The organism is Nocardia kruczakiae NBRC 101016 (genome assembly GCF_001612965.1).
In the GTDB taxonomy this organism is placed as follows: Bacteria; Actinomycetota; Actinomycetes; order Mycobacteriales; family Mycobacteriaceae; genus Nocardia; species Nocardia kruczakiae.
In genome coordinates this window covers 1-56157 of the sequence record NZ_BDBL01000037.1, presented here as the reverse complement: position 1 = coordinate 56157, position 56157 = coordinate 1, and the positions used below count along the sequence as shown (strand labels likewise).

59 protein-coding genes (1 of these 59 only partly in view) are annotated in these 56157 nt (G+C 68.5%); 35 read left to right on the top strand and 24 right to left on the bottom strand.

What is annotated here, in order from left to right; translation table 11 throughout:
• The 3 genes in view from NK1_RS24765 to NK1_RS24755 are tightly spaced (at most 18 nt apart) and all read left to right on the top strand, a layout consistent with a single transcriptional unit that may run on beyond the window.
• Positions 1 to 254 carry the final stretch of a neocarzinostatin apoprotein domain-containing protein gene (locus NK1_RS24765; RefSeq protein WP_063012411.1) on the top strand. The gene continues 325 nt to the left of window position 1, outside the view, so the window shows 254 of its 579 coding nt (coding positions 326–579); its start codon lies beyond the left edge, outside the window; it ends in the stop codon at positions 252 to 254.
• A gap of 18 nt (positions 255 to 272) precedes the next feature.
• The gene (locus NK1_RS24760; RefSeq protein ID WP_083871526.1) at positions 273 to 680 is read left to right on the top strand and encodes a neocarzinostatin apoprotein domain-containing protein; all 408 of its coding nucleotides are present in this window, start codon (positions 273 to 275) and stop codon (positions 678 to 680) included.
• Between the two features lie 10 nt (positions 681 to 690).
• Positions 691 to 1269: a neocarzinostatin apoprotein domain-containing protein gene (locus NK1_RS24755; RefSeq protein ID WP_063012409.1), complete on the top strand. Its 579-nt coding sequence runs from the start codon at positions 691 to 693 to the stop codon at positions 1267 to 1269.
• A gap of 56 nt (positions 1270 to 1325) precedes the next feature.
• Here the strand turns inward: NK1_RS24755 and NK1_RS24750 are convergent, their stop codons facing one another.
• From NK1_RS24750 to NK1_RS24730, 5 genes are read right to left on the bottom strand one after another with little or no spacing between them, the layout of a single operon-like run.
• Positions 1326 to 2732 carry an aldehyde dehydrogenase family protein gene (locus NK1_RS24750; protein WP_063012407.1) on the bottom strand — a complete coding sequence of 469 codons (1407 nt, stop codon included), beginning with the start codon at positions 2730 to 2732 and terminating at the stop codon, positions 1326 to 1328.
• The gene (locus tag NK1_RS24745; RefSeq protein WP_063012405.1) at positions 2729 to 3871 is read right to left on the bottom strand and encodes an FAD-dependent oxidoreductase; all 1143 of its coding nucleotides are present in this window, start codon (positions 3869 to 3871) and stop codon (positions 2729 to 2731) included. Before NK1_RS24745 ends, NK1_RS24750 begins: the two co-directional genes overlap by 4 nt.
• Positions 3868 to 5256: an aldehyde dehydrogenase family protein gene (locus NK1_RS24740; RefSeq protein WP_063012403.1), complete on the bottom strand. Its 1389-nt coding sequence runs from the start codon at positions 5254 to 5256 to the stop codon at positions 3868 to 3870. The genes NK1_RS24745 and NK1_RS24740 overlap by 4 nt, the downstream gene beginning before the upstream one ends.
• Positions 5253 to 6527, bottom strand: a complete 1275-nt coding sequence (locus tag NK1_RS24735; protein ID WP_245660789.1) for an acyl-CoA dehydrogenase family protein — start codon at positions 6525 to 6527, stop codon at positions 5253 to 5255. Before NK1_RS24735 ends, NK1_RS24740 begins: the two co-directional genes overlap by 4 nt.
• Positions 6524 to 7003, bottom strand: coding sequence for a flavin reductase family protein (locus NK1_RS24730; RefSeq protein ID WP_063012401.1), 480 nt, complete (start codon positions 7001 to 7003; stop codon positions 6524 to 6526). Before NK1_RS24730 ends, NK1_RS24735 begins: the two co-directional genes overlap by 4 nt.
• 124 nt (positions 7004 to 7127) lie before the next feature.
• Here NK1_RS24730 and NK1_RS24725 point away from each other — a divergent pair, with 124 nt between their 5' ends.
• Positions 7128 to 7913: an IclR family transcriptional regulator gene (locus NK1_RS24725; RefSeq protein WP_063012399.1), complete on the top strand. Its 786-nt coding sequence runs from the start codon at positions 7128 to 7130 to the stop codon at positions 7911 to 7913.
• Here the strand turns inward: NK1_RS24725 and NK1_RS24720 are convergent.
• Genes NK1_RS24720 through NK1_RS24710 form a run of 3 tightly spaced genes read right to left on the bottom strand, consistent with a single transcriptional unit; the run spans position 7910 to position 10509 of the window.
• Complete coding sequence (locus tag NK1_RS24720; protein WP_063012397.1) at positions 7910 to 8617, bottom strand: hypothetical protein; 708 nt, start codon at positions 8615 to 8617, stop codon at positions 7910 to 7912. The two genes, NK1_RS24725 and NK1_RS24720, sit on opposite strands and share 4 nt — an antisense overlap.
• Before the next feature lie 45 nt (positions 8618 to 8662).
• Positions 8663 to 9286, bottom strand: a complete 624-nt coding sequence (locus NK1_RS24715; protein WP_063012395.1) for an isochorismatase family protein — start codon at positions 9284 to 9286, stop codon at positions 8663 to 8665.
• Between the two features lie 11 nt (positions 9287 to 9297).
• Positions 9298 to 10509 carry a CaiB/BaiF CoA transferase family protein gene (locus NK1_RS24710; RefSeq protein WP_063012393.1) on the bottom strand — a complete coding sequence of 404 codons (1212 nt, stop codon included), beginning with the start codon at positions 10507 to 10509 and terminating at the stop codon, positions 9298 to 9300.
• A 70-nt stretch (positions 10510 to 10579) separates the two neighbouring features.
• Here NK1_RS24710 and NK1_RS24705 point away from each other — a divergent pair, with 70 nt between their 5' ends.
• Positions 10580 to 11533 (top strand): hydroxymethylglutaryl-CoA lyase, encoded by a 954-nt coding sequence (locus NK1_RS24705; protein ID WP_063012391.1) that lies wholly within the window; start codon positions 10580 to 10582, stop codon positions 11531 to 11533.
• 48 nt (positions 11534 to 11581) lie between these two features.
• Here the strand turns inward: NK1_RS24705 and NK1_RS24700 are convergent, their stop codons facing one another.
• Genes NK1_RS24700 through NK1_RS24690 form a run of 3 tightly spaced genes read right to left on the bottom strand, consistent with a single transcriptional unit; the run spans position 11582 to position 15011 of the window.
• On the bottom strand, positions 11582 to 13012 hold the full coding sequence (locus tag NK1_RS24700) for an MmgE/PrpD family protein (RefSeq protein WP_063012389.1): 1431 nt from the start codon (positions 13010 to 13012) through the stop codon (positions 11582 to 11584).
• On the bottom strand, positions 13009 to 13827 hold the full coding sequence (locus NK1_RS24695) for a cyclase family protein (RefSeq protein ID WP_063012387.1): 819 nt from the start codon (positions 13825 to 13827) through the stop codon (positions 13009 to 13011). The genes NK1_RS24700 and NK1_RS24695 overlap by 4 nt, the downstream gene beginning before the upstream one ends.
• Positions 13824 to 15011: a CaiB/BaiF CoA transferase family protein gene (locus NK1_RS24690; protein WP_063012385.1), complete on the bottom strand. Its 1188-nt coding sequence runs from the start codon at positions 15009 to 15011 to the stop codon at positions 13824 to 13826. The genes NK1_RS24695 and NK1_RS24690 overlap by 4 nt, the downstream gene beginning before the upstream one ends.
• Before the next feature lie 138 nt (positions 15012 to 15149).
• Between NK1_RS24690 and NK1_RS24685 the strand changes: the two genes are divergently transcribed.
• From NK1_RS24685 to NK1_RS24675, 3 genes are all read left to right on the top strand, one after another.
• Complete coding sequence (locus NK1_RS24685) at positions 15150 to 16613, top strand: dihydroorotase (RefSeq protein ID WP_063012384.1); 1464 nt, start codon at positions 15150 to 15152, stop codon at positions 16611 to 16613.
• Between the two features lie 54 nt (positions 16614 to 16667).
• Positions 16668 to 17219: a dihydrofolate reductase family protein gene (locus tag NK1_RS24680; RefSeq protein ID WP_063012382.1), complete on the top strand. Its 552-nt coding sequence runs from the start codon at positions 16668 to 16670 to the stop codon at positions 17217 to 17219.
• A gap of 135 nt (positions 17220 to 17354) precedes the next feature.
• Entirely contained in the window at positions 17355 to 18206 is an 852-nt protein-coding gene (locus tag NK1_RS24675; RefSeq protein WP_063012380.1) for an SDR family oxidoreductase, read from the top strand.
• 12 nt (positions 18207 to 18218) lie between these two features.
• Here NK1_RS24675 and NK1_RS24670 read toward each other — a convergent pair whose 3' ends face one another.
• Together NK1_RS24670 and NK1_RS24665 are read right to left on the bottom strand one after the other, a co-directional pair.
• Positions 18219 to 19577: a flavin monoamine oxidase family protein gene (locus NK1_RS24670; RefSeq protein ID WP_063012378.1), complete on the bottom strand. Its 1359-nt coding sequence runs from the start codon at positions 19575 to 19577 to the stop codon at positions 18219 to 18221.
• 159 nt (positions 19578 to 19736) lie between these two features.
• Complete coding sequence (locus NK1_RS24665; protein WP_245660788.1) at positions 19737 to 21098, bottom strand: MFS transporter; 1362 nt, start codon at positions 21096 to 21098, stop codon at positions 19737 to 19739.
• Between NK1_RS24665 and NK1_RS36390 the strand changes: the two genes are divergently transcribed.
• Positions 21082 to 21477, top strand: a complete 396-nt coding sequence (locus NK1_RS36390; RefSeq protein ID WP_501193604.1) for a hypothetical protein — start codon at positions 21082 to 21084, stop codon at positions 21475 to 21477. The genes NK1_RS24665 and NK1_RS36390 overlap by 17 nt on opposite strands.
• A gap of 19 nt (positions 21478 to 21496) precedes the next feature.
• Here the strand turns inward: NK1_RS36390 and NK1_RS24660 are convergent, their stop codons facing one another.
• The 4 genes from NK1_RS24660 to NK1_RS24645 form a co-directional block, all read right to left on the bottom strand.
• Entirely contained in the window at positions 21497 to 22768 is a 1272-nt protein-coding gene (locus tag NK1_RS24660) for a cytochrome P450 (protein WP_063012377.1), read from the bottom strand.
• Positions 22769 to 22781: 13 nt separating this feature from the next.
• Positions 22782 to 24173, bottom strand: coding sequence for an NAD(P)/FAD-dependent oxidoreductase (locus NK1_RS24655; RefSeq protein ID WP_063012376.1), 1392 nt, complete (start codon positions 24171 to 24173; stop codon positions 22782 to 22784).
• Entirely contained in the window at positions 24170 to 24388 is a 219-nt protein-coding gene (locus NK1_RS24650; protein WP_063012375.1) for a ferredoxin, read from the bottom strand. The genes NK1_RS24655 and NK1_RS24650 overlap by 4 nt, the downstream gene beginning before the upstream one ends.
• A 68-nt stretch (positions 24389 to 24456) precedes the next feature.
• Entirely contained in the window at positions 24457 to 24954 is a 498-nt protein-coding gene (locus tag NK1_RS24645) for a MarR family winged helix-turn-helix transcriptional regulator (protein ID WP_062998272.1), read from the bottom strand.
• A 116-nt stretch (positions 24955 to 25070) separates the two neighbouring features.
• Here NK1_RS24645 and NK1_RS24640 point away from each other — a divergent pair, with 116 nt between their 5' ends.
• Positions 25071 to 26015 (top strand): NADP-dependent oxidoreductase, encoded by a 945-nt coding sequence (locus NK1_RS24640; protein WP_063012373.1) that lies wholly within the window; start codon positions 25071 to 25073, stop codon positions 26013 to 26015.
• 45 nt (positions 26016 to 26060) lie between these two features.
• Here the strand turns inward: NK1_RS24640 and NK1_RS24635 are convergent, their stop codons facing one another.
• Positions 26061 to 26864: an SAM-dependent methyltransferase gene (locus NK1_RS24635; protein WP_063012371.1), complete on the bottom strand. Its 804-nt coding sequence runs from the start codon at positions 26862 to 26864 to the stop codon at positions 26061 to 26063.
• A gap of 220 nt (positions 26865 to 27084) precedes the next feature.
• Here NK1_RS24635 and NK1_RS24630 point away from each other — a divergent pair, with 220 nt between their 5' ends.
• Positions 27085 to 27897, top strand: a complete 813-nt coding sequence (locus tag NK1_RS24630) for an alpha/beta fold hydrolase (RefSeq protein WP_063012369.1) — start codon at positions 27085 to 27087, stop codon at positions 27895 to 27897.
• A gap of 2 nt (positions 27898 to 27899) precedes the next feature.
• Entirely contained in the window at positions 27900 to 29132 is a 1233-nt protein-coding gene (locus tag NK1_RS24625; RefSeq protein ID WP_218023173.1) for a PP2C family protein-serine/threonine phosphatase, read from the top strand.
• 44 nt (positions 29133 to 29176) lie between these two features.
• Here the strand turns inward: NK1_RS24625 and NK1_RS24620 are convergent, their stop codons facing one another.
• Positions 29177 to 30034, bottom strand: a complete 858-nt coding sequence (locus NK1_RS24620) for an aldo/keto reductase (protein WP_063012483.1) — start codon at positions 30032 to 30034, stop codon at positions 29177 to 29179.
• 46 nt (positions 30035 to 30080) lie between these two features.
• Positions 30081 to 30410, bottom strand: a complete 330-nt coding sequence (locus NK1_RS24615; RefSeq protein ID WP_063012367.1) for a carboxymuconolactone decarboxylase family protein — start codon at positions 30408 to 30410, stop codon at positions 30081 to 30083.
• 220 nt (positions 30411 to 30630) lie between these two features.
• On the opposite strand from NK1_RS24615, the gene NK1_RS24610 reads away from it, so the two are divergent.
• The 3 genes from NK1_RS24610 to NK1_RS24600 all read left to right on the top strand — a co-directional run bounded on the left by NK1_RS24610 (position 30631) and on the right by NK1_RS24600 (position 34291).
• Entirely contained in the window at positions 30631 to 31509 is an 879-nt protein-coding gene (locus tag NK1_RS24610; RefSeq protein ID WP_063012365.1) for a helix-turn-helix transcriptional regulator, read from the top strand.
• Between the two features lie 47 nt (positions 31510 to 31556).
• Complete coding sequence (locus tag NK1_RS24605; protein WP_063012363.1) at positions 31557 to 31961, top strand: (R)-mandelonitrile lyase; 405 nt, start codon at positions 31557 to 31559, stop codon at positions 31959 to 31961.
• Positions 31962 to 32089: 128 nt separating this feature from the next.
• Positions 32090 to 34291: an acyl-CoA dehydrogenase family protein gene (locus NK1_RS24600; RefSeq protein WP_063906102.1), complete on the top strand. Its 2202-nt coding sequence runs from the start codon at positions 32090 to 32092 to the stop codon at positions 34289 to 34291.
• 66 nt (positions 34292 to 34357) lie between these two features.
• Here the strand turns inward: NK1_RS24600 and NK1_RS24595 are convergent, their stop codons facing one another.
• Positions 34358 to 35701: a cytochrome P450 gene (locus NK1_RS24595; protein ID WP_063012359.1), complete on the bottom strand. Its 1344-nt coding sequence runs from the start codon at positions 35699 to 35701 to the stop codon at positions 34358 to 34360.
• A gap of 99 nt (positions 35702 to 35800) precedes the next feature.
• Here NK1_RS24595 and NK1_RS24590 point away from each other — a divergent pair, with 99 nt between their 5' ends.
• Positions 35801 to 36412 (top strand): TetR/AcrR family transcriptional regulator, encoded by a 612-nt coding sequence (locus tag NK1_RS24590; protein WP_063012357.1) that lies wholly within the window; start codon positions 35801 to 35803, stop codon positions 36410 to 36412.
• Here the strand turns inward: NK1_RS24590 and NK1_RS24585 are convergent.
• Positions 36403 to 36987 (bottom strand): TetR/AcrR family transcriptional regulator, encoded by a 585-nt coding sequence (locus NK1_RS24585; RefSeq protein WP_063012355.1) that lies wholly within the window; start codon positions 36985 to 36987, stop codon positions 36403 to 36405. The genes NK1_RS24590 and NK1_RS24585 overlap by 10 nt on opposite strands.
• Before the next feature lie 99 nt (positions 36988 to 37086).
• Here NK1_RS24585 and NK1_RS24580 point away from each other — a divergent pair, with 99 nt between their 5' ends.
• Positions 37087 to 38226, top strand: coding sequence for an acyl-CoA dehydrogenase family protein (locus tag NK1_RS24580; protein ID WP_063012481.1), 1140 nt, complete (start codon positions 37087 to 37089; stop codon positions 38224 to 38226).
• A gap of 158 nt (positions 38227 to 38384) precedes the next feature.
• Positions 38385 to 39002, top strand: a complete 618-nt coding sequence (locus NK1_RS24575; RefSeq protein ID WP_063906101.1) for a DUF1345 domain-containing protein — start codon at positions 38385 to 38387, stop codon at positions 39000 to 39002.
• Here the strand turns inward: NK1_RS24575 and NK1_RS36255 are convergent, their stop codons facing one another.
• Complete coding sequence (locus NK1_RS36255; protein ID WP_369689829.1) at positions 39003 to 39536, bottom strand: patatin-like phospholipase family protein; 534 nt, start codon at positions 39534 to 39536, stop codon at positions 39003 to 39005.
• Positions 39537 to 39793: 257 nt separating this feature from the next.
• On the opposite strand from NK1_RS36255, the gene NK1_RS24565 reads away from it, so the two are divergent.
• The 17 genes from NK1_RS24565 to NK1_RS24490 all read left to right on the top strand — a co-directional run bounded on the left by NK1_RS24565 (position 39794) and on the right by NK1_RS24490 (position 55076).
• Positions 39794 to 40171, top strand: coding sequence for a hydrogenase maturation nickel metallochaperone HypA/HybF (locus NK1_RS24565; protein WP_063012349.1), 378 nt, complete (start codon positions 39794 to 39796; stop codon positions 40169 to 40171).
• Positions 40126 to 40980: a hydrogenase nickel incorporation protein HypB gene (hypB, locus tag NK1_RS24560; protein ID WP_063012347.1), complete on the top strand. Its 855-nt coding sequence runs from the start codon at positions 40126 to 40128 to the stop codon at positions 40978 to 40980. Before NK1_RS24565 ends, hypB begins: the two co-directional genes overlap by 46 nt.
• Before the next feature lie 82 nt (positions 40981 to 41062).
• Positions 41063 to 42118 carry an NADH-quinone oxidoreductase subunit B family protein gene (locus NK1_RS24555; RefSeq protein WP_063012345.1) on the top strand — a complete coding sequence of 352 codons (1056 nt, stop codon included), beginning with the start codon at positions 41063 to 41065 and terminating at the stop codon, positions 42116 to 42118.
• Between the two features lie 12 nt (positions 42119 to 42130).
• On the top strand, positions 42131 to 43927 hold the full coding sequence (locus NK1_RS24550; RefSeq protein WP_063012343.1) for a nickel-dependent hydrogenase large subunit: 1797 nt from the start codon (positions 42131 to 42133) through the stop codon (positions 43925 to 43927).
• A 33-nt stretch (positions 43928 to 43960) separates the two neighbouring features.
• Positions 43961 to 44860, top strand: a complete 900-nt coding sequence (locus tag NK1_RS24545) for a NifU family protein (protein ID WP_084461499.1) — start codon at positions 43961 to 43963, stop codon at positions 44858 to 44860.
• Positions 44857 to 45510, top strand: coding sequence for a DUF5947 family protein (locus tag NK1_RS24540; RefSeq protein WP_063012339.1), 654 nt, complete (start codon positions 44857 to 44859; stop codon positions 45508 to 45510). Before NK1_RS24545 ends, NK1_RS24540 begins: the two co-directional genes overlap by 4 nt.
• Positions 45511 to 45545: 35 nt before the next feature.
• Entirely contained in the window at positions 45546 to 46154 is a 609-nt protein-coding gene (locus NK1_RS24535) for a DUF6084 family protein (protein ID WP_063012479.1), read from the top strand.
• Positions 46151 to 47479, top strand: coding sequence for a hypothetical protein (locus NK1_RS24530; RefSeq protein WP_063012337.1), 1329 nt, complete (start codon positions 46151 to 46153; stop codon positions 47477 to 47479). Before NK1_RS24535 ends, NK1_RS24530 begins: the two co-directional genes overlap by 4 nt.
• A 26-nt stretch (positions 47480 to 47505) precedes the next feature.
• Positions 47506 to 47625, top strand: a complete 120-nt coding sequence (locus tag NK1_RS36365; protein ID WP_374726770.1) for a DUF6893 family small protein — start codon at positions 47506 to 47508, stop codon at positions 47623 to 47625.
• Positions 47622 to 48098, top strand: coding sequence for a hydrogenase maturation protease (locus tag NK1_RS24525; RefSeq protein ID WP_063012335.1), 477 nt, complete (start codon positions 47622 to 47624; stop codon positions 48096 to 48098). The genes NK1_RS36365 and NK1_RS24525 overlap by 4 nt, the downstream gene beginning before the upstream one ends.
• Positions 48099 to 48100: 2 nt before the next feature.
• Positions 48101 to 48340: a HypC/HybG/HupF family hydrogenase formation chaperone gene (locus NK1_RS24520; RefSeq protein WP_063012477.1), complete on the top strand. Its 240-nt coding sequence runs from the start codon at positions 48101 to 48103 to the stop codon at positions 48338 to 48340.
• Positions 48337 to 50676 carry a carbamoyltransferase HypF gene (gene hypF, locus NK1_RS24515; RefSeq protein ID WP_084461497.1) on the top strand — a complete coding sequence of 780 codons (2340 nt, stop codon included), beginning with the start codon at positions 48337 to 48339 and terminating at the stop codon, positions 50674 to 50676. Before NK1_RS24520 ends, hypF begins: the two co-directional genes overlap by 4 nt.
• A 20-nt stretch (positions 50677 to 50696) precedes the next feature.
• Positions 50697 to 51032: a HypC/HybG/HupF family hydrogenase formation chaperone gene (locus NK1_RS24510; RefSeq protein WP_063012333.1), complete on the top strand. Its 336-nt coding sequence runs from the start codon at positions 50697 to 50699 to the stop codon at positions 51030 to 51032.
• Complete coding sequence (hypD, locus tag NK1_RS24505; RefSeq protein ID WP_063012331.1) at positions 51029 to 52141, top strand: hydrogenase formation protein HypD; 1113 nt, start codon at positions 51029 to 51031, stop codon at positions 52139 to 52141. Before NK1_RS24510 ends, hypD begins: the two co-directional genes overlap by 4 nt.
• Positions 52134 to 53219, top strand: coding sequence for a hydrogenase expression/formation protein HypE (gene hypE / locus NK1_RS24500; protein WP_063012329.1), 1086 nt, complete (start codon positions 52134 to 52136; stop codon positions 53217 to 53219). The genes hypD and hypE overlap by 8 nt, the downstream gene beginning before the upstream one ends.
• Positions 53220 to 53262: 43 nt before the next feature.
• The gene (gene nicT, locus NK1_RS24495; protein WP_245660787.1) at positions 53263 to 54324 is read left to right on the top strand and encodes a Nickel transporter NicT; all 1062 of its coding nucleotides are present in this window, start codon (positions 53263 to 53265) and stop codon (positions 54322 to 54324) included.
• Positions 54321 to 55076 (top strand): DUF6390 family protein, encoded by a 756-nt coding sequence (locus NK1_RS24490; protein ID WP_063012325.1) that lies wholly within the window; start codon positions 54321 to 54323, stop codon positions 55074 to 55076. The genes nicT and NK1_RS24490 overlap by 4 nt, the downstream gene beginning before the upstream one ends.
• Positions 55077 to 55088: 12 nt before the next feature.
• Here the strand turns inward: NK1_RS24490 and NK1_RS24485 are convergent, their stop codons facing one another.
• Complete coding sequence (locus NK1_RS24485) at positions 55089 to 55979, bottom strand: YihY/virulence factor BrkB family protein (RefSeq protein ID WP_157104422.1); 891 nt, start codon at positions 55977 to 55979, stop codon at positions 55089 to 55091.
• Positions 55980 to 56157 lie beyond the last annotated feature (178 nt).

Sequence of the window (56157 nt, the reverse complement as noted above, 5' to 3'; positions counted from 1 at the left end):
GGCAGCAGTGCGTGATCGCGGCCGCGCCGCTGCCCGGTACCGAACCCGCCGGAGTCATCGCCGCCAATTCCGCCGTGACTCCCGTTGTTTTCGCGGGCTCGAGCCTTCCCCCGCCCGCGGCCGTGCCGGTGGCCGGCACGGTGGCGGCGGGCTCCACCGATACGCGCGGCCCGTCCGCGGTGCTGTGGTCGCTGACCGCGGCACTGCTGGTCGTCGTCGCCGCAATCGCCCTCGCCGACCGGCGGCGGCTCTAGGAAATCCAGGAGGAGCACATGTTTCGAACCAGAAACCTGGTGAGCGCGGTATTCGCGGGACTCACCGCTGTCGCGATGTTCGGTGGGGCGCCCGCCCAGGCGGCCACGGTCGCGGTGAGCCAGTCCGGTGGTGTCGCGGTCGGGCAGAGCGTCAGCGTCTCGGTGAGCGGGCTGGCACCCGATCTGGCCTCGGTCGCGGTCGGGCAGTGCACGACGAACATCTCCGGGCCCTCGGACTGCAATCTCGCCGGCTCGCTGCTGGGCACCGCCGACGCGCAGGGTAATTGGGACGCCGGCAGTATCACCCTGGTCGGCTCCGTCGGTGGCGTGGACTGCACGGCGCAGGCGGGCGCGTGCACGATCGCGGTCACCAGCCTGACCGACCCGACCAATATCCTCGCCTCGATTCCCCTCAGCTTCGGATGAGGTCGACACCATGAGACGCAGCATCTTTCGCAGCGCCGCCGGCGCGGCGGTGACGGCCGTCGCGCTGCTGGTGACGGCCCCGCTCGCCGCGGCCGCACCCACCCTGCATCCCACGCCCACCGGCGATGTCACCGTCGGTGAGGTCGTCACCGTCGCCGTGGACGGACTGCCATCCAACCTGGCCCAGGTGGCGGTCGGCCAGTGTAAACCGCAGGTGGTCGCGCCCACCGACTGCAATCTCGGCGCCTCCCTGCTCGGCTCCGCCGACGCGCAGGGGGCCTGGCAGCCCGGAATGCGCGGCAACACCATCACGCTGACCGCGTCGGTCGGTGCGGTGGACTGCACCTCGGCGCCCGGCGCCTGCACCCTGGCCGTCACCAGCCTCACCGACCCCGGCAATATCCTCGCCTCGGTGCCGCTGACGTTCACCCACGCCCCGGCGGTCGCCACGACGGCACCGAAAGCTGCTGCGGCGGACAGTGATTCATCCGACTCGCACACGACGGCGATCGTCGTCGCGATCGTGGTGGTCGTGGTCGTCGTGCTCGCGGTGGCCGGATTGCTGGTGCGGCGACGACGTCGAACCTGACCTCAGCGTGTTCGTCCCTGTGCGGATATCCGTACAGGGACGAATGCGTGTGCCGATCAGGGCGGGTAGGCGCGAGCGGACAGCCCCGCACCGCCGGCGCGGAACGCTGCGGGCAGGTGGGTGACGGTGGTCTGCACGTATTCGCGCAGTCCCTCATCGCCGTATTCCCGGCCGTATCCGCTGCGTTTGGTCCCGCCGAACGGGGCACGCAGTGACATTCCGGTGCGGTTGTGGGTGTTGACGAAGGTGAAGCCGGCTTCCAGTCGCGCGGCGAAGTCGAAGGCGCGCTCCTCGTCGGCCGACCACACCGACGCCGCGAGCCCGAGCGCGGAATCGTTGGCGCGAGCCCGGACTTCGTCCTGCGTGCGGTAGGTGAGCAGCGGTACCGCGGGCCCGAACTGTTCGGTGACCACGAGCGGCGCATCGTCGGGCAGATCCAGGACGAGCACGGGGGCGACGAAATAGCCCTCTCCCACCGGGCCTTTCGCCAGCGGGACCACGCGTCCACGGCTGCCCGCCTCCGCGATCAGTGCTCGAAGTCGTTCCGCGGCGGCGCGCGTCACCATCGGGCCCATGGTGACATCCTCGTCGACCGGATCGCCGACCCGCAGAATCCGCTGGGCCGCAGCGGTATACGCCGCCAGGAACTCCGCCGCGCGGTGTTCGGGCACATAGAGCCGTTTGGCGGCCATGCATACCTGTCCGGAGGTGGCGAACGACGCCAGCACCAGCCGCTCGTAATCGTCCGGAGAGAGCGCGAAATCATCGAGGAAGACCGCCGGATCGTTGCCGCCGAGTTCGAGCACCACCGGCGTCAGCGCTTCCCCCGCCGCGGCGGCGATGCTGCGCCCGGCGCTCTCGCCGCCGGTGAAGGCGACCTTCCCGACCGCGGGATGGGCGATCAGCGTCCGCACCACCTCCGGCCCGCCGTGCACCACGGTGGTCTCCGGCAGCGCCTCGGCGACCGCCGACACCGCCAGCGGCGCCAGCGGTGAGGGCTTGAGCACCACCGTATTTCCGGCGGCCAAGGCGGGACCGAGCTTCACCATCGCCAGAATGATGGGAGCGTTCCACGGTGTGATCGCGGCGATCACACCGAACGGGCGCGGCGTGATCCGCAACCGCCCTTGCGCGTCGTCGATCTCGGTGTCGGCGAAGACCACCGGGGCCCGATCGCAGAGCCAGCGCAGATAGGTGACGGCGAAACCGATTTCGCCCCGGCAGTCGGCGATGGGCTTGCCGGACTCCCGGGCGAGCAGCAGCGCCAGCGCCTCCCGGTCCGCCGCGATGCGGTCGGCGGCGGTGCGGAGTCGGGCCAGCCGTTCGTCCAACGGCCGCCGCGACCAGTCACGGAAACTCCGTTCCGCTTGCCGCACAAGCGCATCCACCTGCTCCGGTGCGGTGACCCGGACGGAACCGACGATCTCGGCGGGACGGGCCGGATTCTCGCGCTCGATCCTCACGCCGTCGGCTCCAGGCTGTCCATCAGGCAGGCGCGGCGCAGATAGGCGCGGGCCGCTGCCGGATCGGCCGCCAATTCCCGCAGACCACGGCGGTATTCGGCATCATGAGTGCGCAAGCTCGTCCAGTTGGACCGGCTCGTGCGCTGCACATGGTCGACCGCCACCCTCCGGCGCTGCCGGACCGCCTGCTCCAGCACCTCGTCGGGAGCGCCCGCCAGCACGTCGGCGAGAGCGGACCCCATCCGCACCGCGTCGTGAATGCCGCTGTTCATCCCCAGCCCACCGAGCGGATTGTTCACGTGCGCGGCATCGCCCATCAACAACACCCGGCCATAGCGGAACCGTGGCGCGACCCGCTCGTGCACGTGATACAGCGAGGCATGCGCGATCCGCCACGACCGGCCGAGGTCGGCTACCCGCGCCAAACGTTCGGGCAGACGGCGCAATTCGAGATCGTCGGCGGTATCCGCGGGCGTCGGCAGCAGCACCCGCCAGTGGTCGGGGGTGCGCAGCAGCACCAGCCACTCGTCGGGGTCGAACACGTAGTTGATCGGGGCGATACCCGGCAGCGCCGCGTCGAGCTGTTCGTCGACCGAGGCGACCAGGAACCGCTCCGGATAGGTGCTGCCCTCGAACTGCGCGCCGACCCCACCCCGGACCGCCGAATGTGCCCCGTCCGCGCCGATCAGCCAGTCACATCGCACCGGCCCGCGCGAGGTGGACACCCGCACGCCGTGGGATCCCGTCTCGACGCCGTCGACGGTATGGCCGAACCGCACGCGCACCGAATCGGGTAGCGCGTCGAGCAGTATCGGGGTGAGTTTGCTCTGCTCACACTGCACCCGGTACGGGAAATCGGTATCACCGGCCAGTACGCCGAGATCGAGGGTGGCCACCGGGTCGCCGCCACGCTCGCGGCACTGAAAGGTGCTCGCTACCAGTCCTTTTCCCAGCAGGGTGTCGACGACGCCGAGATCGCGCAGCATTTCCAGCGTGGGCGGATGGAAGGTCGACGCGCGCGATTCACCCGCCAGTCCCGCACCCTGCTCGAGGACGGTGACCTCGACACCGCGCCGCGCCAGCACCAAGGCGGCGGTGAGCCCCACGGGCCCGGCCCCGGCGATCGCCACCGTGGTCATGACGTGTGCAGGGCGAAGCGCCCCTCGACGCCGACGACCCGTGCGCCGGTGAAGAACTGCAAGGTCTCGGCCGTCCCCTCTTCGCCGAGTCCCGAGATGCCCCAGGCGGGACGCGGGGTCATCGGATGCAGGCTCATGATCGAGGAGCCGTTCACCTTCACCTCACCGGCTCGGATCCGGCGCGCGACCGCGAGCGCGAATTCGGTGTCCGTTCCGCATACATAGCCTTCCAGGCCGTAGGGCACGGCGTTCGCGATGTTCACCACGTCCTCGACGCGGTCGTAGGTGACGACCCCGGCGACCGGGCCGAAGATCTCCTCGTGCGAGTCGCCGTCCAGAAGTGCTGGGGCGCAATAACTTCCCGACGGCGGCAGCACCCCGTACACGTGGTGTTCGCTACCGTCCAGCGCGGCGCGGATCGCGGCCACATGCCGTGAGTGCACGAGCGGGCCCAGATCGGTGCCGAGATCCAGTGGTGGACCGATGGACAGCGTCGCGAGCTGCTTACCGATGGCCTCTGTCAATTCCCCGGCGCGGTCCGCGGGCACGATCAGCCGCCCCAGCGCTCGGCACCATTGCCCGTTGAGGGTGGTGAGCAGTTCGGCGGCCATCCGCGCCGCGGTCTCGGTGTCGGCGTCGGGAAGGACGACCAGGGGATTGTTCCCGCCCAATTCCAGCTGGCACGGCCGCAACAGCGGCGCCGACGCGCCCGCCACAGCGCGCCCGCCCGCCACGCCACCGGTGAACGACACCGCCTTGATCCGGGCATCGGCGGTGAGCCGGGCGCCGGTGCCCGCATCGCCGTGCACCAGCTGGAACATGCCGGCCGGCACCCGTTCGGCGATCGCCTCGGCCAGTATCACCGCACTGTAGGGCGCCAATTCGCTCACCTTCAGGATCACCGGGCAGCCGGCGGCGAGGGCGCCCGCGACCTTGTGCGCGGCCATCGGCGCGGGTGCGTTCCACGGCACCAGGCACAGCGCCGGACCCAGCGGCAGTCGATGCACCTCGACGCCGTCGCGATCCGCGCGCAGTGCGCCGCCCCGAATCTGCGCGGCGGCCAGGCGGAACGAACCGGCGACGATCGCCCCGAGCGGCCGGGTCTGCCGCAGCGGCACCCCGGTCGCGAAGGCGTCCAGTTCGGCGATGCGTTCCAGACGTGGTTCGAGGTCGTCCGCGATCGCCTCGAGGGTTTCGGGCTCGATGCGTCCGGTGGCGTTGTCGGCCACCGCGAGTGCGCGCTCGAGCCGGTCGGCGGTGGTGGCGACGGTACGGCTCACAACCTGCCCGGTGGCCGGATCTTCCAGCGTCCCCGCGAGTTCCTTGCCGGGCATACTCCAGGTGTCGTCGATCAGATCGCGAATCGCGGGCAGGCGCACCGTCATTTCGCGGCCTCCGCCGGCGCGGTGGCGAACAGGTCGTTGGCGCGCGCGTCGGTGACGATGCGGGCCACCTCGAGGAGTCCGCGTTCGGCCGGGAAGGTCATGACCAGCCCCATGGCCAGATCGCGCAGTGCGCGGCCGGCGATACCGTCCATCGACGCCGCCGATGTCCCGCCCGCCTTCAGCGCGCCCAGTGCTACCTGGAAACAAGCCTCGGTGACCGCGCCCTTACCCAGGCGCCACTGCGCGAACACCTCCTGCTTCGGCTTGAACGGCACCTCCGCGGTCTCCACCGCGAGCTGATAGCGCAACCACAGGTACGCGGTCTCCAGCTGGCGGGTCATCTCACCGAACAACACCTGATGCACCGGTGAGGACGCGATCGGCTCGCCGGTATCGGCGAAAGTCTTCGTCGTTGTCGCCGTGAGGATTTCGTCATACACCCGCTGTGCGCATCCGGTGTAGACCGCGGCGATGGCGAGCTGATTGCCGACGAAACTGCCGCGGCTCATGGTCAGCATCTTGGTGAAGGCCCCCGGAACAGCGAGCGCTTCGTCGTCGGGGATGAACACGGTGTCGAGCCGGATGCCGTTGTTGGCGGTCGCGCGCATTCCCAGACCGTCCCACGGCGCCCGCACACTCACCCCATCGGCGGCGCGTGGCACGAAGAAGGTGGCCAGACCCTCCGCGGTGTCGTAACCCTCCAGTTTCGCGGAGGTCAGATAGTAATCGGCGACGCCGGTCGCGCAGCCGAAAGACTTCTCCCCGTGGAGAACCCATCCGCCGTCGACCTTGGTCGCGGTCGTCGCGATGGTGATGTTGGCGGACGAGGTCTTCACCGATTCGGAGGCGAAATTGGCCAGCCACACCCCGTCCGCCATCCGGGTGAGCACCTTCTCGGCGAAGGCGCGCACCACCGGAATCTCCGCCTCGTCGAACAATCCGGCGTCGATCGCCTCCAACGGCAGCAGCCCGCGCGAGGCGCTGGTGTTGTGGAAGAAGTAGGCCAGTGCCGTGGACGGGCAGGCGGTGCCCATGGCGTAGGTGGCGGCGGCGAGATCGCGCAATGTGCCGCCGAGGCCGCCGAATTTCTCCGGAACCACCAGCCCCAGCAATCCGGCGTCGCGGAGCAGCGCGATATGCGAGACCGGGAAGGTGGCGGTGCGGTCGGCCTCCTCGGCCGCCGCACGCAGTGCCGGTAGCACCGATTCGACGCGACGGGCGCGTTCGCGCTCCGCGGCGGTCATCTGTTCGACGAGTCGTTCTCCGATCATCGGGCAATCCCCTCGTGGTAGCAGCGGTCGTGGTAAATGAGCGGTGCGGCCGGGCGCGGCGTGGCCGCATCGTGGACCAGGCCCAGGATGATGGTGTGGTCGCCGGCCGGATAGCATGCCGCGACAACGCAATCCACCCACGCGACCGCATCGGCGAGCACGGCCGCACCGGTGGTCGCGGTCTGCCAGCGTCCGGTCGCGAAGCGGTCACCGGACGCCGGGGCGGAGAATCGGCGGCCGATCTCCTCGTGATCGCTGCCGAGCATGTTGACCGCGAAAACGCCGCTGTCGTGGATCATCCGGCAGGTGGTGCCCTGCGAGGCCACACAGATCGAGACGAGCGGCGGATCGAGCGCCACACTGGTGAAGGAACTGGCGGTCATGCCGTGTCGTCCACCGCCGGCGGCGGGGGTGGTGATCACCACGACCCCGCTCGCCCACTGTGCCAGCACCGTACGGAGATACTGCGAATCCATCTCTACTCCGTTTCGGTAGTGGAAACGCTGTAACGCACAAGGTAACGCCATGGACCTGGTCGCGCAAGGGGAACGAATGGGGATGGTGTTTCCCATGGGGAAATCCGCCGCCTAGACTGGCCGGGTGACCGTTACCGAATCCGACAGTCAGAGCCGGTCCATCGCCGCGGTCGAACGCGCTATGGACGTGCTGCTGCTCTTCGGCCGCAGCGGCCGGCCCGATCTCGGCGTCACCGAGATCGCCAACGAACTCGGCATCACCAAGGCCGCTGTCCACCGCATTCTCACCGCGCTGCGCAGCCGCGACCTGATCACGCTGGAGCCGACCACCCGCCGCTACGCGCTCGGGCATGCCGCGATGGCGCTGGGGCGGGCGTATCTGGCGCGCACCGATCTGCGGGTGATGGCCGGTCCGGAGTTGCGGCGGCTGGCGACGCTGACGGGGGAGACCGCGACCCTGTCCATTCGGCGTGGCGACACGCGCATGTACGTGGACCAGGTGGTGCCGGATCAGGAATTGCGGATGGAAGTGGCGCTGGGACAGCCGTATCCGTTGCATGCCGGCAGCTCCTCGAAGGTGATTCTGGCGCATCTGCGCAAGCAGGAGATCGACGACTATCTCGAACGGCACGAGTTGACCGCGCTCACCGACGCCACGGTGACTTCGCAGCGCAAACTGCGCGCCGAGCTGACCGCGATCCGCAAACGCGGCTACGCGGTATCGCTGGGGGAGCGGCAGGTCGGCGCGGCATCGATCGCCGCGCCGATTCTCGACCACGACGGCGGGGTAGTGGCGGCCATCAGTGTGTGCGGGCCACTGTCGCGCTTCGAGCCGCGCATGGACGAGTGCGTGCCGATGCTGCTCAAGGCATCCGGGGCGCTCTCGACCCAATTGGGCTATTCGGGTTAGAGATTCGCGCCCGGTTTGAACACCCCGAGCGCCGCGGCCCCCAGGACACTGCCCCAGATCACCCAGACATACGGCAGGCAGCCGTTCACGCTACGGCGCAGCACCGACTCGAGGCCCGGGCTCGAACCCTCGGACTGGAGCCGGCCGAAGGCGGGACCGAAGGGGCGCAACGTCATTCGGATTCCGAGGCCCGCGGCCACGGCGGCGGTGTACAGCAGGATCTTCCCGCCCAGCCATCGGGGATCGGTGGTGACGCCGAACGGATCCGCGGCGGCCAGGGTGTAGACCCCGGCGACGGCCGCCGCGGCGATCACCGCGATCCGGATGGTCAGATCGGCGCGATGGACGACGACGATCCGGCCGTGAGTGCGGTGGGCGGTGATCGCCAGCGCCAGCCATCCTGCCGCGAACAACCAGACCAGCACCACGAACCACCACGGAAACAGGGCGATTCCGAACAGGGTGGCCCCGTGTGGATCCAGCGCCATGAGGGTGATGCCGCTCGGCAGGAACAGGATCAGGCAGATCTTCGGCCCCAGATCGAGACCGCTCATGATGGCGAGGGCGGTGGCGCGGGCCGGTGGGGTGCGTTCGGGATCGATGACGAAGCGGCTGGAGTAGAAGACGCCGAGATCACCGCCCAGCCAGAAGACGAACAACACCAGATGCAGCAGGATCCACCAGCCGTGCGGATGCGGGCCCATAGCGTTCCTCACGATCGAGTCGAAAAGTGATGTGACAGTGCATGTTCAGCGCGCGTCGAGTACCGACAGGGCGCCGGCGAGGTCGACGACGTCGGCGTACTTGGCATCCAGATCGAGCAGGTTGGCCTCGTGCAGGCGCGGATCGCGATCACCGCAGGCATCGGCGACCACCAGCGGACGGAAGCCGTGCTGCAGCGCATCGGTGGCGGTGGCGCGCACACAGCCGCTGGTGGTCAGGCCGGTGATCACGACGGTGTCCACGCGCTGCGCGGTGAGGGTCGCAGCCAGCGAGGTGCCGTGGAAGGCACTCGCATACTGTTTGGTGACGACCACCTCACCGGGTTCCGGTGCCGGGGTCTCGAGGAATGCGCCGAGTGGATTACCTTCCTCGAAGGCGTCGAGCGCCGGCACTTTCCGGCGGAACAGGCCGCCGTCCGCGCTGCCGGGGCGATAGTGCACGCGGGTGAAGATGACGGGGTGTGCGGCGGCGCGAGCGTGCGTGACCACCCGGTCCGCGGCCGCCACGGCCGCTTCCACCGGTGCGCGCAGCGGTGAGCCGTCGGTCAGGTACGCCGCGCAGATGTCGACGACCAGCACGGCGGGCCGCTCGCCCGCGCCGAGGCGGGCGGCGAATCCGTGCCGGCGATAGTCCTCGGCGAGGTCGGACATGGGACAACCCTTCAGACGATGCCGTTTTCGGCCAGCCGGCTCAGTTCGTCCGGGCCGATGCCGAGCAGCCGCTCGTATACCTCGGCAGTGTGCTCACCCAGTTCGGGCCCGGTATGGCGCACGCTGCCCGGAGTTTCGCTCAGTTTCGGAAAGACGTTCTGCATGGGAATCTCGCCGAGCTCGGGATGAGCCAGGCGCACGATCGCCTCGCGGGCGGCGAAATGTGGATCGGCGAACATGTCGCGGGCGGTGTAGATGCGTCCGGCGGGCACACCGGCGGCGTGCAGGCGGTCCAGAAGGTCGTTCGTCGGCAGTGTGCGGGTCCACTCGCCGATGATGTCGTCGAGCTCGGCCATGTTCTCCCCGCGCGTCGAATGCGTGGCGAACCGTTCTGTCGGCGCGAGCTCGGGGCGGCCCATGACCTTCACCAGCCGCCCGAACACCGTGTCCTGATTGGCCGCGATGAGGACGAGATCACCGCCGGCGGCGGGATACACATTGCTCGGAGCCACATTGGGCAGCACCGCACCGGTGCGTTCGCGTTGGTACTGCGTGATATCCCATTCGGGCAGCAGCGATTCCATCATCGCCAGCACCGCCTCGTAGATCGCGGAATCCACCAGCTGACCGCGTCCGGTGCGCTCCCGGTGGTGCAGTGCGGCCAGCGTGCCGATGGTCGCGAAGACCGCGGCCAGGGAATCGCCGAGGGAGATACCGGTTCTGGCGGGCGGATGACCGGGATCGCCGGTGGTGTAACGGATTCCGCCCATCGCCTCGCCGATGGAACCGTATCCGGCGCGCGGTGCGTAGGGGCCGGTCTGTCCGTAGCCGGTGACCCGGGTGAGGATCAGCCCGGGATTGCCGGCGCGCAGGGTCTCGAAGTCCAGGCCCCACCGCTCGAGGGTGCCGGGGCGGAAATTCTCGACGACGATATCGGCCTGCGCGATGAGATCGCGGGCCAGCTTCTGTCCCTGCGCCGTGCGCAGATCGCAGGTCACCGACTTCTTGTTGCGTGCCACCACCGGCCACCACAGCGATCGGCCGTAGGGCTTCTCCCGGCCCCACTCCCGCATCGGATCGCCGCGGCCCGGAGATTCGAGTTTGATCACCTCGGCCCCGAAATCGCCCAGTAGCTGACCACAGAACGGGCCCGCCAGCAACTGTCCCATTTCGATGACCCGCAGGTCGGCCAGCGGACCCGCCGCGGCGTGATGGTCTGGCATCGGGCCAACTCCGTTCTGTCGCAGCGCCGCGGGCGGAATCCGGCCGCGCGGTCCCGTGAGAATGGATACAATGTATCCCGTAGCGAAACACTCGGCAAGATCGGGAAACGGAGGAGCCGTGGAGATCACGCTGGTCGACGTCGCGCCGCGGGACGGATTGCAGAACGAGCCGGAGCCGATCGCGACGGCTGACAAGATCGAGCTCGTTCGCCGATCGGTCGATGCCGGACTGCGCCGGATCGAGGCGGTGAGTTTCGTGCATCCCGACCGGGTGCCCCGCATGGCCGACGCCGAAGCGGTGCTGGCCGGTGTACCGCGCGACGACGAAACCTCCTATGCCGGGCTGATTTTCAACGACCGTGGACTCGACCGTGCCCTCGCCGCAGGCGTCGACGAGATCAATGTGGTGGTGGTCGCGACCGATACCTTCAGCCGTCGCAACCAGGGCTGCGACACGGAGGATGGCATTGCCCGCTGGGCGCGGTTGGCGGCCCGCGCCGCCGAGGCCGGACTGTGGCGCACCGTCACCATCGCGGCCGCCTTCGGCTGTCCGTTCGAAGGGGAGGTGCCGGAGTCACGCGTGCTCGACCTCGTCTCCCGAGTCGCCGAATCCCGCCCCGACGAAATCGCGCTGGCCGACACCATCGGCGTCGGCACCCCGGACCGCGTGCGACGCCTGGTCTCCGGCGTGCGCCGCCGGGCGCCCGGGGCCGTGGCTCGCTGCCATTTTCACAACACTCGAAACACCGGCTACGCCAATGCGATAGCGGCGCTCGATGCCGGCGTGCAAGTTCTCGACGCCAGCACCGGCGGTATCGGCGGTTGCCCCTTCGCACCCGCCGCCACCGGCAACATCGCCACCGAGGATCTGCTGTACACCCTCGACCGCATGGGCGTCACCACCGGCGTCCGCATCGAGACGGTCATCGAGACGGCGAACTGGCTCGGCGGGGTCTTGGGCGCGCCGGTGCCCGCCCTGCTCGGCCGAGCCGGAGTCTTCCCCGGCGCACCCGCGGCGTCCTGAGCGGAGTGCTCGAGAACAACGGGGATCTGGCCGGCGCCACAACGGCGTTCATTGTGCCCCCTGCGCCGACCCGATCGTGCGCAGGGGTTCCAGCAGCGGGTCGAGGGTCGCGGCTCCAGCCAGGTTGAAGGCGGTTTCGCTGAGGATGTCCGCTGCCACGGGGGAGAGCGCTCGCTCGGTGTTGAGCCGGAATTTGAGGGCCAATTCCTCCGGGGTGAGCGGATTGCCGGGGCCTCCCCGGTTGGATTCGACGCGTTCGGTGAGGGTGCGGCCGTCGTGCAGGCGCGCGGTGAGGACCGCGGGGAACTGCGTGGGAAAGATGTCGTCGCTGCGGAGATCAGGAACGCAGCGCACCCGAGCGGCCAGGTCCAGGCGGTCGGGGTCGCGGGCGGCGGTGTCGGTGAAATCCTCGTGGAACACCCCGAGTCCACCGCCGCCGGTGAGGGCCGCCGCGATCGTATAAGGCCCGGAAAAGGCGGCGTGATAACCGGATTCGGGACGAGACTTCAGTTCCGGTGGATAGCCGATGGTGCGCAATGCCGCCGCGGGTGCGCCCAATTCCAGTTCCGCGATGTCCTCGGGCCGCACACCCTGCGCGCGCAGGCGCAGTGCCGCGTCGATGCCGGCATGGGTGAAGTGATTGCAGGGGTAGGGCTTGAAGCACACGTCGGGTAGCCGCCACCGGTCGCCGAGCCCGTCGACCAGTGCGCCGGGATCGGCCTGATCGCCGCAGAAGGCGTGCAGCAGACCGAATCTGCCCTCGAAGACCGTCGGGGGGCCGGTGAGCCCGGCGCGTGCCAGCCCCGCCGCGGCCACCGCGGCATGTGCCGCCCATCCACAGTGCACGCGCTTGACGGTGCCACCGGTGCGATTGGCCTCCAGCAGACCCGAGCCCATACTCGCCGCGATCGCCATGGCATGGGCGATGCCGTCCGCCTCGAGACCGGACAGCATCGCCGCGGCCGCCGCACCCCCGACGGCGCCGCAGATGGCGGTCGCATGCAATCCGCGTTCGAAGAACACCGAATTGCGCAGCGTCGCATCGTATCCGGCCATTCCGGCTCGCACCGTGATCTCGATTCCCACGGCCACCGCGTCGAGCAGGGCGGCTCCGCTCGCGTCGCGGGATTCGGCGACCGCGAGCGCCGCGGGTACCACCGACGCCGACGGATGCAGCACCGACGGCAGGTGGGTGTCGTCGAAATCCAGAGCGTGCGCGAGCGTGCCACCCAGCAGTGCGGCGCTGGGCGCCGGATATCCGCCCTCCAGTCCGAGCGCGGTCGCACCGGTGTGGCCACCCCACTCGGTGATCACCGCGCGCACCGCCACCGCGGGCGGGGTGTCCAACGCCGCAATGCTGTTACCGAGCACATCCAGCACTCGGCGCGACGTATCGGCGCGCAATTCGGCTCCGACTCCGGTGACTCGCGCGGCCGCGGCGAAGTCGGCGAGCCGGGCGAGAATCGTCTGTTCGGTCATCGGCTCACCGCCGCGAGCGGGCGCACCGGTGATCCGGTGCCGCCGACAATGCGCAACGGTGCCGCCAAGAAGACGAATTCCGGAAGCTTCTCGGCGGCAAGCTCTTCCAGGGCCAGATGCTCCATGATGTAGATCCCCGACTCCACCAGCAGCACCCGGTGTACCGGCAGCACCCTGTGCCCCGCGCCCGGCCGGACGCATTCGTAGGCGGTGGTGTCGCAGCCGGTGGCCACCACCCCGCGGCCCGCCAGCCAGCGCGCCGCCTCGACCCCCACGCCCGGCACACCGGTGGCCGCACCGAGGTAGGCGTCGCCTTCATCGAACAATCGCGACCATCCCGTCCGGATCAGCGCGACGTCGCCCGGCTGCGGTTCCGATCCGGTCGCCTTCGCCGCCCGCCGCAGATCCTCGACCGTGATCTCGTACCCGCCCGGCAGCGTCGGCACCCCGTGCAGGGCAGCCACGTCGAGCAGCACCCCGCGCCGCAGCAGTCCCGGCAGGTTCTCCGCCCCGAGTTCGTGGAAGAGGCCGCCGCGCTGTGCCCGTGCGGCATCCACCCCGCCGTGCAGCAACCCGTCGTGGCTGACGTGGCTGAGCGCATCGATATGCGTGCCGACATGCCCACCGGTGACGATGATCTCGTTGGCGGCCGAACCACCGTCGGGGCGCGTCATGTCACCGTGGCGGCGGATGAGGGTCATGCGGAAACCGGGGTGATTCGGTGAACACGGCATCCCGGTGAAGAACGGCTGCCCCAATTCGATCAGTCGCACTCCGCCGGAGACCGCCGCCGTCAACGGATCCCGCGCGCTCATCGGATCACCCCCGCTGTACGCAGCCGGGCCAGGTGCGCCTCCCCGACCCCGTAGGAGCCCAGGACCTCCTCGGTATGTGCCCCCAGCGGGGGGCCGGTCCAGCGGATGCGGCCAGGGGTGTCGGAGAGCCGGAACAGCACGTTCTGCATCCGCAGCGCACCGAGTTCCGGATCATCGAGGGTGATGATCGATTCCAGCGCGCGGAACTGCGGGTCGGCGAGGATGTCGGCGGCGGTGTAGATCGGGGCGACCGCCGCCTCGGCCTTCTCGAACGCGCGCACCACCTCATCGGTGTCGCGGTGGGAAATCCATTCCCCGACAGCGGCATCCAGCTCGTCGGCGTGCGCGGCGCGGCCGGTGCCGGTGGCGAACCACGGCTGCTCGATGTAGTCGGGCCGTTCGACCAGGCGCATCACTCGTTCGGCGATCGATTGCGCGCTGGTCGACACCGCGACCCAGCCACCGTCGGCGGTGCGATAGGTATTGCGTGGCGCGTTGTTGGTGGAACGGTTGCCGGTGCGCGGCGCGATCTCCCCGAGCTGATCGTAGGCGAGGATGTGCGGGCCGAGCAGGGTGAGGATCGGCTCGATGATGGCCAGATCGATCTGCTGGCCGCGACCGTCGCGATCGCGGGCCCGCAGTGCGGACATGATCGCGAAAGACGCGGCGAGAGCGGCGATCCCATCGGCCAAGCCGAAGGGCGGCAGCGTGGGTGGGCCGTCGGGTTCGCCGGTCATCGCCGCGAAACCGCTCATCGCCTCCGCCAGGGTGCCGAATCCGGGCCGGCGAGCATACGGCCCCACCTGCCCGAACCCGGTCACCCGCGCCAGGACGAGACCCGGATTGTGTTCCCGCAGTGCGGAATAGCCCAATCCCCACCGTTCCAGGGTGCCGGGCCGGAAGTTCTCGATCACCACGTCGGCGTCGGAGGCCATCCGCCGGAACAACTCCTGCCCCTCGGCCGACCCGAGATACAAGGTCACCGACTTCTTTCCGCGCCCCAGCATCTTCCACCACAGACCGACACCGTCGCGCTGCGCGCCGTGCCCGCGCACCGGATCGCCATCCGGATGTTCGATCTTGATCACCTCGGCGCCGAAGTCGGCGAGCAGCGTCGCCGCGAGCGGGCCCGCGAACAGCGTCGCCGCATCGATGACCCGGATTCCCGACAGTGGTCCCGCCATGACTGAACTCCTCATCGACCAAACGTTTCTCAGAGCGAAACATGCGCAAGCCGCCGTACCGATTGACTACCTGCGAATAGTACTGCGATGATCGCTTCGTTGGTAAGAGTGTTTCGCAGGACGAAACTGGAGAAGGTTGTGGCGGAGATCGAGCTGCTGATCCGGAATGCCCGCGTGGTTCACCCCGATGGCGACGCGGAGGTGCCGGAGCCCGTGGATATCGCCGTCGCCGGGGGAGTGGTCCGCCATATCGCCCGCGACATCGCGGCCGGGCCGGCGACCGAAGTCGTCGATGCCCGCGGGCTGCTGGCGTTTCCGGGGGTGGTCGACGCGCATCAGCACTGGGGCATCTATTCCGACCTGGCCGCGGACACCGAATCGGAGAGCCGGGCGTGTGCGCAGGGCGGGGTGACGACGTCGTTGAGCTATCTGCGCACCGGCCGTTACTATCTCAACCGCGGCGGCCCCTACCGCGACTTCGTCCCCGAGGCGCTCGACCGCATGTCCGGACGCTCGTATGTCGATTTCGGTGTCCACCTGGCGCCGATGACCCGGGAGCACATCGGCGAAATCCCCACGCTGGTAGAGGATTTCGGTATCACGTCGTTCAAGATCTTCATGTTCTACGGTGGTCACGGCTTGCACGGACGCTCCGGCGACCAATCCGAATTCCTGATGATCGGCCCGGACGAACGCTACGACCTGGCGCATTTCGAATTCGTCATGCGCGGGCTCGCCGAGGCCCGGGAACGCTACGGCGATGTCCTCACGCTGTCGCTGCACTGCGAAACCGCCGAAATCATGGCCGCCTACACCGAACTCGTCGAACGCGAGGGCACGCTCAGCGGGCTGCGTGCCTACAGCGCCTCCCGCCCGCCCCATTCGGAAGGACTGGCCATCACGATGGCCGCCTACCTCGCCCACGAAACCGGTTTCCCCAATATCAACCTGCTGCATCTGTCATCGGCGAAAGCGGTGGATGCCGCGTTGCGGATGGCGAAGGCGTTTCCGCACATCGACTTTCGGCGCGAGGTGACCATCGGGCATCTGCTCGCCGACGTCGATACCGCAGACGGTATCGGTGGCAAGGTGAATCCGCCCCTGCGCGAACGTCGCGACGTCGAGGCGCTGTGGCAGCATCTGCTGGCCGGCGATATCGACTGGGTGGTCAGCGATCACGCCTGCTGCCGCGACGAACAGAAGTTCGCCACCGACCGCGCCGACGTCTTCGGCGCCAAATCCGGATTCGGCGGTGCCGAGTACCTCCTGCCCGGCCTGGTGAGCGAGGGAACCAAACGCGGATTGCCCCTGGCCCGGGTCGCGGCCCTCACTGCCACCGAACCCGCCCGTCGCTACGGCCTCACGCGCAAGGGGCGCATCGCACCCGGCTACGACGCCGACGTCGCCCTCGTCGACCTCGGCGCCCGCTGGACCGTCCACGCCGAATCCTCCGAATCAGCCCAGGAATATACGCCTTTCGAAGGATTCGACATGTCTGCCCGCGTCACCGACGTTTTCCTGCGCGGTCGGCGAATACTGCGTGACGGAGCAGTCTGCGGACCGCCGCGCGGTGAGTACCTGCGTCGCGCGGCCCTACCGTGATATCTGCTCGACATTCGCCGATGAATTTCGGGCGCGCACGACGTCTGTCCCGTTATGAGGAGACTGAGCTACGGGATCAGCATGTCCCTGGACGGTTACATCAACGACCGCGACGGCAGCATCGACTGGTCCCATCCGGACGACGAGCTGCACCAGTTCCACAACGACCGGTATCGGGACATCGAGATGTCGCTGCACGGTCGTCGCCTGTACGAGCTGATGGCCGACTACTGGCCGCATGTGCCCGAGGACGCGCCGCCGATCCAGCGTGAATTCGGCAGATTGTGGACGGAGAAGCCGAAGGTCGTCTTCTCGCGGACACTGACCGAGGTGCACTGGAACAGCACGCTGGTCAGCGAGAACGCCGTGGAGGAGGTGCGCAGGCTCAAGGCCGAGGGCGACGGCGTCATGGAGGTCGACGGCGCGAGTCTCGCGGCCTCGCTGATTCCGCACGGGCTCATCGACGAGTATCGAGTGTTCGTCCTGCCCGTGGTGCTCGGCGGCGGTACACCGATGTTTCCCCTGCTGGACAAGCGTATTCCGCTCCGGTTGGCGGAGACGAGGCATTTCGACACGGCGGTGATGCTGCGCTACGTCCTCGACTGAGGTCGGGTCCGGTTCGAGGGCGTCGCCATTGTGCACGTGCTCCGACTCGGGCACAGTTCGGTGCGGCGGTGACGGGGTCGTCCACCGCCGGTTGCTGATCGTTCGAGGCTCGGGTAGCGGAAAGCAGGCGATGCGGTGGGTGTGTACGTGGTGACCGGGGCGGCGTCCGGAATGGGACGGGCCGCGGCGGAGAAGTTGCGCGAGCGGGGCCATACGGTGGTCGGGGTCGATCTGCGGGACGTACAGGTGGTCGCGGATCTGTCGACTCCGGCCGGGCGCCGCACCGCGATCGACGGTGTGCTCGCACAGGTGGACGGGCATCTCGACGGTGCGATCCTGGCCGCGGGAGTGGGGCCGGCGCCCGGTGCGGACCGGCCGCGGGTGATCTTCGAGGTGAACTATCGCGGCGTCGTCGACCTGCTCGACGGCTGGCGCTCGGCGCTGGCGCGCGCGGACGAGGCGAAAGTCGTTGTGTTCGGCAGCAATTCGACGACCACCACGCCGCTGGTGCCGCGCCGGGCGATTCGAGCGCTGCTGGCCGGTGACACCGAGAAGGCGCTGCGAGCGTTGCGGATCTTCGGCAGAAACGCGCCGTCGATCGCGTACGGGACGTCGAAGATCGCGGTGAGTCACTGGGTGCGCCGCCAGGCGACGACCGCGCAGTGGGCCGGGGCGGGGATCCGGCTCAACGCCCTGGCGCCCGGCGCGGTGCTGACGCCGCTGCTGGAGAAGCAGCTCGCGACTGAGGCCGAGGCCAAGAATATCGAGCGGTTCCCGGTTCCGATCGGCGGATTCGGCGATCCGGGCGACCTGGCCGAGTGGGCGGTGTTCATGCTGTCGCCGGCGGCGCGTTTCCTGTGCGGCAGTATCGTTTTCGTCGACGGCGGCAGCGACGCCTACTTCCGTGCCGGCGATTGGCCGCGCGCTGTCCCGCTGCGCAAGCTGCCCGGGTATCTGTGGCGATTCTTCGGCTCGGGACCGCGCTGAACGCTTCGGCCCTCAGACCGCGGCGAGTTCGTGTCGCAGTACCTCGCTCGCGGCGCGTTCCCCCGAGCGAACCGCTCCGTCGACCCACCCGCACATCACGGCCGAGCTCTCGGTTCCGGCCCAGTGGATCCGTCCGCACGGTTCGCGCAGCGCACGGCCGAACCCGGTGAGCACCCCGGTCGGGAGGTGACTGAGCATTCCGCCGCCGGAATAGCGTTCGGCACTCCAGTCCTGCTCGACGTAGTCGACCGGGGAACCGGCTCTGTTCCCGAACCGGGCGACCAGTTCACGCACGATCGCGGTCCTGCGTTCGGTGGCGTCGAGCCGGCCGATCCGTCGTGCGGTGGGCCCCTCCGTGATGACGCACAGCACTCCGGGGCGCGCGGTATCGGTGCAGGCGTCGATGGTGACGGTGGCCGGTGACCCCGGCGCGGCCGACTGACCGGACAATCCGTCGTACCGCCAGAACGGCTCGTCGTAGACGACGGAGGTTTTGATGATCGAGCCACTCGGCACGCGCTGATGCAGCAACGAGCGATCGACCGGCAGCATCGGCTCGTACCGGATCTGCCCGGCGACCGCGAGCGGGACGGCGACGATCGCCCGAGGAGCGCGCAGCGTCGACGCTCCGGCGTGCACGGTCACCCCGGACTCGTCCTGCTCGATGCCGTGCACCGGATGTGACAGGTGAATGGAGTCGCCGACCTGGTCGGCCATCGCACCGTAGATCGCGCCCATGCCGCCCACGGGCCGCGAGTCCTGGGCGCCGCCGCGGACGCTGAACATGAAGTTCGGCCCGCCCCCGGACGCCATCTGATACAGCGCGAACAGCATGGACACTTCCGAGGCGGCGGAGGTATAGCTGCCCGCGATGGCGGTCTCGAGCAGATCGTGGGCGGTCTTCGACCGGATGCGAGTCAGCCATTGCGCCACCGTGATCCGATCCCATTTCTCGGCCTTGCGGGCATCCCACGGCGCGTCGAGCGGGATCGACTTGCACAGGTAGGCGAGCTCGGCGAAGCCGGCGCCGAGGTTGATGGCGGCCCACGGACTCATCGTCCACGGGATCGTGCCGGTGTAGCGGTACTGCTCGCCGTCGACGACCATCATCGCCTCGCCGTCGGTGTACTGCCGGTAGCTCCCGATCCCGAATTCGGCCATCAGGGCACGGATGCGGTCCTGTCCGGGCCCGATCCAGGCGCCGCCGCGGTCGATCCAGCAGCCGTCCGTGCGCACCTCGGTGAACGTGCGCCCGCCGAGCCGGTCGCGTGCTTCGAGCAGCGCCACCGATCGACCCGCTTGCTCGAGTCGCAGTGCTGCGGTCAACCCGGCGAATCCGCCACCGATCACGCAACAGTCCACGTCTGTCATCGAGAGCCGCCTTCGTGTCGACGTTCTCCGGGCCACTGTCGGGCCGCGGCACCGCTCGCATCCACGATTTCGCCGCTACGAACCACTTCGGTCGGATCGACATCTCAGGTGGGCAATTTTATAGCAAACACCGATGGTGGCGGACCGGAAATCCGGTACCTATCGGCCGGTCGAGACGGCCGCCGGCGATCCGTCGCGGGGAACGAACGCGACGCGCCTGCCCGAGATCCGTAGCCGCAGACCGGCGGCACGGGCGAGGACGACACCGATCAGCGCCGCCGATGCCGCCGAGACCGCCCCGCACGCGAACAGCCCGAGGCGGGGGCCGAACTCCTCGGTGAGCCATCCCACGATCGGGCCGCCGATAGGGGTGCCGCCGGTGAAGACCATCATGTAGAGCGACATCACCCGCCCCCGCATGGCGGGGTCGGTCTCCAGTTGCACCATCGAGTTGCCGGACGTGTTGAAGGTGAGTCCGAGCAGACCCACCACCGCGAGCAGGACGGTGAACAGCCAGAAGTCCGGTGCGAAGGCGGTGACCGCCTCGAGGACTCCGAAGCCGACCGCGGTGGCCACCAGCATCCGCATTCGAACCCGCCCGCGGCGACTGGCCAGCAGCGCACCCGCGAGCGAACCCACAGCCAGTGCGGTGTTGAGCAATCCGTACTTACCGGCGTCGACATCGAAGACGTGATAGGCGAAGCCCGACAGCACGGTGGGGAAGTTGTAGCCGAAGGTGCCGATGAAGCCCACCATGACGATCGGCCAGAGCAGTTGCGGATGTGCGCTCACATAGCGGAGACCGTCGCGCAGTTGGCCTTTCCGGCGGGGCAGGCGCGGCACCGGTGTCAGCTCGGACGGTCGCATGGCCAGCAGACCGGCGATGACGGCGGCGAAGGAGCAGGCGTTGATCGCGAAGGCCCAGCCGGACCCTACGGCGGCGATCAACGCTCCGGCGACCGCTGGCCCGACCAGTCGCGCGGCCTGGAAATTCGCGGAGTTCAGGCTGACGGCATTGCGCAGTCGCTGCCGGCCGACGATCTCCGGGACGAACGACTGACGGGTCGGGTTGTCGACCACGGTCACCATGCCCAGCAGCAGCGCCAGCAGGTAGACGTGCCACACCTCGACCGTGCCGGTCAGTGTCAGGACCGCGAGTACCGCGGCGAGCACGCCCATGGTGGCCTGGGTGAGCACCAGCAGCCCCCGCTTGGGAAAGCGGTCGGCGATGACGCCGCCGTAGAGACCGAACAGCAGCATCGGCAGGAACTGCATGGCGGTGGTGATGCCGACGGCGAACGAGCTACCGGTGAGGCCGAGCACCAGCCAGTCCTGCGCGATCCGCTGCATCCACGTGCCGGTATTCGAAACCACCTGACCCGCGAAGTAGTAGCGGTAGTTCGGGACGGTGAGGGAGGCGAACATCCCGCCCGTGCGTTCCGGCGGTGCCGGGGCGGGCAGATCGGGCGGAAGCGAATCGGGGGTGGTGGTCTGGTAGTCGTCGGTGCGGATCGCGGTCACAACGGCCTTTCCTGCGTTCAGCTCCTTGTTCGGTGAGAGCAGCGTTGGTTGCTGCGGATGGGCCGGGGGTGAATGCGTCGTGACGCCGGGTGGGGCCCCGATCGGCCGAACGGGTCACGACCGCCGATCCACGTTGCTTAGCCTATCTAATCAATTATACGGCACGGGGTCCCGCTACCGGCCGGCGATTTCTGTGCGGTTGGCGACACGATCCGTGCTCCACAATCAGAGTTCGCTGCGGCTCGAGGCGCGCTTGCTGTTCGAACCGGGTGTGATGGTCGCCAGCGTGCCCTATCAGTTGCGCTCCTCGCGAAACCGCAAGCCGCCCACCGTCACACCGAGCCCCGGGCAGATCCGCCGCGGAATCGTCGCCCCCTGATTCGTGACCTCCGTCGCGATCAGCGATCGGCGCGGGCGGTGACGGCGTCGACATCGACGAGCAGATGGCGTGGCCCCCGGAAGATCTGGCTGCGCCGATACGGTGGCGGATCGACCACCAGTCGTGGGGTCGCCACGCGGCGCAGGAAGATCTCCAGCGCGAGATTGACTTCCAGTCGGGCCAGCGGGCCGCCCGGACAGGTGTGAATGCCACTGCCCCAACCGAAATGCTCGTTGTCGGAACGCTGGAGGTCGAATCGGTTCGGGTCGGCGAATCGGTTCGGGTCGCGGTTGGCGGCGGCGTAGACCAGATGCACCGCGGCCCCTTCCGGGATGACGGTGCCGGCGATCTCGATATCGGCGGTGACGCTGCGGCTGGGGAAGAACTGTACCGCCGCCTGCAACCGCTGGACCTCTTCGATCGCGCGGGGGATCAGCTCCGGTCGATCGCGTACCTGCTCATAGGAGCCGGGGTTGCGCAGGAGCGTCATCACACAGTTGGCGATGGTGTTGACCGTCGAGTCGTGGCCGGCGATCAACAGCAGCACCGCATTGGCCAATACCTCCTCGGCCGGCATCGGGCCGTCGGGGCCGTCGTCGTGCAGTAGTCGCGACAGCAAACCCGGCTCGGGCTCGTGCTGGAGCTGTTCGATCAGGTCCGCCAGATATCGCGTGAGGGCGTCCCGGCCGGCGTGGGCCTTGCCGGCGCGAATTCTGCCGTCTTCGGTATCCGCATCCGGCCCCAGATCGGTGCCGGTGAGCATGTCGTAGATCCAGGCGTGGAACCGGGGCTCGTCCGCGAGCGGGATGCCGAGGATCGTGGAGATCACCGTCACCGGCACCGGATAGGCGTACTCGTCGACCACGTCCAGCCGCGTCTTGCCGCTTGCCTCGAAGTCGTCGAGCAGCTTGTCGCACAACCGGACGATGACGGGTTCCATGCCGGGGATGACGTGCGGGGAGTGCGGTGGGCCGAAGTGTCGCATCACCTGCCGGCGGGCCCGATCGTGTGCGGGAGGATCCGAGGCGATGATGCTTTGCGGGCGAGTGCGCGGCGGCGGTGTGCTCGCCGCGCCGGTGCCCGCCAGCGGATTGCCCAGCGGGCTGCGGCTGATATCGGAGCTGACCCGGGGGTCGTGCGCCAGGGTCAGCAGTTCCTGATATCCGGTCACCACGTACAGGTTGTCGGCGACACGCGCGACCGGGGTCCGGCGCAGCTGGTCGAAGTACGGGTACGGGTCGGCGCGGTGTTCGTATTTCATCGCCTCGGCCCAGGCGGTCGCCGCGGTCATAATGCCTCCTGGCTCAGTGGAACTCGGCGCCTCGTGAGGTGGGGTCGTGGCCGGTGAGCACCACGTCGGGAATGCCGGTCGGCACGCGCGGGTCGGGAAAGCGCGACGGTATGGGCGCCGGATCTGCGGCTCGGTCGTAGCCCGGCGGTGGCGGCGGAAACGGCGCCGAACGTTCGATCATCGCCGCGTAGTAGGGGAGCCATTTGCCATGGTCGAACGTGACCGCGCCGACGATGCGACCGCGCCGGCCGTAGACGGCGGCGAACCGAAAGTCCTCGGGACAGCCTTGGGTGAACGCGATCTCGTCGCCGAACGAGCAGACCCCCACCCCTTTGATGTTCACCCCGAATTGGGCCGACCAGAACGACGGCAGCGGCAGATGCGGTCGCCGTTCGGTCTCGAGGCTGATCATGTTGTTCGCGGCGACCTGCGCACCGCACACCGCGTTGTCCCAATGCTCCATCGAGATGAACTGATACTCGTACAGCACGTGCGGCTGCCGGGCGACATCCCCGGCCACGAAGATGTTGTCGGTCACCACCCCGTTGATGTCGAAGGCACGACAGCCCGCATCACATCCGACGCCCCAGAAACCGGCGGCCAGCCCGGCACCCTGCAACCATTCGACATTGCGGATCGACCCCAGCGACGCGACCACCACATCGACGTCCAGTGTGGTTCCGTCCGAGAGGCAGGCTCGGCGCACCCGACCCTCGGAGTCACCGTCGAGGGACCGGACGGACACACCGGTGCGCAGGTCGACCCCCGCGCCGCGCTGCATCCGCGCGGCGATATCGCCGATCACCCCGCCGAGCGGGCCGATCAGTGGTCCGCCGCCGCGTTCGGCGACGGTCACCGGCACGCCGCGCTCGCGGCACACCGAGGCCAGTTCCGAGCCGATGAATCCCGAGCCGACGACCAGGACGCGCTTCGGATTCGCATTCAGCGCGGCCTGGAGCCCCGCCGCGTCTTCACGGGTGCGCACCGTGAACACTCCGCGCAGCGCGCCCTCGGCGGGGTTCGGCCACGGCCGGGCACGGACGCCGGTGGCGATGAGCAACCGGTCGTAGGGCACCGTGTCGCCGGTGGCCAGCAGGACCCGCCGGTTCACTCGGTCCAGACCGGTCGCGGCCACTCCCAGCCGCCATTGCGCGTCGACGGCCCGCATCCGCGGAAGTGCGGTGTGATCGGCGCCGACCCACCCCTGCAGGACCTGTTTGGACAGCGGCGGACGGTCGTACGGTTCGTGCGGCTCGTCGCCGATGAGGGTCAGGCTTCCGTGAAAGCCTCTCTCCCGCAACGCTTCCGCCGCGCGCAGTCCGGCCAGCGAGGCGCCCACGATGACGATGCGGCCTTCCGCCCGGAATGTTTCGACCAGGTCCGCCATCAGCGAGGCGGTCCTCATGTCGCGGGCTCCGCCTCGTCGGGAGTGTGGGTTTCCACCAGGATGGCCTGGACCGGACACGACGCCGCCGCGCGCAGGACCCGGCGGCGCTGCTCGTCGTCCGGGTTGGGGTCGTAGGTCAGCGCCTCCTCGCCCAGTAATCGCAGCACTTGCGGTGCCAGCGGAACGCACTGCGCGTATCCCTGACACTTGTTCAGATCGACCACGATGCGCATGCCCTCAGCTCCTCGTCCGAACCCGTGCGGGCACCTCACCAAGGATTCGTAGCGGCCGGGCCGGCGGGTTATCGCCGTCGGCGAGGTGCTGCCGAGCGGGGTGGCGCCGCACGCATATGGTCGCGCACCGGAGACAGCAGATCGGCCAGCGCCGTGGTGTCCTCGCGCGACAACGGCTCGAAGAGTTGCTGGTTGACGACCTCGGTGTGGCCGGGCAGCACCTCGGCGAGCAGCGCCCGGCCGGCATCGGTGATCGTGACCGTGACGCCGCGCTCGTCGTCCGCGGAGGGTGCGCGCGTGACCAGGCCCGCCTTTTCGAGCAGACCTGCCTGATAGGTCAATCCGCTGCGGCTGTAGACGACGCCGTCGGCCAGGTCGGTCATGCGCTCACTGCCGGTGGGGGAGTCGAGGCCGAGTCGCGCCAGCAGCTGGAACTGTACGTAGCTCAGATCGCCGGCGTCTCGCAGCTGTTGCTCGACCGCATGCCGCAGCAGACCGGCCACCTCCATGAGGGCGAAGTACGCGCCCAGTTGGGCGGCGTCCAGAGGCCGCGGGGTGTCGGACATGGCACGACTGTACCACTTGCTTCGATTTCGAAACTCTTGCTTCGAATTCAAAGCACTGCTACCGTTGCGGAGTGCTTCGAGTTCGAAGCACATCACATCGAGAGTGAGGCCCCACGATGAAGGCGATCCGATTTCACGAGTACGGCGATCCCGACGTTCTTCGCTACGAAGACGTCGACCTGCCCGTTCCCGGGCCCGCGCAGGTGCGGGTGCGCGTCGCGGCGACCTCGTTCAACGCCGTCGACGGCAATATTCGCGCGGGGTTCATGCAGGGCCCGATGCCGCTGACCCTGCCGCACATCCCCGGCCTGGATGTCGCGGGAACCGTCGACGCACTCGGCGAGGGCGTGGCGGAGTGGGCGGTCGGTGAGCGGGTCATCGGCTTCCTGCCGTTCACCGACGACGGTGCCGCGGCGGAGTACGTCCTCGTGCCCGCGGAGATTCTGGCGGCGGCGCCGGCGAGTATTCCGCTCGCCGATGCGGCCGCGCTGCCGGTGGTCGGTCTCACCGCGTGGCAGGCGCTGTTCGACCACGCGGAACTGAAGCCCGGCCAGCGGATTCTGATCAGCGGCGCCGGCGGGGCCGTGGGTGGTTATGCGCTACAGCTGGCCAAGGCGGCCGGCGCCTACGTGATCGCCACCGGCAGCCCCCGCAGCCGCGAGCGCGTCGCGGCGCGGGGCGCCGACGAGGTCGTCGACCACACCACCACGGAGGTGGCCGCCGCGGTGACCGAGCCGGTCGACGTGCTGCTCAACCTCGCGCCGATCAGCCCGGCCGAGTACGCGGCGCTGGCCGGACTGGTCCGCGACGGCGGCGTCGTGGTCGGCACCACCGTGTGGATGCCCGCCCCGGCGGACGAGGCACGCGGGGTGCGTGCGGTTGATGTCTACGTCCGTAGCGATGCGCGGCAATTGGCGGAACTCGTTGCGCGCGTGGAGCTTCGCGAGCTGATCGTGGACGTCGACGAGCGTGCGCCGCTGACCGAGCTGGCTTCGGTGCACACCCGGGCGGCCGCAGGGACGCTGCCGGGCAAGGTCGTCGTCGTTGCGGCCACGGACTGATCGCTGCCGGCGGGGTGCCCGGACGCCCCGCTCGCGGAGACCGGACTACTTGCGGGCGACGCCCGCGTAGGCCGACACCTGCGCGTCCATCTTCTTCGGCGGGGCCATGCCGTCGGGGCGCCAGCGGTGGGGCACCTCGATACCCGGCTCGACCAGGTCCATACCGTCGAAGAACCGGGCGAACTCGTCGCGGCTGCGGACCTGGCACGGCAGACCGCTGCGGCGGTAGATCTCGACCACGGTGCCGATCGCCGCCGGATCGAAGTCCGGGGTGACGTGTGTCATCACCAGGTACGAGCCGGGGACGAACCGGTCCATCAACGTCTCGATGATGCCGTAGGCGCCCTGCTCGTCGGGCACGAAGTGCATCAGCGCGTTGAGGCTGACCGCGACCGGCCGGGTCAGGTCCAATGTCTCGTGCAAACCGGGCGCATCGAGAATGTCCTGGGGTGTGGTGACGTCGGCGGAGAGGTAATTGGTGCGTCCCTCCGGGGAACTGATCATCAACGCTCGGGCGTGGACGAGCACGATCGGGTCGTTGTCGACGTAGACCACCCGTGCGTCGGGGGCGACCTCCTGGGCCACCTGATGCAGATTCGGCTCGGTCGGGATACCCGTTCCGATATCGAGGAATTGGCGAATCCCCGCGTGTGCCAGGAATCGTGTCACGCGGTGGATGAAGGCCCTGTTCTGCTGCGCGGCCGTCCGCACTCCGGGCCAGGTCGCCACGACCTTTTCGGCCGCTTCCGCATCCGCGCTGTAGTGGTCCTGGCCGCCGAGGTAGTAGTCGTACATGCGGGCGGTGTGGGGCTGGTTCTGTCGCAGATCGACAGGGGCGCCGGAGTCCACGGTCGCAGTCCTTTCCGAGACGAAGTGGCCCTGGCGAAATGCGGTGCGCCGGGTCGAACGTGTTGCGGGCAACGGGAATCGGCAACCCGGCCGATTCCCGCACGCCGGGTGAGTCTACCGGGCACCCTCGGCACAGACCTTGGTTCTTTGACGATCTTGCTCGGGCACGCACGGCGGCGAGGAAAACGCCTGGCCGGCGCGGGCGTGGTAAGCATGTCGAGTGAGTGTGCGTGAGAAGAACAACGTGGTAGTCGTCGGATCGGCGGACAGGCCGACGGTGCTGCTCGCGCACGGGTTCGGCTGTGACCAGAACATGTGGCGCCTCGTCACTCCGATTCTGGCGCGGCGTTTCCGAGTGGTGCTGTTCGATCATGTCGGCTCGGGCCGCTCGGACGTCTCGGCGTGGTCGGCCGAGCGGTACGGCGACCTGCACGCGTATGCCGAGGACATCGTCGATATCTGTGCCGAGCTGAAGCTGCGGGACGTGGTGCTGGTCGGCCATTCGGTGGCGGCGACGATCGCGGTGCTGGCGGCGAATCGGGCGCCGGAGTGGTTCGCGAAGCTGGTGCTGGTGACGCCGTCACCGCGGTATATCGACGAGGGTGACTACCGTGGCGGATTCAGCCACGCCGACATCGAGGAATTGCTCGACGCGCTCGAGGCCAACTATCTGGGCTGGTCGGCATCCATGGCTCCGGTGATCATGGGCAATCCGGACCGGCCCGAATTGGGTGCCGAGCTGACGGAGAGTTTCTGCCGCATGGATCCCGACATCGCTCGGGTTTTCGCGCGCGCGACCTTTCTGTCCGACAATCGCGCCGACCTGCGGCAGGTGAGTGTGCCGACGCTGATACTGGAAACCGCGCAGGATCCGATCGCCCCGCGCGAGGTGGGCCGATTCGTCCGCGACCAGATCGCGGGAAGTGAACTGGTCACTCTCGACGCCACCGGGCACTGCCCACAACTGAGCGCCCCCGAACTCACCGCCTCCGCCATCGAAGCGTTCGCAGACCAGTCCTCGATGAGCCGCTGATGATGTGCCCGCAGGGTGAGGCGGACCATCGCGACGGCGAGCGGTCGCCGAACGCCGACCCTGTGTTCTCGGCGATGCTGGAAGACAGCGCCGAGGACCTCTACGACCACGCACCCTGCGGCTACCTGTCCACCCTCATGGACGGCACGATCGCGAAAATCAACAGCACCCTGGTGGGCTGGCTGGGCTACGAGCAATCCGAGCTGATCGGGCGCCGCACCTTCACCGATCTTCTCGCGGTGGGCGCGCGCATCTACTACGAGACCCATATGGCGCCGATGCTGGCCATGCACGGTCAAGTCAACGGCCTCGCGCTCGATCTGCGGTGCGCCGACGGAACCAGGCTGCCGGTGCTGGTGACATCGGTGGTGAAATGCGGTTCCGACGGCACCGCGCAACTGATCCGCACCACGATCTTCGATGCCCGCGAACGCCGCGCCTACGAGCAGGAACTCCTGCGCGCTCGCCAGGCCGCCGAGCGGGAACGCGAACGGGCCCTCACCCTGGCCGCGACCTTGCAGCGCAGCCTGTTGCCGTCCGAACTGCCGGCGGTGCCGGGAATGCAGGTCGCCGCCTACTACCATCCGGCATCCGTCGACGAGGTCGGCGGCGACTTCTACGACATGTTTCCGCTCACACCCGACACCTGGGGTTTCTTCCTCGGCGACGTCTGCGGTAAGGGCGCCGAGGCCGCGGTGATGACGTCCTCGGCGCGGTATACGATGCGCGCCGCGGCGGTCTACGCCCCGGACCCGCAGGCTGTGCTGGCACATCTCAATACGGTGCTGTGCCGCGAATTCCACACCGGCACACCACGTTTCTGCACCGTGGTCTACGGCTCCATGCGGCCGACCCCCACCGGCGCCACGCTCACCCTGGCCGCCGGCGGACATCCACCCCCGGTGGTGATCCGCGCGGACGGCACCACCGAGGTGATCGAGACGCCGGGCGGCATGCTGGTCGGGGCGCTTCCCGAGGCCGTATTCGCCGCCCGTGCAGTGCATCTCGGTCCCGGCGACACGGTCCTGCTCTACAGTGACGGCCTCACCGAGGCTCGCGTCCGTGGCCGCGAGCGCCTCGGCGAGGAACGGCTCTACGAGTTCATCGACACCCTCGGCCCGGTCGCCGCGCCCGCTCTGGTCACCGCGCTGACCGGGATGCTCGCCGGGTTCGATGGCGTCGACGACGACACCGCGCTGCTCGCCTTCGGCGTCCCACCGACTCGGTCGGCGTAGACGTAATCCGTTGAGGCATACCAGTTTCGGCGCAGCGGTCTCGGCTACTTGCCGCTGAAGACCGGGAACTTGCCGGCGTCGCCGTAATCCCGGAACTGTTCCATGTTCCGCAGCGTGTGCATGTCGTCGTCGGAGATCACGAAATCGACCTGAGCGTTGCTTCGCATATGTTCCGGATTCGCCGTTTTCGGCAGCGGGAGAGTGCCGAGCTGCAGCGTGTAGCGGATGCACAGCTGGGGTACGGTCACTCCGTAGCGGTCCGCCATCGCGGCGATGTCCTGGTTGTTCAGTATCTCCCCGTGGGCGATGGGGGAGTAGGCCTGCACGAGGATGTCCTTGCTCTCGCAGTAGGCGATGAGGTCTGCCGGGGTGTTTCCGACGTGGACGAGCAGTTGATTCACCTGGGGTGCGACGGTGCAGGCCGCGAGGATGTTGTCGAGGTCGTGCTGTTCGAAGTTGGAGACGCCGATGGAGCGGAGCTTGCCCGCCCGATACGCGTCTTCGAGCGCGCGCCACGCCTCCCGATTGCCGTCCGCGTAGTCTCCGCCGCGGAAATCGGCCCAGGGTTGCGGACTGTGGATCAGCATGAGGTCGATGTGGTCGAGCCCCATCGTGGCGAGGGAACCATCGATGGCGGCGGCCGCGTCGGCGTAGTTCTTGATCTCCGCCGCCAGTTTGCTGGACACGAACAGCTCGTCTCGCGCGACGCCGCTGGTGCGGATCCCTTCGCCGACGCCCCGTTCGTTCCCGTACGCCTGCGCGGTGTCGATGTTGCGGTATCCGATGCCGACGGCATCGACCACCGCCCGGGCGGCCTTGTCGTCGTCGATGAACCAGGTGCCCAGGCCCAGCTTGGGCGTCCGCACCCCGTTGGACAGCGTGTACGTCTCGTTCAGAACCATCGATTCCACTCCTTCGGTCGTCGGATCGGTTGCGGGATAGTGGTTTTCATTCCTCGAAGACCTTTTTCGCAACGGTCATGGCGCTCATCGCGTTGGGCCAGCCGGTGTAGAAGGCCAGATGAGTGATCGCTTCTTTGAGTTCGGCCTCGGTGACGCCGTTGCGGCGGGCGTAGTCGAGGTGGAAGATCAGCTGTTCGGACTTGCCCATCGCGGTCAGCGCGGCGACGGTGATCAGGCTGCGATCACGTGTCGACAGACCCTCGCGTTCCCATACCTCGTCGAACAGGACCTTATCGGTGTAGTGGGCCAGGCCGGGCGCGAAATCGCCGAATGCGCGTTGTCCGCCGGTCCAGCCGGTGCTGTATTCCTCGGGCATTGCGGTGTCCTTTCGTCGGGGTCGAATTCGGGCGTGTGGGCCGGTGGACCGGGCGGGCGGGTTCGCGGACCGATCCGTACCGGTGGCCGGGGTCTGGTTGCGGGTGATCGACACGGTCACGCATCCAGGAAACCGCTGTCTTCGCGCGGGTGGGAGGTCGCGTCAGAGGGGGTGGAAATTCAACCTCCCATCCCGGTGGGCGCCTCGTACCGTGGATTGCGTGGACAACCGCACCGAGATCAGAGATTTCCTGGCAACCCGCCGGGCCAAGATCACTCCCGAGCAGGTGGGTCTTCCCGCGGGCGGTCGGCGGCGGGTCCCCGGGCTGCGGCGTGAAGAGGTCGCAGTCCTGGCCGGGGTCAGTACCGACTGGTACATCCGTCTCGAAAAGGGACACATTCGCGGGGTGTCCGACGACGTTCTCGATGCGGTGGCTCGGGCGCTGCGGCTCACCGAAGCCGAACGCGAACACCTGTTCAACCTCGCTCGCACGGCCAGACCCGCGCGCACGCCGCGTCGGCGCGCCAAGGCTCAGGTCCCGCCCAGCGTGCAGCGGGTGCTCGACTCGATGGTCGGTGCCGCCGCCTTCGTGCGTAACGGCCGCCTCGATATCGTGGCGAGCAACCGGCTCGGCCGAGCCCTTTACGCGCCGGTGCTCGACAACCCGGCCCACCGCGCCAACATCGCCCGCTTCGATTTCCTCGACCGCCGCGCCGGCGACTACTACCCCGACCACGACGGCGCCCTGGGGATCGCGGTCGCGCTGCTGCGCGCCGAGACCGGACGCAATCCGCACGATCCCGATCTCACCGAACTCATCGGCGAACTGGCAACGCGCAGTGAGGCTTTCCGCACCCGATGGGCCACGCACGACGTGCGGATCCACCGCGGCGGGATCAAGACGTTCAACCATCCCGTCGTCGGTCGTCTCGAACTGTCCTATGACTCCATGGAACTCGTCGCGGCGCCGGGGCTGGTGCTGACCGCCTACACCCCGGAACCCGCCACGTCGTCCGCCGATGCCCTCGCCCTGCTCGCCGCCTGGGCCGCGACCCAGGACGCCCCGGCGCCGACGGATCCGTCGGGCCACCACATCTGAGCCGTGACGCCCTCAGCCGTACGCCGATTCGACCTAAGGAGCCGACCGTGGAACTGATCGATCCCGCCCCCACCTCCAAAGCGCCCGCATCGCTGTTCACCGGCGATGTCTACGTCAACCCCATCAAGACGAAGGCCGAGCCCTCACGGCTCATCGCGAGCACCGTGCGCTTCACTCCCGGGGCACGCACCCATTGGCACTCCCACGCGCTCGGCCAAACGCTGTTCTGCACCGACGGTGCCGGACTGGTGGTCGATCGGAAGGGCACCGTCATCCGGCTCACCCCGGGCGACACGGTATGGACGCCGCCCGGTGAGGAGCACTGGCACGGCGCCGGCGTCGACTGCATGATGTGTCACATCGCCATGCTGGAGGGCACCGCGGACGGCGACGGCACCACCTGGCTCGAGCCCGTCACCGACGAGGAATACGCCCGGGCCGACAAAGCCTGACGGCGGACCCGGGACCGCGCGGCACAGGGCGGCACGCGGTGAACGGCTCCGCAATTGGATGCAACCTGTTCTAATCGGGGTGTCCGGGCCGGAACCCGGACCGTATCGACGTCGAGCGGAGTGAGATCGTGCCCCTAGCTCTGACCGCGGATCAGGCGGCGCTGGCGCAGGCCGTCAGCGGATTCGCCGACCGCCACCACACCCGTGAATACACCCGCAAGCACACCGATCGGCTCGCCGCCGGAGAACTGCCCACCTTCTGGGCGGACCTGGTCGCGCTGGGACTGCCCGGTGTACATCTGCCGGAGGAGGTGGGCGGGCAGGGCGGAACGCTCGACGAGATGGCGGTGGTGCTCGCCGAATCCGGACGGGCGCTGCTACCCGGCCCGTTACTGCCTTCGGTGATCACGAGCGCCATCGTCGCGTCGGCGGAACCGGTTGCGGCGGTGCGTGATACGTTGCGGCGTTTCGCCGAGGGCGGGACCGGCGCGACGGTGGACGCGGGGCACGGGGTGCGGTTCGGCGATGGCGGCGCGAGCGGTGAGACCGGCCCGGTGCTCGGCGCCGCCGCGGCCGACGTGCTGCTGGTGGCCGCGGCCGACGGCGACCGCACCCGCTGGTTGCTGGTGGAACGAGACGCCCAGGGCGTGCAGATCGAGGCGTGTGCCGGATCGGATCTGGGCCGCGACCTCGCCGTCGTCCGCTTGCGCGAGGTCGCCGGAATCGAACTCGCCGGCATCGACACCGGCTATGCCGAGGCGGTCGCCACCGCGTTCATGGCCGCCGAAGCCGCCGGAGTGATCCGCTGGTGTTCGGACACGGCCACCGAATACATCAAGGCGCGCAAGCAGTTCGGTCGTCCCGTCGGTTCCTTTCAGGCCGTGCAGCACCGTGCCGCGCAACTGCTGATCACCAGTGAGCTCGCCACCTCGGCGGCCTGGGACGCGGTGCGCGGTCTCGCCGACGAACCGGCGCAGCGCACGCACGCCGCGGCCGGCGCCGCGCTCACCACCCTCGGCAATGCCGTGCACGCGGCCGTGGAATGTCTGTGCCTGCACGGCGCGATCGGTTTCACCTGGGAGCACGATCTGCACCTGTACTGGCGGCGGGCCATGTCCCTGGCCGGGTTCGGCGGCTCCGCGGAGAGCTGGGAACGCCGGCTCGGCGAGGTGGCGCTCGATGGTCCGCGCACGTTCGCGGTGCCGCTGCCGGAGACCGATTCCTCGTTCCGCGCATGGGTGTCGGAGATTCTGGATCGCGCCGCGGCCCTGGACAACCCGACTCCCGGCAAGATCGGTGACCACGACGCCACCAATACCGGTCCTCGCCGCACGCTGCTCGCCGACTCCGGCCTGGTCTCGCCGCCGATGCCGAAACCGTGGGGGATCGAGGCGGGCCCGCTGGAACAGCTGATCCTGCAGGACGAATACGACCGGCACGCAATCGCGCAGCCCTCCATGGGAATCGGCCAGTGGGTGGTGCCGATCGTGCTGCAGCGCGGCACCCCCGAACAGCTCGCCCGGCTGGCCGCGCCGGCACTACGGGGCGAACAGATCTGGTGTCAGCTGATGAGTGAACCGGAAGCGGGTTCGGATGTGGCGTCGCTGAGCCTGCGTGCCACCAGGGACGGCGACGGCTGGCGGCTCAACGGCCAGAAGATCTGGACCACCCTGGCACATCGCTGCGACTGGGGACTGCTGCTGGCCCGCACCGATCCCGAGGCCGAACGTCATCGCGGCCTGACCATGTTCCTGGTCGATATGCACGGTGCGGGGGTGACGGTCCGCCCGATCACCCAGTCCAGCGGTCAGGCCGAATTCAACGAGGTGTTCTTCGACGACGCCTTCGTTCCCGACGACATGGTCCTCGGCGAAGTCGGGCAGGGCTGGGCGTTGACGTTGGAAACCCTTGCCCAGGAACGACTTTTCATCGGCGGAGTCCGCGACCCGGGACACAACTCCCGCATCGTGGGCATCATCGAACGTGCCGAGTTCGCGGGCAGCCGTGAGAACGCCCTGCGGGTGCTGGGCCGGATCAGTGCGCGCGGCGCCGCCATCTCGGCGATGAATCTGCGCGAGACCATTCGGCGCCTCGGCGGTCACGGAATCGGCCCGGCCACCAGTATGTCCAAGGCCGCGGCCTCGATGTTGCACACCGACGCCGCGGCCGCCGCTCTCGAACTCATCGGCCCCGCCGCGGCGCTGAACGAGAAGGACTGTGAGGTGGTCTTCCACGAACTCGACATCCCGAGCTGGGTGATCGGCGGCGGGACCCTGGAAATCCAGCTCAATACCATCGCCACCCTGGTCATGGGTTTGCCGCGGAAATAGCGCGGGACCGTCGCGCCGCCGGAACCGCGTTGCCCGCAGCCGTATCGAACTGCGGGACAACGGGTTTCAGTTGCGGACGAAGGTGATCGGCAGCCCGTCCTTCGGGTAGGGCAGCGAGTGATAATCCAGGGGCGGGACGTAGGCGGGGTCCACCCGCCAGTGGTAGTCGCGCAGCAGGCGGTGCATGATCGACTTCACTTCCACTCCGCCGAAATGCATGCCGATACATTTGTGCGCGCCACCGCCGAAGGGCTCCCACGCGAAGCGATGCGATTTGTCCTCGCGGCGTTCGGGGCCGAAGCGGTCGGGATCGAAGGTGTGCGGGTCGGTCCAGTACTGCGGCATCAGGTGGGTGAACTGGATTCCGATGACGACATCGGTGCCGGCCGGAATCCGAACCCCTTGGATCACAGTGTCTTTCACCGCGTAGCGGACCAGGACCGGGACCGGGGCGCGCAGTCGCAGCGCCTCGCGCATCACCAGATCGATGGACTCCAGCCGCTCGAGTTCGGCCATCGACGGTGCCGGGCCCAGCGCCGATGCCTCACTGCGGCATCGCTCCTGCCATTGCGGATGCTGTCCCAGATACTGCAGGATCGTGGAGGTGGTGATGGTGGAGGTGTCGTGGGCGGCCATCATCAGGAAGATCATGTGGTTGACCACGTCGTCGTCGCTGAAGCGGGCGCCGTCCTCGTCTTCGATGTGGCACAGCACCGAGAAGATGTCGTCGGTCTGTTCGGCGCGTTTCGCGGGCAGATAGTGGCGCAGAAAGTCTTCGAGGACTTTTCGGCCGCGATAGGCCTTGCCCCAGCGGGTGAACGGCACGTTGCCGCGTACGATTCCGGCCGCGGCCTGCACGCATGCGATGAACGCCTTGTTGATCCGGTCCATCTCTGCCGGTGTGGTGTCCGCGGCGCCGCCCATGAACAGATCGGCGGCGATATCGAGGGTGAGTTGCTTGAGTTTCCAGTAGGCGGGGAAGGATTCGCTCTCGTCCCAGTGCGCGACACCCTGTTCGATCGCCGGATGCAGCCGCTCGGTATAGGCCTGCAGGCGAGGACGGGTGAACGCCTGCTGCATGATCCGCCGATGCCGCTTGTGCTCGTCGAAGTCGATCAGCATGAGCCCGCCGTGGAAGAACGGGCCGACCAGTCGCGACCAGGCGGGCTCGTTGGCCAGCGCCCCGTCCTTGTTCAGCAGCGCTTCCCCGCAGGCGTCGGGACCGAGCAGCAGGGCCGCGGTCCGGCCGAGCGAATACATCGGGGCGACGGACCCGTAGTGATCCCATTCCCGCTGGAACAGTGCCAGCGGGTCCTGGGCGTATTGCAGCAGTTGCCCGAGCACCGGGTAGCCGCGATCCTCGCGCCGCTGGGTCGGGAGAGGCCTGGTCTCCAGGGCGTCAGCCGTCATCGCACACCTCGTCTCTGTGATGCCGCTCACGTCACAGCCTGATTCAGGAAGGGCGTCCTGTCAACCTTGACCGTGAAGTCGCTGTGGCATGCTGGGGCCATGGCCGTGCAATCAGGGGTCTATCGCGGAGCGACCGCCGCCGAACGGGCCACCGAACGCCGGTCGCGTCTGCTGGACGCGGGTCTCACGGTGTGGGCCGACGCCGGAACCCGGACGACGATGACCGCGGTCTGCGCCGAAGCCGGACTCAGCGAGCGCTACTTCTACGAGAGTTTCACCGGACTCGACGCCCTGCTCGAATCCGTCCTGAACCAGATCGCCGTCGAAATCGAGGACAACAGCCGCAGCGCCGCCGAAGCCGCCGGAGACGATCCGGAAGCGCGCATGCGGGCATCGATCGGCGCGTTCGTGCGGCTGCTGGTCGAGGATCCGCGCAAGGGCCGGGTCGCGATCGTCGAATCGGTGGCATTTCCGCACTTGCGCAGGCGCCGTACGGAATTGCTGCGGCACCTGGCGCACGAGTCGGCCCTCGAAGTACGAACGTGGCTCGGCGATTCCGGCCGCAGCCGGACCGCCGACGAAACCTCCGGTCTGCTGTTCATCGGCGGTATGGCCGAACTGGTCACCGCGTGGCTCGACGGCGCCATCGAGGTGAGTGCCGAGGAGATGGTCGAGGCCGCGTGCCGGGCACTGCGCGGTCTCTATCGCTGAATGCCGGTGGTGAGAATGGTCGCGAGTTCGCGGTAGGCGTCGGCGTCGTCGAGGCCGGTTTCGGCGCGGACGCCGCCCTGCTGGATGCGCACCATCATGGTCGCGGCGAGGTCGGCGGCGAAAGCGGCGTGGACTTCCCGGAATTCGCCGGCGGCGACGCCGTCGTCGACGAGTTCGTGGACTCGTCTCGCGGCGAGGCGGGTGTTCTGCTCGTATACCTCTCGGGCCGGTGCGAAGGCGTCCAGGTCGGTCATGAACTGCTGGGATGCGGCGCCGAGGACGGTTCCGACAGCCGACAGGTAGGCGATGATGCGTTCCCGGGCCCCGGTGGTGGTGGCGATGCGCTGCTCGACATCGTCGGTGGCGCGCCGGAAGAAGTGCACGGTGGCGGCACGGACCAGCTGTTCTTTACTGCCGGCCAGCGTGTAGAGCGTGCTCTTGGAACACCGCAGCCGCGAGGCGATCTCGTCGAGGGTCAGATGCGCGAAGCCCTCGGTCAGGAAGAGGTCGACCAGCGCGTCGAACAGTTCGGTACGCCGCCGTGTGCCGAAACCGCCACGAGTCGTCTGCGTCATGCCTGAATAGTACTCAAACGAGTCTTGCAGTACTGTCCGCCGGACAGTACTCTGGCCGATAACCGAGTACTGCCATGCGTGGCCGAGAGGGAGGATGCCGTGGCTGTCGATCGATTGCTGCCCACCGACGAGGCGCACGAGCTGATCCAGCTCACCCGTGACATCGCGGACAAGGCGCTCGCGCCGATCGTCGATGAGCACGAGCGGTCGGAGTCGTATCCGAGCGGTGTGTTCGCCACGCTCGGCGAGGCGGGGTTGCTGAGTCTGCCGTATCCGCAGGAGTGGGGCGGTGGCGGTCAGCCCTACGAGGTGTATCTGCAGGTGCTCGAGGAGATCGCGGCGCGCTGGGCGGCGGTCGCGGTCGCGGTGAGCGTGCACAGCCTCGCGTGTCATCCGCTGATGATGTTCGGGACCGAGGAACAGCAACGCCGGTGGCTGCCGGAGATGCTGGGCGGCACGACAATCGGTGCCTACAGCCTGTCCGAGCCGCAAGCCGGATCGGACGCGGCGGCGGTGGCGTGCAAGGCCGTGCCCGCCGACGGCGGGTATCGGCTCAACGGCACCAAGGCATGGATCACCCACGGTGGTGTAGCCGATTTCTACAACGTCTTCGCGCGGACCGGTGAAGGGTCGCGCGGGATTTCGTGTTTCCTGGTGCCGAAGGACCTCGAGGGGCTGAGTTTCGGCAAGCCCGAGGAAAAGATGGGCCTGCACGCGGTGCCGACGACCACCGCGCATTACGACGACGCGTTCCTGCCCGCGCAGCGGCGGATCGGCGCCGAGGGGCAAGGTCTGCAGATCGCTTTGAGCGCATTGGATTCCGGGCGCCTCGGGATCGCCGCGGTGGCAACGGGTCTGGCGCAGGCCGCCCTCGACGAGGCGGTCGGTTACGCCAAGGAGCGCAGCGCCTTCGGTAAGAAGATCATCGATCATCAGGGCCTGGGTTTCCTGCTCGCCGATATGGCCGCCGCCGTCGACTCGGCCCGGGCCACCTACCTCGACACCGCGCGGCGTCGCGATGCCGGATTGCCCTATTCGCGGCAGGCCTCGGTCGCCAAGCTGGTGGCCACCGATGCCGCGATGAAGGTGACCACCGATGCGGTGCAGGTCTTCGGCGGCTACGGCTACACCCGGGACTTCCGCGTCGAGCGGTACATGCGGGAAGCCAAGATCACCCAGATCTTCGAGGGCACCAACCAGATTCAGCGTCTGGTGATCAGCCGCTCGCTCGCGAAGTAGTCTCGCCGGGGGACGCGGCCGACCCCTTGCGCGGCGCCTTCACCACGCGGCGCTGAGGATCGCCTGAAAATGGCAGCGCGGCCGGGACCTATCACGACGCGGTGCGCGCTCGACGGCACGTGCGACCACGGAGCGCCGACTGCGACGATGATCGGATCATGATCAGGCCGAGAGTGATCCTCAGCCGGGCTATGGAGGCAGGGCTCGTAGTGGTGGGGCTGGCCGTGTTGTGGGCCGGCACGCCGAACGACTGGCTCGTGGTCTGGGATGTATTGGCGGCCGTGTACGTCGGGATCTGGGCGGTGCGGCTGCTGCGGAACCGGCGCGAGGAGAATCCTCAGGAATGGCTCGCCGAGGTTCAGGGCAACTGGGCGGCGTTGCTGGCGATCGGGTTGGCCAGTGCCGTCGGGCTGGTCGCAGTCGTATCGATGATCGCGGACGTCGATGAGAAATTCGGGGCATCCGCGAAAGCCGTTGCGGCCGTTGCGGCACTGCTGGCCTGGTTTCTCCTGCACCTGGGCTTCGCCGAACAGTATGCGCGAACTTACTACGCGCTGCTGCCGGACCGCGCGCTGTCGTTCCCGGGTTCGGGGCAACCGAACCTTCTGGATTTCGCCTACTTCGCCTTCACCATCGGGGTTTCCTTCGCGGTCTCCGACGTCGAGACCCACCACCGTGACATCCGCGTCCAGGTTCTGGTGCATTCGGTGCTCGGCTTCTTCTACAACGCCGCGGTCATCGGAGTCGCGGTCGGGGTGGTGACCGGTGGGCGGTGACTACCCCGACCGCACGAATCTCAGCGCCGAAGCAGAGCGTGTTGCCGCCGAAATCCTCGACCGCTTCGATTCCTGAGGTCCTGCGGCCTTAAGACGCCGGCCAGATCCCCCGCAACCGCGCGGCGGCGACCGTGCTCTGGCGTAGTCCCGCTTCGTAGGCGGGGCGCAGAGCGGCCGGGTCGAAGACGTCCGCACCTGTGGCGGCGATGGCTTGCGCGTCTGGAGAAATGGAAACCATTGTGGCCGAGGCGAGTTCGTCGTCGGTGTCGGCTCGTGGGTAGAGGTGGGCGCCGGGTTCCGGATCACGATCGTCTCGGCGCCGGCCGCCAGGTCGGCATTGATCGGGGAGCGTACGCCGCCGTCGGCGTAGTGGCCGCCGTCGATCGGGATCGGCGGGAAGACTCCCGGCACCGCCGTGCTCGCCGCGACCGCCTCGGCCACGGACGCTGCGTCGGTTCGGGTCCACGCGCGCAGGACGCCGGATTCGGCGTCGACCGATGTGATGACCAGATCGCAGTCCGGCCAGTGCGGCATCGCCAGCAGGGCGTCCATTCGCGCGACATGTTCGGCGGCGTCGGCGGGGACGGCCGGGGTGGATTCCTGCCCCGGCGCGGGCGAGGTGAGCAAGCGGGCGACGTCGCCGCCGTCGGCGAGTACCGCGGCGACGACCGCGCCGGGTAGTCGGGACCGCTGGATGGTCCCGGTAGAGCGGGTTGTGCGGGATAGTTGCCGGAGTACGCTGAGTGGGTCGGCCTTCGATGAATCGGCCTCTCGATGAATCGAGACAACTCATGCACGAGCTGGCAATCGCGCAGGGGATCGTGAGCGGCGCGTGTGAACACGCTGCCGGGCGGCGGGTGTACCGCGTGACCGTTGCGATCGGGATGCTCTGCGCGGTGGTCCCGGATGCCCTGCACTTCTGTTTCGGCCTCGCGGCCGAAGGCACCCTCGCCGAGGGCGCCGACCTCGTCGTCGAGGAAATTCCGGGCCGGGCGCGCTGCCGCACCTGCGGCGCCGAATTCGGTCTGCCCGATCTGATCCCGCTGTGCGCCTGCGGCAGCGCCGACGTCGACATCCGCGCCGGGCGGGAGCTGCGAATCCGCTCCATGGAGGTGAGTGAGACATGTGCGCAACCTGCGGATGCGGCGGCGACGACACCCAGGCGGTGATCACCGGCCCGCACGAGCACGACCATCCGCACGACGGCGATCACGGGCACGAGCACGGGCACGATCACGGCGACGCACACCCGCACGACCATTCCCACCCGCACGAGCATGGCGGTTCGCCGACCGAGACGGTGACTCTGGAACAGAAGGTGCTGGCCAAGAACGACCAACTGGCACAGGAGAATCGGCGCTGGCTGGCCGAGCGGGGCATCCTCGCGCTGAACCTCACCAGTTCCCCGGGCGCGGGCAAGACGACACTGCTCGAACGCACCATCCGGGAATGCCCGGACATGCCGGTCGCGGTCGTCGAGGGCGATCAGGAGACCCTGCTGGACGCGCGGCGGATCGAATCCACCGGGTGCCCCGTGGTGCAGATCAACACCGGCGCCGGCTGTCATCTCGACGCGCAGATGACCCGCGGCGCGCTCGACTCGCTGGACCCGGCGCGCGAGAGCGTGGTCCTGATCGAGAACGTCGGCAATCTGGTGTGCCCCGCCCTGTTCGACCTCGGCGAGCGCGCGAAAGTCGTCATCGTCTCGGTGACCGAGGGGACCGACAAGCCGTTGAAGTATCCCCACATGTTCGCCGCGGCCGGCCTCGTACTGATCAACAAGATCGACCTGCTGCCCTATGTCGACTTCGATCTCGCCACCTGCACGCGCTACATCCACGCGATAAATTCGGGCGTCGCGGTCTTCCCGGTGTCGGCGGCCACCGGCGCGGGCCTGGCCCACTGGTACGGCTGGCTGGCCGAACAGCGAGGAGCGGGCACGGCCGCACCCATTGAGGTTCATTTGGCGCAAGACTAAGCTCGGTGTGGTCTGTATCACAGATTGAGACGGCTTCGAGCCGGATCGGCCAGCCCCCGCCCGGCTCGGGAAGGCGGCGCTCATGCCAACCCAGGAAGCAGTTCGGGCCGAAGAGACGCTGATACACGTCCTGTGGATCAACGCGGGCCTCAGTTGTGACGGCGATTCGGTGGCGTTGACTGCCGCCACCCAGCCCAGTGTCGAGGAAATCGCTCTCGGAGCGCTTCCCGGCCTGCCCAAGATCGCCGTACATTGGCCGCTGATCGATTTCGAATGCGGTCCGAACGGGGGAGCCGACGACTTCCTCGAATGGTTCTTCAAGGCCGACCGCGGCGAACTGGAACCCTTCGTTCTGGTGGTCGAAGGTTCGATCCCGAACGAACAATTGCACGGCGACGGTTACTGGTGCGGTTTCGGCAACAACCCGGCGACGAATCAGCCGATGACCACCAGTGAATGGCTCGACCGGCTGGCGCCCAAGGCCACCGCGATCGTGGCGGCCGGCACCTGCGCCACCTACGGCGGCATTCACGCGATGGCGGGCAACCCCACCGGAGCGATGGGGGTTCCGGATTATCTCGGCTGGGACTGGAAGTCCAAGGCAGATATTCCGATCGTCTGTGTGCCCGGATGCCCGATCCAGCCGGACAATCTCTCCGAGACGCTGACGTATCTGCTGTACATGGCTACCGGTCAGGCGCCGATGATTCCGCTCGACGAAGCGCTGCGACCGAAATGGCTGTTCGGTGCCACCGTGCACGAGGGCTGCGATCGCGCCGGATACTACGAACAAGGTGATTTCGCCGAGGAGTACGGCTCGCCGAAGTGCATCGTGAAATTGGGCTGCTGGGGCCCGGTCGTGAAGTGCAATGTGCCCAAACGCGGTTGGCTCAACGGCGTCGGAGGGTGCCCGAACGTCGGCGGTATCTGCATCGGCTGCACCATGCCGGGATTCCCGGACAAATTCATGCCGTTCATGGACGAACCGCCCGGTGGGAAGATCTCGTCCACCGCGTCGGGGTTGTACGGATCGGTGATCCGCAGCCTGCGCCACATCACCGGCCGCACGGTCGACAAGGAGCCGCACTGGCGGCACAAGGGGGAGAAACTCGATACGGGCGCGACTCGCACCTGGTAGGAGGATCTCGCGATGACACAGATCATCCCGGAGGCGTCGCACAAGAAGATCGAGCCGGATTCGCTCGTCGAAATGGCGTGGGACCCGATCACCCGGATCGTGGGCAGCCTCGGTATCTATACGAAAATCGATTTCGAGAACCGGGAAGTGGTCGAATGCCACAGCACGTCGTCCATCTTCCGTGGCTATTCGATATTCATGCGCGGCAAGGATCCGCGCGATGCGCACTTCATCACCAGTCGCATCTGCGGAATCTGCGGTGACAACCACGCCACCTGTTCGTGCTACTGCCAGAACATGGCCTACGGCGTGAAGCCGCCGCATCTGGGCGAGTGGATCGTCAATCTCGGCGAGGCCGCGGAATACATGTTCGACCACAACATCTTCCAGGAGAATCTGGTCGGGGTGGACTTCTGCGAGAAGATGATCGCCGAGACCAATCCGAGCGTTCTCGACGCCGCCCGCAAGGCCGAGGCGCCACACGCCGCGATGCACGGCTATCGCACCGTCGGCGACATCATGGAAGCGCTCAATCCCTTCACCGGCGAGTTCTATCGCGAGGCGCTACAGGTGAGCCGGTATACGCGAGAGATGTTCTGCCTCATGGAAGGCCGGCACGTTCATCCCTCGACGCTGTATCCCGGCGGCGTCGGCACGGTCGCCACGGTCCAATTGATGACCGATTACATGTCACGGCTGATGCGCTACGTCGAATTCATGAAGAAGGTCGTGCCGATGCACGACGACCTGTTCGACTTCTTCTACACCGCGGTGCCCGGATACGAGCGGGTCGGGCTGCGGCGCACCCTGCTGGGATGCTGGGGCTCGTTCCAGGATCCGGAGGTCTGCAATTTCGAGTACAAGGATATGGAGGACTGGGGCCGGCGGATGTTCGTGACGCCGGGTGTGGTGGTGGACGGCAAACTCGTCACCACCTCGCTGCTCGACATCAATCTCGGCATCCGAATCCTGTTGGGCAGTTCGTATTACGACGACTGGACCGATCAGGAGATGTTCGTGAAGACCGATCCCCTGGGCAATCCGGTGGACCGGCGCCATCCGTGGAATCAGCACACCAATCCGAAGCCGCAGAAACGCGACCTCGACGACAAGTACAGCTGGGTGATGTCACCGCGCTGGTTCGACGGCAAGGACCACCTGGCCCTCGACACCGGCGGCGGCCCGCTGGCCCGGTTGTGGTCGACGGCGCTGGCCGGTCTGGTCGACATCGGCTACGTGCGCTCGACCGGGCACAGCGTGCAGATCAACCTGCCCAAGACGGCGCTGAAAGGGCCGGTCGAACTCGAGTGGAAGATTCCGGAGTACGGCAGCAACACCATCGAACGTGATCGTGCCCGCACCTACTTCCAGGCCTACGCGGCGGCCTGCGCATTGCATTTCGCCGAGAAGGCGCTCACGGAGATCCGGGCCGGGCGAACCAAGACATGGGAGCATTTCGACGTGCCGGACGAGGGCATCGGCTGCGGGTTCACCGAGGCCGTGCGCGGCGTGCTGTCGCATCACATGGTGATCCGCGACGGCAAGATCGCCAACTACCACCCCTATCCGCCGACGCCGTGGAATGCCAACCCGCGCGACAGCTTCGGCACACCGGGGCCCTACGAGGACGCGGTACAGGGACAGCCGATCTTCGAGGAGAACGACCGCGAGCACTTCAAGGGCATCGACATCATGCGCACGGTGCGAAGCTTCGATCCCTGCCTGCCCTGCGGTGTGCACATGTACCTCGGGAAGGGCACGACCCTGGACCTGGTGCATTCACCGGCGCAGATATCGACCGTCGGATAACCGGAGATCCGGTCCCGGCGACAGGAGGAGGCGATATCCACGCGTCCTGACGGTGAGTCCGCGGCGACGGTCGGCGACGACCGGTGGCGCAGCGCGGGTGATCGCATCGAGACTCTGCTCGATGCCAGTTCCGCGGGTGGTGCGGTGGCCCGGGAACGGGCCGAGGCGCTGGTCGGCGAGGTGGTCGATCTGTACGGCGCCGGACTGCGGCGCATCCTCGCCGTCCTCGACGACGCCACGGTGCAGCGACTGCTCGCCGACGATCTGGTCGCCAGCCTGCTGCTGGTGCACGGTCTGCATCCCCACGACGTGCGGACCCGGGTCGCCGGCGCGCTCGACAGCGTGCGGCCGTATCTGGGATCGCACGGCGGCGATGTGCGATTGCTCGAGGTCACCGAGGAGGCGGTGGTCCGGCTGGAGCTGACCGGAAGCTGCCGCAGTTGCCCGTCGTCCTCGGTGACACTGGAATTGGCGGTGGAGGACGCCGTGCGCGCGGCCGCACCGGAGATCACCGCGATCGAAGTGGTCGCCGCCGAGGCGGCCGCCGACACGGCGGTGATCGCCCCGGAGACGCTGTTCGCGCACGTGCGCTCCGGCGGAAACTGGATCGGCGCACCGGAATTGGCGGATTTGGCCGCCGGTGAGGTCGGCGGCTTCGCTTTGGGCGGGCTGACGGTACTCGCCTGCCGGGCCGGCGACGAGATCTACGTCTACCGCGATCACTGCCCGAACTGTGACCGGTCGCTGGCCGGCGCGGTTCTGCACCGCGGGGTCCACGGCGACCCGGTGCTGCGCTGTCCCGGGTGCCGCGCCCATTTCGACATCGTCCACGCCGGTGCCCGGCTCGACGGGAGCGGACATCTCGAGCCGCTGCCGGTTCTGGTGCGCGACGGCGAACTGTCGGTGGCGATTCCGGTGGGGGTGGGCGGATGAACCCGACCGTGCGCGCACTGCGCCGCCTCGCGGCCGAACGCCCTCCGGCACCGGTGGCGGGGGAGCGGTGCGAGATGTGCGCCGAACCCGTCGGCGCGGCGCACCAGCACGTCGTCGACACCGAGAGCCGGCACATGTTGTGCGTGTGCCGGGGTTGCTATCTGCTGTTCACCGATCGGGCGGCGGCACTGCGTTACCGGGCGGTCCCGCAGCGGTACGTCTCGTTCCCCGATTTCCGGATGAGCCTGCCGGAATGGGACGGCCTCGAGATTCCGGTCGGACTGGCCTTCTTCTTCCACAGCTCGGCGGCCGGGCGCACCGTCGCGTTCTATCCGGGACCGGCCGGTGCCACCGAATCCGAACTGCCCCTGGATAATTGGCACGCGTTCACCGAGTCACATCCGGAATTCGGCGACGTCGCCGACGATGTCGAGGCCCTGCTGATCCAGGTCCCCGAACGCGACGCCGGCGCGGCACGCTGCCTGCTGCTGCCGATCGACGCCTGCTACGAGTTCGTGGGCCGGATCCGTTTGCTGTGGCGCGGTTTCGACGGAGGTTCGGATGTGCGCGACTACATAGCGCGATTCTTCGCCGAGATGACGGCGCGGGCCCGGCCATTCGACCCGGGCGACATGGGGGAGGCGCCGTGAGCCCCGCCTACGCCACCACCTTCGCGGTGCTCGGGATGAAGCCCGAACCGTACGCGGTCACTCCGATCCTGTCCGCGCGGATCGGAATCGCCTCCGTCGGTGACGAACCCGTCCACGCCATCGCATTGCGCGCCCAGGTGCGCATCGAGCCGAACCGCCGGTCCTACACCGAGGCCGAGAGCGCGGGACTGCTGGATCTGTTCGGCCCGCGCGACCGCTGGGACCACACCCAGCGCTCGTTTCTCTGGATGCACTGCGCCACAACGGTTCCCGGCTTCACCGGCGGCGCGGAGGTGGATCTGCCGATGCCGTGCACATACGACCTCGAGGTGGCCGGATCGAAGTACCTGCACGCGTTGCGCGAGGGTGAGGTGCCGCTGGTGTTCCTGTTCAGCGGGACCGTATTCATCCGCGGCAGTAACGGTTTCGCGGTGCAGCAGATCCCCTGGGATCGCGACGACCGCTACCGGATGCCGGTCTCGGTGTGGCGGGAGCTGATGGCGGCCCACTTCCCGGCCACGGGCTGGCTGCGGCTGCACGAGGACACCCTGGCCGCGCTCACGGCCTACAAGGGGGAGCACGGCCTGCTCGGCTTCGACGAGACGGTCGCACGGTTGCTCGCGGGCGCACAGGAGTCGGCGTGAGTACCGCGCGATCGAGCCGAGAACGAGCCCGCGCGGTCGCCGACGCGGTGCTCTACGAGGGCTATCTGCTCTATCCGTACCGGGCCGACGCACGAAAAAATCAGTGCCGCTGGCAATTCGGCGTCCTCGGCCCTGCCGGCGTGCACTCGTCCGGACTGGGGGAGGAGTCCGAACTCACCGGGCAGATGCCGATGGTCCCGGACGGCGACCCGGCCCTGCGGTTCACGCTCCGATTTCTGCAACTGCAGCATCGCGGTGTGCACGACGCGGACGGCGCACCCGTCGCGGAGACGACCGTCGCGGGCGATACCTGGCCCGATTGGGACGAGGCCGTCGAACGGGAGGTCACCGTCGGACCGTGTGCCCCGGCCGCCCTGACGGTGCCGTTCGAGATTCCGGGAGGCCGCGACACCGAACCCCTCGCCGAACCGGCGACCGGGCACGCGAGCATCGTGCGCACCCGCCGCCCGGTGCGCGGCGAATTCGAACTGGCCGTCGCGGCCGAGGGCGACTATCCGATCCTCAGTGTGACGGTGCGCAATACCGGGGAGCCGGCGGCCGATCGCCGCGACGCCCTGGCCCGCTCGATGCTCGGTGCCCACGTGATCGTCGAGGTCACCGGCGCGGAATTCGTCACGCTGCTGGAACCGCCGCCGGAGGCCGAGGCCGCCGTGGCGCGGTGCGCCCAGCATCGCTGCTTCCCGGTGCTGGCCGGGCCGCCCGGCGACCGCAGCCTGATGTTGATCTCGCCCATCATCCTCTACGACCATCCCGAAATCGCCGCGCAGAGCCCGGAATCGCTCTACGACGCCACCGAGATCGACGAAATCCTCACCCTGCGCGTCATGGCGATGACCGACGAGGAGAAGGCGGTCGCGCGCGCCACCGATCCGCGGGCGGCGCGCATCGTGGACAGCTGTGACGCGATGACCGCCGAGCAGATGGCGCGATTGCACGGTGTGCTGCGCGACCCTGGCGCCGGGGAGAACCGGGTGGTGCCGGAGATCCCGCCCGGGATCGACTGGTGGGATCCGGTGGCCGACGGCGCGGTGCGGCCGGATTCGGATGCCGTGCCCATCGCCGGGACGCTGGTGCGCAGGGGGAGCCGGGTGCGGCTGCATCCTGCCCGGCGCGCCGATATCCACGACATGTTCTTCGACGGCCGCGACGCGCGGGTCACCTCGGTGCACGCCGACGTCGACGGGCGCACCCACGTCGGTGTGGTCATCGCCGACGATCCCGGAGCCGATCTGCACGAATGGTACGGGCGTTACCTGTATTTCGATCCCGACGAACTGGAGCCGCTGGACGGACCGGGCGAGTAGCGCGGCCGGAGGAAAGGACGGATGTCATGGAGACGGTGGGAATGGTGGCGACGGGAGTCGTCGCGGCGGCGGTTGTCGTCGTGGCCCTGATCGGAATCCGCTCGATTCCGGATATGCGCCGCTATCTGCGAATGCGGCGCATGTGAACAGCCGGGTGCTGGTCGCCGGAATCGGCAACATCTTTCTCGGCGACGACGGATTCGGCCCCGAGGTGGTGCGGCGGATACCGCCGGACCGCGACGAGGACGTGCGGGTGGTCGACTACGGCATCCGCGGCATGCATCTGGCCTACGACCTGCTCGATGCCTGGGATGCGCTGATCCTCGTCGACGCGATCCCGAATCGGGGCGTGGCGGGGCGCATCGAGGTGATGCGCGCCGAACCGGGGCAGGAGGCACCGGCCGGGCTGGACGCCCACGGGATGGATCCGGAAGCGGTGTTCGCCGGGGTCCGGGCGCTGGGTGGGGTCGTGCCACCCACCGTGGTCGTCGGCTGTCAGGTGCTCTCGACCGACGAGGGGATCGGCCTGTCCGAACCCGTGGCGGCCGCGGTGGACGAGGGCGCCGAGACCGTGGCGCGGGTGCTCGCGCAGCTGCGGATGTCGCGAACGGAGGTGTGATCGTGTGCCTCGGAATTCCGGGCCGGGTCGTCGAGATCATGGACGGCTATGCGGGTCAGCTCGCTCTCGTGGACGTCTCCGGCGTCGAGCGCACGGTGAATATCGGCCTGCTGGAGGACGATCCGGTGCGGCCGGGTGACTGGGTGATCATCCACATGGGCCTCGCGGTCGAGCGCACCGACGAGGCGGGCGCCCGCGAGGCACTCGCCGGACTGCGACTGCTGAGCCGAGGCGAACCATGAATACCGAGGCGGGCCGAGCGGTGAAAACCGAGGCGGGGCGAGCGGTGAATACCGAGGCGGGGCGAGTAGCCGGCCGCGCTCGGTGCCGGCTGGTCGTGCGCGGTGTGGTGCAGGGCGTCGGATTCCGGCCCTTCGTCTACAGCACCGCCGCCGAACTCGCGCTGACCGGCAGTGTCGCCAACGACAGCGACGGAGTGATCGTCGACATCGAGGGAACACCGTGGGCGCTGGCCGAATTCACCGATCGGGTGCGCCGCCACCCGCCGCCGCTGGCGGTGGTCGACTCCGTCGAGCGCACCGATCTGCCGGTGCGCGGCGGAACCGGATTCCGCATCGCCGGCACGACCCGTGGCAGCGGTCGCACCCTGGCCTCGCCCGATGTGGCGATCTGCGCCGACTGTGCGCGGGAGCTGGCCGATCCGGCCGACCGCCGCTACCGGCATCCGTTCATCACCTGCACCAATTGCGGCCCCCGCTTCACGATCATCGCGAGTCTGCCCTACGACCGTGAGCGGACCTCGATGGCCGATTTCGCCATGTGCGAGCGCTGCGCGCGCGAGTATCACGATCCCGCCGACCGCCGTTTCCACGCCCAGCCGATCGCCTGCCCCGACTGCGGGCCCACCCTGCGCTACTCCGGTCCCGGAACCGGCGACCCGGTGGCCGCCGCGCGAAAGACGCTGCGCGAGGGCGGAATCGTCGCGGTCAAGGGCATCGGCGGCTATCACCTCGCCTGCGCCGCCGACGACGAGGACGCGGTGGCGCGGCTGCGCGCCCGCAAACGGCGCGGCGCGAAACCTTTCGCCGTCATGGTCGCCGATCTCGCCGCGGCCCGCACCCTCGCGCGAGTCGACGCGGCCGCCGCGGCGATGCTGAGCGGACCACAGCGGCCGATCGTGCTGCTGCCGCGCGGTGAGCGAACACCGGCGGAATCGGTGGCCCCGGGGCTTCGTGAGCTCGGCGTGATGCTGGCCTACACCCCGCTGCATCTACTGCTGTTCGGACTACCCGGCGACCCGCCCGGACCGGTCGCGCTGGTGATGACCTCGGCCAATCTCGGCGGCGAGCCCCTGTGCTACACCGACGAGGACGCCGAACGACGGCTGCCGGAACTGGCCGACGCGGTGCTGGACCACGACCGCCGCATCCTCGTGCCCTGCGACGATTCGGTGGTCCGGCTGGTCGACGGGATCGAAATGCCGATCCGCCGCTCCCGCGGGTACGCGCCGCTGCCGCTGGCGCTGCCGCAGGAGTCGGCGCCCGTCCTCGCGGTCGGCGCGGATGTGAAGAACACCTGCGCGGTCGCCGAGGGCCGATATGCGTGGCTGAGTCAGCACATCGGCGATATGGACGATCTGGCCACGTTGCGCGCCTTCGGCGCCGCCGAACACCATCTGGAGGAACTGACCGGCGTGCACCCGGCGCAGCTGGCGGTCGACGCCCATCCCGGCTATCGCTCCAGCGCCTGGGCGCGCCGGGCCGCGGCCGGGCGACCGGTACACACCGTGCAGCATCATCACGCCCACATCGCGGCGGTGATGGGGGAGCACGGCCTGCCCGGATCGTCGACCGTCCTCGGAATGGCGTTCGACGGAACGGGTTTCGGCCCGGACGGCGCGATCTGGGGCGGTGAGGTGCTGGCCGCCGGCTACAAGGGATTCCGCCGCCTGGCACATCTGGCCTACATCCCCCTCCCGGGTGGTGACGCCAGTGTGCACCGGCCCTACCGGATGGCGCTGGCCCATCTGCACGCCGCCGGCATCGCGTGGGAGGAGTCCATCGCCTCGGTCGCGGCGTGCCCGCCCGCCGAGCGCCGGGTCCTCGCCCACCAACTCGGCACCGGGCTGGGCTGTGTCCCGACCTCGAGTATGGGGCGGTTGTTCGACGCGGTGGCGTCGCTGGCGGGTGTGCGCCACGTGGTCGACTACGAGGCGCAGGCCGCCATCGAACTGGAGGCCCGCTCGCGTGACGTGGACCCCGGGCACGGCTACCGATTCGTGCTCGGCGGCGCCGATCCGGACGGGACCGTGCGAATGGACCCGGCTCCGGTGCTGGCCGCCGTACTCGCCGACATCGCGGCAGGGGCCGGTGCCGGCCTCGTCGGCGCGCGCTTCCATGTCGCGGTCGCCGACCTTGTGGCCGCACTGGCGCGCCGATTCGGCGAACCGGGTGTGCCGGTGGCCCTGTCCGGTGGCGTGTTCCAGAACGCGCTGCTGCTCTCGCTCTCGCGAAACCGCCTGCGGGAGGCGGGTTTTCAGGTCATCACTCATCACAGAGTGCCACCCAACGACGGCGGCCTGGCCTTCGGGCAGCTGCTCGCCGCCGGGGCTCGATGAGCGAAAGGAAGGAACCGATCATGTGCCTGGCAGTCCCGGGGAAGGTGCTCGACCTGTACGAGCGCGATGGCGCCCTGATGTCGGTGGTCGACTTCGGCGGTGTCCACAAAGACGTATGCCTGCAATATATTCCGGACGCCGCGGTCGGCGACTACGTCGTCGTGCACGTCGGATTCGCCATTCAGCGCCTCGACGAGGAATCGGCGCTGGCCACCCTGGCCGAATTCGAACACCTCGGTGTACTGAACGAGGAATTCGGCGACGGTTTCGCCATCGCCGCCCGGCAGTCCGGTCTTCCCGATCCCACCTCCGGCGCACCGTCGGAGTCCGCCCGCGACGACGAGGTGAACCGATGAAATATCTGGACGAATTCAGCAATCCCGAACTGGCTCAGCGCCTGCTCGAACGCATCCGGGCCGCCACCTCGCGGCGCTGGTCGATCATGGAAGTCTGTGGCGGCCAGACGCATTCGATCATCCGGCACGGCATCGACCAGCTGCTGCCCGATACCATCGAAATGATCCACGGTCCCGGCTGCCCGGTCTGTGTCACGCCCCTGGAAGTGATCGACAAGGCACTCGAGATCGCTGCCCGCCCGGAGGTCATCTTCTGCTCCTTCGGCGACATGCTGCGCGTGCCGGGCAGTTCCAAGGATCTGTTCCGGGTCAAGAGTGAGGGCGGTGACGTGCGCGTGGTGTATTCGCCGCTGGACGCGCTCACCCTCGCGAAACAGAATCCCGACCGGCAGGTGGTGTTCTTCGGGATCGGCTTCGAGACCACCGCACCGGCCAACGCGATGACCGTGTATCAGGCCCAGCGGCTGGGTATCGAGAACTTCTCGCTGCTGGTCTCGCACGTCCTGGTCCCGCCGGCGATCGCCGCCATCATGGAATCACCGGACTGCCGGGTCCAGGCGTTCCTGGCCGCCGGTCACGTGTGCTCGGTGATGGGTATCAGCGAATACCCGCCGCTGGCGCGGAAATATCGAGTTCCGATGGTGGTCACGGGATTCGAGCCGCTCGACATCCTCGAGGGGATCCGCCGCACGGTGATCCAGCTCGAACAGGGCCGCTGCGAGGTCGAGAACGCCTACCCGCGTGCGGTACCGGCCGAGGGCAACCCGGCCGCGAAGGCCATGTTGGAGGACGTCTTCGAGGTCACCGACCGGGCCTGGCGCGGGATCGGCGTCATTCCGCGCAGCGGATGGCGGCTCTCCCCGCGCTACCGCGACTACGACGCCGAATACCGATTCAGCGTCGGTGATATCCACACCGCCGAATCGTCGGTCTGCCGCTCCGGAGAGGTGCTGCAGGGATTGATCAAGCCGACCGATTGCGCGGCGTTCGGCACCCGCTGCACACCGCGTAACCCGCTGGGCGCCACCATGGTGTCCTCCGAGGGCGCCTGCGCCGCCTACTACCTGTATCGCCGCCTGGATCTGCCGGCGGAGGTGGCTCATGCTTGACCACGCCGAAACCTCTGCTCCGCCACCAGTTTTCGACGCGGAGAGCTGGGTGTGCCCACTGCCGTTGCGGGATTCGCCGACGATCGTGATGGCGCACGGCGGCGGCGGCGCGATGTCGGGCGAGCTGATCGAGCATCTGTTCCTGCCCGCGTTCGGCGCCGCCGCCGACGCCGCGCTCGGGGACGCGGCGGTGGTCGAGGTCGGCGGCACGAGACTGGCGTTCTCCACCGATTCGTTCGTGGTGAAGCCGCTCGTCTTCCCCGGCGGCACGATCGGCGAGCTGGCGGTCAACGGCACCGTGAACGACCTGGCCATGGCCGGTGCGCAGCCGCTGGTGCTGTCGACGGCGTTCATTCTGGAGGAGGGCACCGACCTGGCCGAGATCGCCCGGGTCGCCGAGGCCATGGGCGAGGCCGCCGGCACGGCCGGGGTGAAGCTGGTGACCGGCGATACGAAAGTGGTCGACGCCGGTCACGGGGACGGCATCTTCGTCAACACCGCGGGCATCGGGCTGGTGCCCGCGGGGGTCGACATCCGTCCCGAGCGCGCCCGGCCCGGCGATGTCGTGCTGATCAGCGGCGACATCGGTGTGCACGGGGTGGCGGTGATGAGCTGCCGCGAAGGCCTGGAATTCGGCACCACCGTGCGCAGCGACACCGCGGCGCTGAACAGTCTGGTCGCCGCCGTCCTCGCCACCGGCGCCGACGTCCACACGCTGCGCGATCCCACCCGCGGCGGGGTCGCGGCGACCTTGAACGAGATCGCGAAAGCCGCGAATACCGGTGTGCGACTGGACGAGCGCGCGCTGCCGATTCCGGACGCGGTCCGCGATGCGTGCGGACTGCTGGGCCTGGATCCGCTGTACGTGGCCAACGAGGGGAAGGCGATCGCCTTCGTCGCCGCCGAGGACGCGGACCGTGCACTGGAAGCGATGCGGGCGCATCCGCTGGGCGCGCGGGCCTGCGCGATCGGCGTCTGCGTCGACGAACATCCCGGGATGGTGGTCGCGCGCACCGCCCTCGGCGGTACCCGGGTGGTGGATCTCCCTGCCGGCGAACAGCTTCCGCGGATCTGCTGAGCGCCCGGCGGGGTCGCGGGCGGGAGATACGATGCGGCCGACGATGACGGTATCGCCCCCTCGGGAGGGGGCGCGAGTACAGCGCGCCCGGCGCCGCGGCGTGACCGGTATGGCCGTGACGGTGGTCGCGCTGCACGTCGCGGGCTGGGGGCTGCTGGCCGCTCTGGTCGTCCCGGCGCACTACGCGGTGGGCAATGTGGTGTTCGGCGCCGGCCTGGGCGTGACCGCGTACACGCTGGGGATGCGGCACGCCTTCGACGTCGACCATATCGCCGCCATCGACAACACCACCCGCAAACTGGTGGGCGAACGCAGGACCCCGGTGTCGGTCGGATTCTGGTTCTCGCTCGGCCATTCCACCGTCGTCTTCGTCATGGTCGGTGCGCTGGCACTGGGCGCGCGGGTGCTGGCCTCCGGCGTCGAGGACGACGGCTCCGGGCTGCGGCGCTGGACCGGCACCTTCGGCAGCGGCGTCTCGGGAACCTTCCTGCTGCTCATCGGCCTGCTGAACCTGGTGTCGCTCATCGGTATCGGGCGGGCGCTGCGCGCGGTGCGCCGAGGCGAGGGTGACGAGCGGGAACTGGATTCCCGGCTGCACGCGCGCGGAGCACTGAACCGGGTGCTGGCGCCACTGGTGCGCGCGGTGCGCCGGCCGGGACAGATGTATCCGATCGGCGTGCTGTTCGGGCTGGGATTCGACACGGTGACCGAGGTGAGTCTGCTGGTGCTCGCGGGTGGCGCGGCGGCCGACACCGATCTGCCCTGGTACGCGATCGTGGTGCTGCCGCTGCTGTTCTCGGCCGGAATGACCTTGTTCGACTCGCTGGACGGGGCGTGTATGAACGCGGCCTACGGCTGGGCCTGCGCCGCCCCGGCCCGCAAGATCTACTACAACCTGCTGGTGACCGGGCTGTCGGTCGCGGTGGCCCTGCTGATCGGCGCCCAGGAGATCGTCTCCGTGGTCACCGGCGCACTGGGCATCACCTCCGGCCCGCTGGCCTGGCTCGGCGGTCTCGATCTGGGGGCGATGGGATTCGTCGTGGTGGCGTTGTTCGTCGCGACCTGGCTGCTGGCGCTGATCCTGTGGCGACGCGAGGAAACATGAGCGGGCCGCAGATGTTCGCGCGCTACGCTTACGCGCCGAACGCGCTGGGTTACTGTGGCCCCGCCGACGCCCCCGCGCTGGCCGGCGGGACCGATGCGGAGATCCGGGCCGTGGCACGTCGCTTCTCCGGTGCGTGGCCGTACCTGCACGTGCTGTCGGAGATGACCGGAATAGCCGATCCGCTCGACCCGCGACTGGTCGAATCCTATTGGCTCGGTGGGGGAGTCGGCGCCCAGCTCGACAGGACGGAGTTCCTTGCGCGGCTGTTGTCGGTGATCGGCCCGCTCGCCGGCGGTTACTGGCGTCACCTGGGTCCCGAGCTGGCCGAGGAGAGCGCGGCCAACCACAACTTTCATGTCTTCGGCATCTATCCGTGGACCCGTCTGCTCGGCCGGGGTCCCGCGGAGCTGCCGCTGCGCGTGCTCGACAACTGCCGGATCACCTGGGCACGGGTCTGCGCGCGCGACGCCACCACCGCGACGGTGTGTGCGCGGCGGCTGTGCTGGAACGATTCCCGGCTCTCCCTGTCGGCGGAGACGTCGCGCCGCATCGAACTGGCCGGGGCGGGCATCGACGCCGCCGATATCGAGGTGGGCGACCATCTCGCGCTGCACTGGGAGCACATCTGCGCCCGGCTCGACCGCACCCGGCTGGATCGGCTCACTTCCGCGACGGCCTGGCAGCTGGCGGCCACCAACCGCCGCCTGGGCCCGAACTCCGTGACTGCGGCCCGGCCCTCACGGGCCTCGTGACGGCGACGGCGATTACTGCTCCGGGTGCTCGCGCAACGTTCGCTCCCGGGTGATCTGGGCGTCGACCACCGCGCCGAGCAGGATCGCGAAGTTGGTGAGCCACAGCCACATCAGCAGGACGATCGCCGCGGTCAACGATCCGTACACGCGATCGAGCGAGTCGAAATGGGCGGCGTAGAGGGCCAATCCGGCCGATCCCGCGATCCAGATGCCCACGGCGATCACGCTTCCGGAGGTCAGCCAGCGCAACCGTTGCCCCTCGGTGTTCGGCGCGACCCAATACAGCAGCGCCAGTGCGACACTCACCAGCAGGGCCAGCAGCGGCCACTTCACGATCGACCAGACGAGCAGGCCCGCCGAACCCATCCCGATCCGGTTGCCGGCGTGTTCGGCCAGGCCCGGGGTGATGGCGAAGCCGAGCACGGTGACGACGACGGCGACCACCAGCGTCAGCCCCAGTGCGAATCGCAGTGGCAATGTGCGCCACAGTGATCGGCTCTCCCGCACCTCGTAGAGGTCGTTGGCTGCGCGGATGAACGCCCCCAGGTAGGTCGACACGGTCCAGAACGCCGACAACAGGCCCACGACCGCCATCGGACCGGACAGCGACTTGACCGACTGCAGGTGGTGGATCGAGTCGGAGATCAGTGACGTACCGCCGCCGGGACCCAGCCGACCGGCCGCGCCCGCGAGCGAGTCGGCGGGGGCGGGTCCGGCGACACTCAGCACGACGATGGCGATCAGCAGGGCCGGAAACAGCGACAACATGCTGTAGTACGTCAATGCCGCCGCCCAGTCGGACAATTCGTCCGACCACGCCGCGCGCACGGTACGCAGGAGCACTCTGACCTCGGCCCGGCGAAACATCCGGTACCGCAGCGCCGGCTCCGATCCGACCGCCACAGTGTCTACCTCCCATCACTTTCCTATCCGCGCACAGTCGGATCGACCGCGCATGTGTTCGGAATACCACTACCGCATCCCGCCACGCGCGGCCGATGCGGTTTGCTTTCGCTGACGATGTCGCTCGTGTGAAGTGCGGGTGCGCACGGTGTGTGCGGGTGCGCGCGGGTTGTCGCGG

Coding starts and splice junctions, on each gene's coding strand:
- NK1_RS24760 (WP_083871526.1), top strand. CDS start 273: ATGTTTCGAACCAGAAACCTGGTGAGCGCGGTATTCGCGGGACTCACC.
- NK1_RS24755 (WP_063012409.1), top strand. CDS start 691: ATGAGACGCAGCATCTTTCGCAGCGCCGCCGGCGCGGCGGTGACGGCC.
- NK1_RS24745 (WP_063012405.1), bottom strand. CDS start 3,871: ATGACCACGGTGGCGATCGCCGGGGCCGGGCCCGTGGGGCTCACCGCC.
- NK1_RS24740 (WP_063012403.1), bottom strand. CDS start 5,256: ATGACGGTGCGCCTGCCCGCGATTCGCGATCTGATCGACGACACCTGG.
- NK1_RS24735 (WP_245660789.1), bottom strand. CDS start 6,527: ATGATCGGAGAACGACTCGTCGAACAGATGACCGCCGCGGAGCGCGAA.
- NK1_RS24730 (WP_063012401.1), bottom strand. CDS start 7,003: ATGGATTCGCAGTATCTCCGTACGGTGCTGGCACAGTGGGCGAGCGGG.
- NK1_RS24720 (WP_063012397.1), bottom strand. CDS start 8,617: ATGGGCCCGCATCCGCACGGCTGGTGGATCCTGCTGCATCTGGTGTTG.
- NK1_RS24715 (WP_063012395.1), bottom strand. CDS start 9,286: ATGTCCGACCTCGCCGAGGACTATCGCCGGCACGGATTCGCCGCCCGC.
- NK1_RS24710 (WP_063012393.1), bottom strand. CDS start 10,509: ATGCCAGACCATCACGCCGCGGCGGGTCCGCTGGCCGACCTGCGGGTC.
- NK1_RS24705 (WP_063012391.1), top strand. CDS start 10,580: ATGTATCCCGTAGCGAAACACTCGGCAAGATCGGGAAACGGAGGAGCC.
- NK1_RS24700 (WP_063012389.1), bottom strand. CDS start 13,012: ATGACCGAACAGACGATTCTCGCCCGGCTCGCCGACTTCGCCGCGGCC.
- NK1_RS24695 (WP_063012387.1), bottom strand. CDS start 13,827: ATGAGCGCGCGGGATCCGTTGACGGCGGCGGTCTCCGGCGGAGTGCGA.
- NK1_RS24690 (WP_063012385.1), bottom strand. CDS start 15,011: ATGGCGGGACCACTGTCGGGAATCCGGGTCATCGATGCGGCGACGCTG.
- NK1_RS24680 (WP_063012382.1), top strand. CDS start 16,668: ATGAGGAGACTGAGCTACGGGATCAGCATGTCCCTGGACGGTTACATC.
- NK1_RS24670 (WP_063012378.1), bottom strand. CDS start 19,577: ATGACAGACGTGGACTGTTGCGTGATCGGTGGCGGATTCGCCGGGTTG.
- NK1_RS24660 (WP_063012377.1), bottom strand. CDS start 22,768: ATGACCGCGGCGACCGCCTGGGCCGAGGCGATGAAATACGAACACCGC.
- NK1_RS24655 (WP_063012376.1), bottom strand. CDS start 24,173: ATGAGGACCGCCTCGCTGATGGCGGACCTGGTCGAAACATTCCGGGCG.
- NK1_RS24650 (WP_063012375.1), bottom strand. CDS start 24,388: ATGCGCATCGTGGTCGATCTGAACAAGTGTCAGGGATACGCGCAGTGC.
- NK1_RS24645 (WP_062998272.1), bottom strand. CDS start 24,954: ATGTCCGACACCCCGCGGCCTCTGGACGCCGCCCAACTGGGCGCGTAC.
- NK1_RS24640 (WP_063012373.1), top strand. CDS start 25,071: ATGAAGGCGATCCGATTTCACGAGTACGGCGATCCCGACGTTCTTCGC.
- NK1_RS24625 (WP_218023173.1), top strand. CDS start 27,900: ATGTGCCCGCAGGGTGAGGCGGACCATCGCGACGGCGAGCGGTCGCCG.
- NK1_RS24620 (WP_063012483.1), bottom strand. CDS start 30,034: ATGGTTCTGAACGAGACGTACACGCTGTCCAACGGGGTGCGGACGCCC.
- NK1_RS24615 (WP_063012367.1), bottom strand. CDS start 30,410: ATGCCCGAGGAATACAGCACCGGCTGGACCGGCGGACAACGCGCATTC.
- NK1_RS24595 (WP_063012359.1), bottom strand. CDS start 35,701: ATGACGGCTGACGCCCTGGAGACCAGGCCTCTCCCGACCCAGCGGCGC.
- NK1_RS24590 (WP_063012357.1), top strand. CDS start 35,801: ATGGCCGTGCAATCAGGGGTCTATCGCGGAGCGACCGCCGCCGAACGG.
- NK1_RS24585 (WP_063012355.1), bottom strand. CDS start 36,987: ATGACGCAGACGACTCGTGGCGGTTTCGGCACACGGCGGCGTACCGAA.
- NK1_RS24575 (WP_063906101.1), top strand. CDS start 38,385: ATGATCAGGCCGAGAGTGATCCTCAGCCGGGCTATGGAGGCAGGGCTC.
- NK1_RS36255 (WP_369689829.1), bottom strand. CDS start 39,536: ATGCCGCACTGGCCGGACTGCGATCTGGTCATCACATCGGTCGACGCC.
- NK1_RS24565 (WP_063012349.1), top strand. CDS start 39,794: ATGCACGAGCTGGCAATCGCGCAGGGGATCGTGAGCGGCGCGTGTGAA.
- hypB (WP_063012347.1), top strand. CDS start 40,126: ATGTGCGCAACCTGCGGATGCGGCGGCGACGACACCCAGGCGGTGATC.
- NK1_RS24555 (WP_063012345.1), top strand. CDS start 41,063: ATGCCAACCCAGGAAGCAGTTCGGGCCGAAGAGACGCTGATACACGTC.
- NK1_RS24550 (WP_063012343.1), top strand. CDS start 42,131: ATGACACAGATCATCCCGGAGGCGTCGCACAAGAAGATCGAGCCGGAT.
- NK1_RS24540 (WP_063012339.1), top strand. CDS start 44,857: ATGAACCCGACCGTGCGCGCACTGCGCCGCCTCGCGGCCGAACGCCCT.
- NK1_RS24535 (WP_063012479.1), top strand. CDS start 45,546: ATGAAGCCCGAACCGTACGCGGTCACTCCGATCCTGTCCGCGCGGATC.
- NK1_RS36365 (WP_374726770.1), top strand. CDS start 47,506: ATGGAGACGGTGGGAATGGTGGCGACGGGAGTCGTCGCGGCGGCGGTT.
- hypF (WP_084461497.1), top strand. CDS start 48,337: ATGAATACCGAGGCGGGCCGAGCGGTGAAAACCGAGGCGGGGCGAGCG.
- NK1_RS24510 (WP_063012333.1), top strand. CDS start 50,697: ATGTGCCTGGCAGTCCCGGGGAAGGTGCTCGACCTGTACGAGCGCGAT.
- hypD (WP_063012331.1), top strand. CDS start 51,029: ATGAAATATCTGGACGAATTCAGCAATCCCGAACTGGCTCAGCGCCTG.
- hypE (WP_063012329.1), top strand. CDS start 52,134: ATGCTTGACCACGCCGAAACCTCTGCTCCGCCACCAGTTTTCGACGCG.
- nicT (WP_245660787.1), top strand. CDS start 53,263: ATGACGGTATCGCCCCCTCGGGAGGGGGCGCGAGTACAGCGCGCCCGG.
- NK1_RS24490 (WP_063012325.1), top strand. CDS start 54,321: ATGAGCGGGCCGCAGATGTTCGCGCGCTACGCTTACGCGCCGAACGCG.